A 57671-nucleotide genomic window follows, 5' to 3' on the forward strand; every position below is an offset into this window, starting at 1 on the left:
GCTCAGAAAAAAGTAATTGTGCATATTCAGCCAAATACAAACGATTTGGCAGTTTAGTTAGGTTATCTTTAACCGCCTGATTGGCTAGTTCACGATTTGCGATAGATAATTTACGGCTTTGCTCTTCTAAACGCTGTTCTAGCATCGCCACACCCAAGGCTGCTGCAAAAATTAGCCCTGTAATGGTCAAAACCAGCAAAAGTGCTTGATTTTGCTCCAATTGATCAGGTCTTAACTTGGGTAAGTTTTCTGTAGAGTGAAAATGCAATGCTTCCATGCCAATATAGTGCATGGCCACAATGCTCAGACTCATTAATACCGCAATTAAAATTTTATAATGTGCCTGACGTCTAATCCTGCATTTTGCTCTGAACATTAACCAGAAGGTGACAATAGCACCAATGATGGCGACCAAAATTGAAAGCAGCACAATCGTCGGGTCATAATGACTACGATAGCCTTCTACGACCACACCCATCATTCCCGTGTAATGCATACCCGCAATTCCTAAGCCCATCAACAGGCCACTCAGAATTAAGCGTGGTAAAGGTAAAGTCGATTTGGTGGTGAGCCAGACTGCAAAAGTAGAGGCAAGAAAAGCAATGAAAAAGGAAAGTGCGGTAAAACTCAGATTAAATTGATACGGCGCAGGAAAATGGCAGGCCAGCATACCCACAAAGTGCATACACCACACGGCTGCACCTAAAAGCACACCACTAATAAATAAAGCAATCGTTTTATTTTTTTGTTGCACATTCTGAAATAACAACTGCTCAATAGACACTGCAAAATAGCAGGCTAAAATTGAGATTGCTATTGAACCTATTACAAGGCTCAGATCATAGTGCACATGAACCATTATAGGCTTCCGTTTCGATCATCATTTATTGTTTTTACCTGACTCAATCCCATGCTCTCTGCTTAACAAAAAAAACATTAAAACTACTTTATTTACTTCTTGAATTACATAAAAACAAAACATTATCGCTAGAGTCTAATACAACTTGTTTCTGGTCAATAGACAAAGTTACAATAAATATAAAACTTAGCTTTGCCTCATTAAATTTAAGCGCTGATATCAGTTTAAAACGTACTTAAAACCAGACAGCCATTGCTTTTGCAACATGCATAAAAAAACCAGCACATCATCAATCATGGGCTGGTTTTCTTTAAAACACGCTTAGATTAATACAAGTTTAATCTGCTTTTTGGGCGCCTGTTTGCAACATGGCATAGTCTTGTAAAACATGTGCCGCCTCAACAACAAATGCTTCTTCTTCAGGCAACGCTGGACGCTGTGCTGCTTTCATTTTTGCACGTGCTTCTGCCAAGGCATCAATAGAAGCCTGATAGCTTTCCCAGTTTGCAAATGGTTTGAGTCCTGTTTCCTGACGACGCTTGTTTTCAGCAGTCAAAGTTTGCTGCTCTAGTGCCATTAACTCGGCTCTGCGCTGTTCAATATCTAAGACAATACTTTTACGTTCTTCAGCTTGCTTCGCAATTTGCTTACGCTGTTCCAAATATTTAAATTGTGGATCTAGCGTGACACGTTGCTGTGACAATTGACTTAATTTGCTGATATAAGGCTGTACTGAGCCTTCACGCTTAAATGGTGCAGTTGGAATGGTATCCCATTTCAATGCATTTTTAGCTTTACGCTCACCAAACTCTTCATTGTAAATATCCACCAGTTTAATGTCTGGAATCACCCCTTTATTTTGGGTACTGCCACCTGTAATTCGGTAGAATTTACGCTGTGTTAAAGTCGCTTGCCCATAAGCTAAAGTGTCTAGTTGCACTTGTGCCGTGCCTTTACCCGTGGTGGTGCTGCCAATCACAATCCCGCGCTGGTAATCCTGAATAGCGGCAGAATAAATTTCACTAGCAGAGGCTGAAGCTAAGTTAATCATCACCGCCAATGGGCCTGCATAAGTCTGTGCACCGCCATCGTCATCTTCAAACACGCTGACATTGCCATTGCCATCACGAATTTGCACCACAGGGCCTGACTTAATCACTTGCCCGAGCATACGTGCCACTTCTTCAAGTGAGCCGCCTGGGTTATTGCGCAAATCTACAATAATGCCTGCCACATTTTTTGCAGCCAGCGTTTTCAGTGCATTGTTGGTATCTTCAGAAACTGAGCGATATTCATTACCCGCACGGCGTGCACGATAGTTCAAATAGAAAGATGGAATTTCAATCACACCGTAAGTATAAGTTTGACCATCACGTTGGATGTCAATAGTACGCGAACGAACTCCTGCATCCTCTTCCTGAATTACATCACGCACAATGGTCACATTACGTGCCTGATTCATGGCAGCACCAGCCCCAAGTAAACGCACGGTCACTTTAGTGCCACGTTTACCACGAATCAAACCGACAATTTCATTACTTGGCCAACCGACCACATCCACCATTTTTTCGCCATCTTGCGCCACACCAATAATGCGGTCACCCGATTTCACCTGTCCTGTTTTACTGGCAGGGCCACCCTCAACAATGGTTTCAATTTTGGTGTAATCTTCATTGCCTCGTTCAGGACGAATCGACACCCCAATCCCTTCCAACTGTAAAGTCGTTTGACGGTTTAGCTCCATCGCATCGACTGGTGGGAAGTAGTTACTGTGCGGATCGTAAGTCAGCATCATCGCATTTAAAGTTTTGTCCAGTACATCATCACTCTTTAAACGATTCATGCGCTCTAACTGACGTGTATAACGTTTGGTTAGCGTTTGCACTGGGGTCAAATCTTCAGGGCTAGCCAAATCTTGCCCATTGGTCAATTCAGGATTGTCTTTAATGGCTTTTTGTTTGGCCAGTTCTTCTTCTTTGCTGATGGTGAGGTTAATCAGCTGAGATACCAGCATTTTTTGCCAGTGCGCACGCATTTCTGCTTCTGTTTTAAAGAACGGTGCTTTTTCACGATCTGTTTCAATACTGACATTCGGCTGTTTTAAATTTTGTGGTTTTTTCAGCTCTGCCAACATGAAATTATAAAACTGTTTTAAACGCTCACGGTACTGCGTATGAATTTGATACGGCCCAGCCAAATTACCCGCTTTTAAGGACGCACCAAAAGTTGCCGCATACTGTTTACGGTACTGTTCAACTTCCTTTGCCAAAAACAAGGTGTGGTCTGGGTCTAGACTGTCGATATAAAAATCAAAAATACGCTGAGATGTAGACGCATCCAAACGCTGATTTAAATAATGCTGACGATCGACCAAGGTCGCCAATTGACGCGAAACCAAAGCTTGTTCCTGCGTCGGCACAATACTGTTGGCCACTGCAGCGGTGTTATTGGCTGCAATCGCTTCATTAATGGCGTGAGAAAAGAAAAAACCGCCAGTTGCAATAGCAACCGCACAAGCGATGGTTTGAAGTTTCATAAAAATATTTACGTCCTTGGTTTTTGACCAATCTCTGCTTTTCAATGCGAATCGAGCAGATTCAAAATCTTATATAACTTAATTAGGTTCTGTCGTGTAGTTTTATCATAATCTGTACTGTCAAAATGTAGCAAATCATTGCAGAATTCGGGTATTGTTTTTTTATTGATAAAAATCGAATACGGACACCCACTATGATTGGCGCATTGATGCTCGACATTGCAGGTACAGAGCTTACCCAAGAAGATATTGAACTATTACGCGCTCCGCAAGTCGGTGGCGTAATTTTATTTGCCCGAAATATCCAGTCACCTGCTCAAGTTCGTGCCTTAACCGATCACATGCGCCAAGTCCGTCCAGATATTTTAATTGCAGTGGATCAGGAAGGTGGCAGAGTTCAACGCTTGAAACAAGGTTTTACCTTATTGCCTGCTATGGGTAGATTTGGTGAACTGTACCAGACTGAACCAGAACGTGCGCTGAAACTTGCCGAAGAGTGTGGCTGGTTAATGGCCACCGAGGTGCTGGCTGTAGGTATTGATTTTAGTTTTGCACCCGTCTTGGATTTAAATGACATCAGCGATGTGATTGGAGATCGTGCTTTTGCTCAACAACCTGCCGACATTATTGCTTTGGCAGATGCCTTTTTACGCGGAATGCACCGCGCAGGTATGGCTACCACAGGCAAGCACTTTCCTGGACATGGTTCGGTTAAAGCGGATTCTCACGTGGCAGCCGCCATCGATTCACGTACCTTTGCAGAAATTCAGCGGCATGACCTGCAAACCTTTATCCAGTTGCAAAATCAGCTAGATGCCTTAATGCCTGCACATGTGATTTATGATCAAGTCGACCCAAACCCTGCTGGTTTTTCTGAATTTTGGTTACAACAAGTCTTGCGTCAAGATATGGGTTACGATGGCGTACTCTTTTCAGATGATTTAAGCATGCAAGCAGCCTGTGTTGCAGGCGATGCCGATGCCCGTTTGCGTGCAGCCTTAGCTGCAGGCTGTGATATGGGCTTGGTCTGCAACAACCGTGCAGCGCAACAACTGGCTTTAAATGCGATTACGGATTTTCCTTTGCCTAATCAAGCTCGATTGGAACGTATGCGTGGCAAAATTCCTGCCCTAAACACAGTTGAGTTGCGTGAAACCCTCGACTTGGGTGATGAATGGCGTACAGTGCGTGATCGCATCTTAACCTTTAAAGAACAAAGCGCAGCCTTATTGGCAGCGCAAGCCAGTCGAGACCCAACCGCTTATACAATTTAGATAAGCAGTACAAATAGTGCAGTTAAACCAAACTCAACCTGCACTTCATTTGAGAATCTGAGTATTACTTTTACGATAAAGAGACACGACAGCGTGTCTCTTTTTGATTATGATAAAATTTCTCATATTTTCAGCATGGCTTACATTCAGGATTTTGACCTGAGTTTATTTCTAAATAGCTGTGAAACCACATGACCACCATATAAAAAACTAAGGTCCAAATTCGTATGACAAGAACCGTAATTTCCCAAGAAGATCACTCGCAGAGTTCAGATACTTCCCCTGTAGCACCACCGCTATCTAAGCATCGCCATATTTCTTTTACTGCACATTACACGGGTTATATCTGGTATCAAATGGGCATATCACACCCCGTATTTGCAACCCGAAAAGGCAAGTTTTTAGCCAAATTGGTGCATCCTCTAGAAAACTGGGCAGAACGTCATGTGGGCGGAAGTATGCGCAGCACACTCAAACAACGTCACCAAATGATTGATGCACATTTGAGCCAACTGATTCAGCAATATCCGCAACTACAAGTACTCGAAATTGCGTCTGGACTGTCGCCACGCAGTTGGAACTTCCGACAAAAATTTCCTGAATTGAATTACCGTGAATTAGATTTGCCAGATATGGCAAAAATTAAGACTCAAGCTTTGCAACAAATTAATCCCGATGTGCCTGAAGTGCTCACAGGTGACATTTTCAGTGAATCTTTCCAAGATATTTTTGAAAATTTTGACCACTCGCAGCCGTTGGTCATTATTAGTGAAGGCTTGATTAACTACTTTAACTTAGACATGCTGCAACAGCTATTACAAGGCATGTGTAACTACACCCAAGACTTCCCAGAACTGCATTATTTAACTGACATTTACCCTGAACCCGTTAAGAACAAATTGGCCAGTTTTATTTGGAGTTCGAGTCGCTTACTGAAATTTATGTCACGCAGTGCCTTCACTTTCCATTTTCAATCTCCACAGCAATTGTCACAGTTTTTTCAAAGTGCAGGTTTTGAGCAAGTCAAGGTACAACAGCCACAGTTATATTTTTCCAGCGCCCCGCTAGATAACTCAAATGAAGAACATTTGGGCGATCTAGTCTGGATGATTCATGCCTACAAAAAAAATAGCGTGGCTTAGCACGCTATTTTCATTCTTTCTTATTCAAGTAATTTCAGCTCTATGAACTCACAACATCCCTAGCAGGCATATTCTAAATTTTGGGCAAGTGCTTTTTGACGCGCTACATAACGCAACAAACGCTCTGCTACATCAAAACTACCATGCTTAAACAATGCACGCAGTTGCGACCCTTCACTTTCAAAAATCAAGCATTCTATACTAAAGCTGCCTTCTTCATCTTGTAGCTGCAAGGCCATATCCCGTTCAAATTGTGCTGCCTGTGCAGCCAACGTTGGATTTTCAAAATCAAGTAACACACCAAAGAAGTTTAAATCGACAATGTGCGTGGCAACATTCAAATCAGAATGACGATGCTGCAAATGACTATGCGGGTTCTGTATAGCAATGCGAGCCTCACCACGACGCTCCATAGTCAGAAGCTGCGCACGTGTCATGGGAATAATACCCTCTAATTCCTGTATAGGCTCATCCCTTAAAAAAGTCGCAAATAAATTCATGGTTTCTTTGCGACGTTGTAATTGCGGCACATGATCTGCATTGGCAATCATGGCAAATTCCATATTTGGGCACTGTAAGGCAAAGTTGGCATTTTCATGTGGCAAGGTAAAACTGTCATATTGCCCACATGCCACCAGCACTTTACATTGAGGGATAGGCACATCAGTCAAGCGCAATAAACGGTTGCAGTTCACATCGTAGCGATCTTGCTCAGTGGCAGTAAAATCTGCCATTTGTCGGTAAAACAGACGCTTTGCGGTAGGCGACATACGGGTTTGTTCCATTTTGGCATGATTCACCAAGTACAAAATCACCGCCTGACCAAACTCATCCATGCGCTGTTCTTTCATTAAATGCAGCGATTCTTCAAGCAACATACGCCAACTTTTACGGGTCTTTTGCATCACCCCCATTAAAATCATGCGGTCAATCAATTCAGGGCGCTGATCTGCCAAACAGGACGCCACCACTGAACCGAGTGACATGCCCATCACCGAGACTTTGTCTAAACCGACTATATCCAACCAGTCACCCAGCATGTGCCCCAAGTCATGCAGTTCCAACGTTCCTGCAGACTCACCTGTTTCAACATTGGTCATTTGCTGATTAGCCCCCATAGAAGGCATATCAATTAAAATAATCGGGCCAGCACGAAATAATTGCTCTACGCAGTATTTATAAGAATTAAAATTCTGGAATGCCCCGCCAACAATCACAATAGGGGTTAAATGGGCAGTTTCAGGCTGTGCAATCGCCATATATTCCACTTTCCAGCCATTGATCCAAGTGGTGCGAGCGGGTTGTTTAAAACTGTGTTTATCGTAAATATCAAAAAAACAGACATGAGACCCTGAGTCCTGTACGTCCGTGTCCATTTGGATCATGGAATTCATATTCCCTACCTCCATGCGCATTTTATTTTTATTGTGCAAGTGTTCGTAATAGAACGATTGCCAGCTTTACCGAAGTGGCATCCTGCTTATTGTTGTGAATGACATCATTGTCTTATCGCATCATTCTATACAGGTGCTGATTTTATACGCAACAATTTCCATGACCGCTCATCTACTTTTAAAGATGAATAGATTACAAAATATTTAAAGATTGAACAATTTAGTCAATTTTCCGCCTAGATGCTTCATTGTACAGGCACAGACTGTTAATATCAGATAGAAATTTCTAAGTGATCAAACCGCTATGCAAGAGTCTATTGAACAATATATGCAAACGGTAGGACAACAAGCACGCCAAGCCTCTCGTGTCTTAGCAAGCGCTTCTACCCAATCTAAAAACAATGCGTTATCGGCTATTTATACGGCATTGGAAAATAGCGAGTCTGCTATTTTAGCTGCCAACCAAATTGATATGACCAAAGGTCGTAACAATAACTTGGATAGCGCACTGCTAGATCGCTTAGAACTCAACCCCGCACGTTTTAAAGGTATGTTACAAGGCCTGAAAGATGTGATTGGCTTAATGGACCCTATTGGTGAAATTACCGATATGGCCTATCGCCCATCTGGTATTCAACTAGGCAAAATGCGTGTGCCACTGGGTGTGGTAGGCATGATTTACGAATCACGTCCGAACGTGACCCTTGAAGCTGCATCTTTGGCTTTAAAATCAGGCAATGCCATTATTTTACGTGGTGGTTCTGAAGCATTGGAATCCAATCAAGCCATTGCAACTGCGATTCAACACGGTTTAAAAGCTTCAGGTTTGCCAGAAACTTCGGTGCAAGTGATTAACACTTCAGACCGTGCTGCAGTCGGGCAACTGATTACCATGTCTGAATATGTGGATGTAATTGTGCCACGTGGCGGTAAAAGTCTGATTGAACGCATCAGCAATGAAGCACGTATACCAGTGATTAAACATTTAGATGGTAACTGTCACGTATTTGTAGAAGCACAGGCTGACTTGCAAAAAGCGCTACCAATTGCACTGAATGCCAAAACGCACCGTTATGGCGTGTGTAATGCTATGGAAACCTTGTTGGTCGATGAGCGAGTTGCTGAGCAATTTCTACCTCGCATTGCAGAACTGTATGCAGAGAAACAAGTCGAATTACGCGGCTGCCCTGCAACCCAAAAGATTTTAGGCACGACTGTCAAAACTGCCACAGAAGAAGACTGGTACACCGAATATCTAGGTCCAATTTTGGCGGTTAAAGTGGTTTCAGGCATAGATGAAGCGATTGAACATATTAATAAATATGGTTCACATCATACCGATGCGATTATTACTGAAAACTTTAGCTTGGCGCGCCAGTTCCTTGCTGCGGTCGATTCAAGCTCAGTCATGATCAATGCATCTACTCGTTTTGCCGATGGTTTTGAATATGGCCTTGGTGCTGAAATTGGTATTTCAACCGACAAAATCCATACTCGTGGCCCTGTGGGCTTAGAAGGCTTAACTTCTCAAAAATGGGTAGTCTTTGGTGATGGTCAAATTCGCCAATAAAATCCATTTGTAATTTTGCAACATCTAAATGTAATGTTCAGCTTCACATGAAGCTGAACATTACCCGACGACTCGCTTTAGACACAGTTCCACTACACACTTTCAAATTACACTCGCCTAAAATTTAAAAATTGATGATTAGAAAAAATCAGTAAAAAGAGTGACCTTGCTTATGTTTTATTACTTAATTATTAATACTTTTGCCTTGGCACTTTTAGTGTCATTTGTGGTGATGCGTCTATTCTCTGGCTCCATTAATGCTATTTTGGCACGTATCATTCACGACCCTATCCATGAAGCATGGGCAAAATACACCAAGTTTGCAGGCATGGTGGTGGGCACATCATCAGGCATTCGTATTTACGATATGGAAAAATACATCACGCCGCTGACCTATGCCGAAAATGATAAAAAAATTGTAATAGAACTGACTCAGGAGCGCTGGGTACTAGAAATTTACCGCACCATTATTGAAACATTGCAAGGTTTGGCTTGGATGATGCTGGTATTTTTTATGGTGGCATTAATTGCTTATGTGATTGTCCGCTGGTCGGAAATTAAGTACGCAGCTAAATCCAAATAAACCAAATTCAAATTAAGAAATAATTTAAAACAGTTTGCCACTCGTCTAGGCAATGAAGTGTGCTATGTTAAGAGAATACAACAGGAATTAAGCAGAAAAATTGACCGTTATTTCATAAATAAATGAAAGTTTCGGACTGATAAATTTTAATTATTTATGATTTCATGGTCGATAATGCTTAAGTCTAATCTCCTAAAGTCTATCTAGGAGCAACAAAAAACCCATGATAAAACATACATACTGATCAAGATTGCAGCGCAACACATTGCCATTTGCCATCCTTGCCGCGCAGCTTGATTCACTAGGGATAACTTCAATTAGAATTCGGGTACATAAACGTGACTACATCAGTATTAGTGATTAACTGCGGATCTTCTTCTATTAAATATGCACTCGTGTCTGAGCGCCGCGAAGATCGTATTTTTGGTTTGGCAGAAAATCTAGGTTCTGCTGATGCACGCATTAAAGGTGTTACCGTCGGTGGTGAACCTCTCGAACTTTCTATTCCACATGCTGACCACGAAAAAGCATTGGAAACAATTTTAGGCCGCTTGTCTCAATATAAGCCTCAAGCTATTGGTCACCGCGTTGTACACGGCGGTACTTTGACCAAAGCAGAATTATTAACAGAAGAAATTGTTCAACGTATTCGTGAAGCAACTCCGCTTGCTCCGTTACATAACCCAGCACACTTGGTGGGTATTGAAGCAACGATGCGTTTGTTCCCAGAGCTTCCGCAAGTCGCTGTATTTGATACTGCATTCCACCAAACTATGCCTGCACACGCTTACCGTTATGCAGTACCTAAATTCTTATATACTGACCACAACGTACGTCGTTATGGCTTCCACGGTACAAGCCATGCGTATGTTTCAGAGCGTGGTTCAGAATTGGCTGGCAGCTTTAAACAAGGCGGCTGGTTAACAGCTCACTTAGGTAACGGTAGCTCAACTTGTGCGATTTGGAATGGTCAAAGTGTAGATACATCTATGGGCTTAACCCCACTTGAAGGTTTGGTAATGGGTACCCGTAGTGGTGATGTAGATCCAAGCTTACACAGCTTCCTTGCAAGCAACTTGGGTTGGGACATCTACAAAATTGACAAGATGCTAAACAGCCAAAGTGGTTTACTCGGCTTGTCAGGTTTATCGAACGACATGCGTACTTTAATTGAAGCATCTGAACAAGGTAATGAAGATGCAACGCTTGCTATTGAAGTATTCTGCTACCGTTTAGCTAAATCTTTAGCTGCGCTTAGCTGTGGTCTACCACGCTTAGACGGCTTGTTCTTCACTGGTGGTATTGGTGAAAACTCTGCTTATATCCGTGAAAAAACAGTATCTTACTTACCGCACTTCGGTTTTAACTTCAGCAAAGAGCGTAACGACAACTTAAAACGTGGTACTGAAGGTCGTATCGATGCTGGTACTGGCCCACAAATTTGGGTTGTACCAACTGACGAAGAAGGTCGTATCGCTAAAGAAACTGCGCACGTTGCTGAGGAGCTAAAGTCAGCTGGAAAAAAGTCTGAATGTGATGCTGCGATTGCTTAAGCAATCGTAGTATCTGGTGTGCCTTCAATAAATTCCTAAATGATTTAGAAAAAACTATGAAAACAATACTTTTGGTTCCTACTGAAATTGGTGTTGGCTTAACATCAGCATGTCTAGGTTTAATTTACGCTTTGGAATGCCAAGGCGTAAAAGCAGGCTTTTTAAAGCCTTTCTCGCAAGAATTACAGCCAGAAGCAGACCGCACTACAGCGTTGTATCGTCATTTATTCAAGCATGAAACTGTTGAGCCGATTGCTTATAGCACGCTGACTGAACGCTTAAAAAATGATGAAAACGACGAATTGCTCGAAGATGCAGTACGTTTACATCGTGAAATTTCTAAGCACCATGATGTGATTATTGTTGAAGGCGTGTTGCCAAACGGACGCGATCCTTTTGCAACTGAACTGAATGCTACTTTGGCCAAAGCACTTGATGCAAAAGTCATTATTGTTAGCAATGCCGACATTAACAACGCTGCAAAAACAGCTGCCAAAGTAGACAACCAATTACGTTTCTTTGGTGGCGCAAGCTGCGAACGTACTGCGGGCGTATTATTCATGCGTACCAAAGGTTTGCCAGAAGATTCTGCACAAATTCCAGTTACACTTGATCCAAACTTACGTTTGATTAGCGACACCAACCAATTCGTTAGTGCGATTCAAACTACGCACCCAATGATTGGTAAAGACTGTATGCCTGTAATTGGTTTAGTACCATTCAGCAATACTTTAAGTGTGCCACGTATGTCTGACTTGGCTGCGCACATTTCTGCTGAATGGATTAGCCAAGGTGAAGCTGCGCAGCGCCGTGTTCTACACAGCAGCCTGATTGCATCAAACATCGAACATGAAATGCACAAGTTTGTTGCAGGCGAACTAATCATCAGTGGTTCTGACCGTGTAGATGTATTGCTTGCAAGTAGCTTAGCTAGCAGCAATGGTATTCCACTTGCAGGTTTAGTTTTAACTGAGCATCAAACACCAAGTGCGCAAGCTTTAGAATTCTGTCAAACGGCGATCAAAAATGGCTTGCCTATTTTACACACCAAATTGAGCACCTTTGACACTGCACAACAATTGTTAAATCTCAGCAATGAAATTCCTGTAGATGACACTGAGCGTGCTGAACAAGTTACTCGTTTTGTTGCGAGCCACATCAACGCTGACTGGTTAACGCAATTAATTAGCGATTCACACAAACCACGTTTATCGCCTTCTGCATTCCGTCACGAATTGGTGCAAAAATCAATTGCAGCGAAAAAACGTATTGTATTGCCTGAAGGTGATGAACCACGTACCGTTCAAGCTGCAGCAATTTGTCAATCACGTGGTATTGCCCACTGTATTCTATTGGCAAAACCTGAAGCTGTCGTAGATGTTGCCAAAGCACGTGGTATTGAACTTCCACACGATTTAGAAATCATTGATCCTGATTTGATCCGTGAAAACTATATCGAAAAAATGGTGGAAATGCGTAAAGGCAAACTCACTGAAGACCAAGCACGTGATCAGCTACAAGACACTGTAGTACTTGGTACCATGATGTTGGCACTTGATCAGGTCGATGGTTTAGTTTCAGGTGCAGTACACACCACTGCCAACACTGTTCGCCCTGCATTCCAGCTGATTAAAACTGCTCCAGACTACTCATTGGTCTCTTCAGTATTCTTCATGTTGTTACCAGATGAAGTCTACGTGTACGGTGACTGTGCAATTAACCCAGACCCAGATGCGGAACAATTGGCTGAAATTGCAATCCAGTCTGCAGACTCTGCAAAAGCGTTTGGTATTGACCCACGCATTGCGATGATTTCTTATTCAACCGGTACTTCAGGTACAGGTGCTGATGTAGAAAAAGTAGCGAAAGCGACTGAAATTGCGAAACAGCGTCGTCCTGATTTACTGATTGATGGCCCATTACAGTACGATGCAGCATCTGTTGAAAGTGTTGGTCGCTCTAAAGCACCTAACTCTGAAGTTGCAGGCCGTGCCAATGTGTTCATTTTCCCTGACCTGAACACTGGTAACACGACTTATAAAGCCGTACAACGTGCAGCGAATGTCGTAAGTGTTGGTCCGATGCTGCAAGGTTTGAATAAACCTGTGAATGACTTATCTCGTGGTGCATTGGTAGATGACATTGTGTTTACCATTGCATTGACTGCAATTCAAGCAGAACAACAGTCGAGCTAATCAAATATCTGCCTGATATTCAAATCAGACCATTCAATGATGTAAAAATTGAATGGTCTATTTGTATCTGAACTATGTTTACTGTATCTTTTAGATTCGTTATTTTATGTATACGACTCATTGATATATAAAGTAATTTTTAACTAAAACTTTAAAAATAAAATAATTTCTAACTTATTCTTTAGAGGGAATAAAACATGATTCGTCAACTCATGCTACTTGGCTGTTTCACCTTGACTAGCACCTTTACTCAAGCTGGCTGGCTCACCAAAGCCATAGACAAATGGAACTCGTCAAGCGACCTAAATGAAAATATTTTCGTTCAATATCCAACAGTTCAAGAGTATTTTCACGATAAATTTAAAAGTCCACGTCAAATTGCATTGAATAATGTTTCATACAAGGCTGGTGTGGTGATGTATGAACGCGCTCAACAATATTGTGAAAAAGACTTAGGACAACTGGTTCAAATTGAACAACATCCTAAATCTTTATATCCATATCGTGGGGCAGAAATTTTAGATACACCAAACTTACAAAAATATTATGGTTTATTTGAATGTCAAAATATTGCCAACCCTTGGAAAGTCTATTTTGATCATCAAAATCAACGCATTATTCAAAGCCTAACGCCAATCTTGTCTGTCGATGTCAGTTATGTATTTGAGTAATTATCATGAATAAGAAAATTTTAATCTTCACATCAAGTCTGTTGTTACTCACAGGCTGCCAAGTGACAGGCGAACAAAATAATCTTTATCAAAAAGTTTTAAGCTATTCAGGTCAATCTACCAAAAGCGAACCCTTAAATGGCGCACAAAATCGTTTTAGTATTATTGTGCCAAAAAGTAGTGTCAATGAAACCACACGTTTTAAGGGATTGGTGTCAAACCAAAACTACTTCTCTAGTTTAGCGCGTAGTCAATATTTTGATCATATTTGGAAACGTTATTATTCAACTTTAAGATCACTCTCTGATACCACGACAAAGCTTCGTATTTGTAACAGTACTTTTGCTGAAGATCGAAGACAGCCTTCTTCTGTCTCTAACTCATGCAGTGAAGTCACTTTAAAAACCCATGTCAAAGACATTGGTTCAGCCTATCAGATTAATTTTGAGGGTATTAACGTCGACCAGCATCAGCAAAGTTTTGCACTCTCAAAAATTGAGGTTCCCAATGTCTATAGCTCCGTTGGCGTGCTAGATCAAAACCTTTTGAAATCCACCTTCGGATATTATGATCGTATTGAATTTAAGTCGAAACTCAAAACTGAACAATTAGCACAAAAACTTGGGCATCAATTTGGTTCAGTCCAAATCTATAAAGATAATGGTGAAATATATCTTCAAGTCAATTTTGACCATGAATATAGAGTCGATCAAGCTGTCTCACCGATTAACTGCAAAACCAACCCTACAAAGCCAAATGTTGCACCGATAATCAGATGTGATTATGCAATTTTTTCTGCCAAAGGGATTTCAGACTACCGTCAAAATAAAATACAAACAGAAAATTTTATCAAAAAAGTCTTTTTAAATTAGGATGAAAATAAAAATGAAAAAACTACTTCTTATACTAATGAGTATCATCGCGATCCAAAGTGTATATGCTGAAAACTTTAAAACCATGCTGAGAAATAATGGAATTACTTTCCAGATTGATTTAGATAGCATTAAGAAACAAGGGCAATATCACCATGTCGTTGTGGCGCAAAAATTTAATAACACCAAAACAGAAGGCGCTCTCAAATATAATGAATTACGCTCAGATTTCATTTTGGACTGCGCTTCAAACCGTGAATACATTTCACGCTTAAGCCGTTACCAAAATGGCACCATGGTCTGGGAAATGGCCAATCCAGAAAGCTTTAAATTGGAGAAAAATGACTCAGGAATGATTGAATATATTTGTGAAAATGAAATTAAATCTTAAAAATTAATTTTTTGTGATTTTAAATATTCGATTATTTTTATGATCAATACTAAAGACATAAAAAAGAAGATGAAGCTTAGGCTTGATCTTCTTGTTGACCGTAGAACCAAGTAGCTGCGATAAACATAGAAAAACCAATAACTGATGCAACGACTGTAATCATAAAAACATACTCAAGTTTCGATGAGTGCATTATGCGAAAGTTTTATGACAGTTATATGACAATATAAAATTCATTGTAATATTTAATATAAATATAATTTTCAATAACTTAATGATAATTTAAATGAAAAATCAACCTGTAATAAATGAAATATGACAGCGAAGATGACGCTTTTCTTGTCATATATGACAGTTTTTAACATAAATATGACACATAGATGGCCTATTAAACTTTAGACCCAAAACGCTGTATAAACGCCCACAACTTTCTGTTTTTATCTTATAATTTAGTCCGCTAGCTATCCGCCCGCTCAAGAGATTTTTGATATGACAACTATTATCAAGCAAGATGACTTGATCACTTCGATCAAAGACGCGCTTCAGTTTATTTCCTACTATCATCCACAAGACTTCATCCAAGCGATGAGCCGTGCTTATGATCGCGAAGAAAACAAAGCTGCGAAAGATGCGATTGCACAGATCTTAATTAACTCACGTATGTGTGCAGAAGGCCATCGTCCAATCTGTCAAGATACTGGTATCGTAAACGTATTCCTTGAAGTGGGCTTAGACGTTAAATTTGATTTAACCATGAGCTTAGATGATGCGATTAACGAAGGTGTACGTCAGGGTTACCTAGAAAACTCAAACGTGCTTCGTGCATCTGTATTGGCTGATCCTGCATTTGGTCGTAAAAACACCAAAGACAACACCCCAGCAGTCATTCACTACAAACTCGTTCCGGGTAACAAAGTTGATATTACGGTTGCTGCTAAAGGTGGCGGTTCAGAAAACAAATCTAAATTGGCCATGCTAAATCCATCTGACTCAATTGTAGACTGGGTACTTAAAACTGTTCCGACCATGGGTGCAGGCTGGTGTCCACCAGGTATGTTGGGTATTGGTATTGGTGGTACTGCTGAAAAAGCCATGATGCTTGCAAAAGAAGCACTCATGGAAGAAATCAACATGGACGAATTATTGCGTCGTGGCCCACAAAACAAAATGGAAGAACTCCGTATCGAGATCTTCGAGAAAGTAAACGCATTGGGTATTGGCGCACAAGGTTTAGGCGGCTTAACTACCGTTCTTGATATTAAAATCAAAGACTATCCTTGCCACGCTGCGGGCAAACCAGTGGGTATGATTCCAAACTGTGCGGCAACACGTCACGCACACTTCCAGTTAGATGGTTCAGGTGTTGCACACATTCAAGCACCTAAACTGGATGACTACCCAGAAGTGACTTGGGACTCTTCTAAATCTAAACGTGTAGATTTGGACAACATCACTCAAGAAGAAATGAACACTTGGCAGCCGGGCGATACTTTATTATTAAACGGTACGATTTACACAGGTCGTGATGCTGCGCACAAACGCATGGTAGACATGATCAACAATGGTGAAGAATTGCCAGTCGACTTAAAAGGCAAGTTCATTTACTACGTTGGCCCAGTTGACCCTGTGGGTGACGAAGTGGTTGGCCCTGCAGGTCCAACAACAGCAACACGTATGGACAAGTTCACACGCCAAGTATTAGAACACACTGGTTTGTTCGGTATGATTGGTAAGGCGGATCGTGGTCCTGCAGCAATTGAAGCTATCAAAGACCATAAAGCAACTTACCTTATGGCTGTAGGTGGTGCGGCTTATCTTGTATCTAAAGCTGTACGTGAAGCAGAAGTGGTTGCTTTCGAAGACTTAGGTATGGAAGCAATCTACAAGTTCAAAGTTGAAGATATGCCTGTTTCAGTTGCGGTGGATGTAAACGGTACATCAATCCACGCCATTGCACCAAAAATCTGGCAAGCTAAAATTGGTAAAATTCCTGTTGTAGACGCTGCAGCAGAATAATTTTCCAATACAGTGATATAGAAAAAGCACCCAACTTTGGGTGCTTTTTTATGCATGCTAGAAATGAATAAAAGCAATGCGCGAGATAAAGATGAAAAACCTTACCAGGTTCTAGGATCCCACAACTTAAATGGCTGGGTTAAATGCACATCTTCTGCAGGGTCATATTTCTCATGCTTAATTTTTTGTGGCTTTTTGCGTAACTTGCCTGTGTGCTGATCTTCCGCAACAAAGTTATAGCTTTCTGTTTTGAGTTGGGTAAATGCGATTTCCTGTTGTGCGGTACTTGTAGGCATTAAAATTAAAGGCCCTGAAACTTCCTTACGGGTACTCAAATTTTCTTCGTCATACTTAATAAAATATGACTGCCCTGCCTGCACCTGAAAATCTAAATACTTCGGTTTTTGAAAATGTAATGCCCCCAAAGGCCGACTTACACTTAAACGATACTCACCTGGTGCAAGTTCAATCCAGTAATAATGATTGTGCAATAAACTTGGAATCCGATGCTTATTGATAAACATACTGGCTGCGACAATTTCCTGCCTATTCCACTTAGAGTCAGGGCGATACAAATACACAATGGCCGCATCTTGATGCTGTGCCTGAATGGGCTGAAAACGCTGCCCGAGCTTTTGATTAACCCAACCACCAATGGTCATCATGCCTAAGCGGTGCTGCTCTACAAAACCAGGCTTTTGTTCTAAATCTAAAACTTTTAAGGTACTCGGTGGTTGCGTTTGTTGCACCACGTTTTTTTTGCCATGACATCCCACTAACATTAAACTGGTCACGACCAAGATTGCGACACCACGCATGTCTATCCCTCACTGCGTTTCTTATTTTTGTAAATTAAGTTTTTGCAAATCAAGCTGCAAATTCATTTTGCAATTGTTGTTTTGAATAATAGGCGTCCGCGCCTTGAACTAAGATTAACACCGCCTTGTTTTTTTTGACAATAAAAAACGTGCCGAAACTTAGCGTTTCGGCACGTTTCAGACGAACAGCGAATTAAGCTGTTTTGCTGTCTAATACTTTTAAGTCGACTTTTTCTTCAACTGGCTCTTCAGCTTTGGCTTGACGCTCGACCTGAAATTCAGGCTTCGCACCTTCATCAATCACAGCCTCAGTCACCACCACCGTGCCTACATCGGTACGGCTTGGTAGGTCATACATGGTTTCAAGCAAAGCATTTTCTAAAATAGAACGTAAACCACGTGCGCCTGTATTACGTTCAAGGGCTTTTTTCGCCACTGCACGTAAAGCCGCCTCTTCAAAGACTAAATCGACATTTTCCATCTCGAATAAGTATTGATACTGACGGGTTAGGGCATTTTTTGGTTCAGTCAGAATTTGCAATAATGCATCTTCATCCAGTTCATCTAGTGTTGCGATCACTGGCAAACGACCAATAAATTCTGGAATTAAACCAAACTTCACCAAGTCGGTTGCTTCTACCTGACGGAATAAATCCGACAATTTCTTGCCTTCATCTTTTTTCTTCACGTCTGCAGTAAAACCAATCCCGCCTTTTTCCTGACGTTGCTGCACAATTTTCTCTAAACCAGAGAATGCACCACCACAAATAAACAGGATATTTGAGGTATCAATTTGAATGAATTCTTGCTGCGGATGCTTACGTCCACCTTGAGGTGGAATAGATGCAACCGTGCCTTCAATCATTTTAAGCAAGGCTTGCTGAACACCCTCACCTGATACATCACGGGTGATAGATGGATTTTCAGACTTACGCGTGATCTTGTCGATCTCATCGATATAGATAATGCCTTTTTGTGCTTTTTCTACATCGTAATCGGCTTTTTGCAACAGCTTTTGCACAATGTTTTCGACATCTTCACCCACATAACCCGCTTCGGTTAATGTGGTCGCGTCTGCCATTGCAAAAGGAACATCCAATAGGCGCGCCAAAGTCTGTGCAAGTAAGGTTTTACCCGAACCTGTTGGCCCAACCAGCATGATGTTACTTTTTGAAATTTCGACAGTATCGTCTGTCTTATGCCCTTGCTGGGTCACTTTCAGACGTTTGTAATGGTTATACACTGCAACCGATAAGGTTTTTTTCGCAGTGTCCTGACCAATCACATACTGGTCTAGCGCAGCACGAATTTCATGTGGTTTTGGCAATGGACGTGTTGCCCAATCACCCGACTCAACTTGTTGACTGGTCTGAACCAAGTCTAAGCATACGTCCACACATTCATTACAGATGTATGCGTCCTCGCCTGCAATCAGCTTCCCGACTTCAGACTGCGTTTTACCGCAAAATGAACAATGTTTTTGTCCCTGAGGATGTTCGGACATAGTCACTCCAATATCTCAATCTTTAAAACTTATGGACGTTTTGTTAAAACTTCATCCACAAGACCGTATTCCTTCGCTGCCTGTGCAGTCATGAAGTTATCACGGTCGGTATCTCTTGCGACAGTTTCATAGTCCTGACCACTATGTTCTGCCATTAAACGGTTTAAACGCTCTTTAATGAATAGAATTTCACGTGCATGAATTTCAATATCAGATGCCTGACCACGGAAACCACCAAGTGGTTGGTGAATCATGACACGCGCATTTTCAAGACAGTAACGCTTACCTTTTGCACCTGCGTTGAGCAGGAAAGCACCCATAGATGCTGCTTGTCCCATACAGTAAGTCACAACATCAGGCTTAATAAATTGCATGGTATCGTAAATTGCCATACCTGCAGTCACTGAACCGCCTGGTGAGTTAATGTATAGGTGAATATCTTTATCTGGGTTTTCTGCTTCTAAAAATAACATCTGCGCCACAATTAAGTTGGCCATATTATCTTCGACTTCACCCGTCAAAAAAATGACACGTTCACGTAAAAGACGTGAATAAATATCAAAAGAACGCTCACCACGAGAGGATTGTTCAACCACCATGGGTACTAAAGCATTTTCAATTATTGGAACATACATATGGTTATTTATTCCTAAATTCTTGTGACACGACTCATGTTCACAATATGAGGGATAATTGTCTAAATTGCAAAATATTCACAGCTTAAATCGTAGATATTTTGAGTTAAATGTTGTCGATCTGTGAAAAACCCAAAAACTGCGATGCAATAAAAAAGGCGCACAAAGCGCCTTTTTTACCTAAAGCCAATTAGCCTTGTTGACGAGCTTGTTGCTCTTTCAATAAGTCTTCATAGCTTACAGATGTATCAGTCACTTTTGCAGAAGCCAAGATGTGATCTACAACCTGATCTTCTAAAACAACTGCTTCGATTTGTGAACGCTGTTGTTTGTCATTTTTGAAGTATTCAATTACTTCGTTTGGATCTTCATAAGAAGAAGCCATATCTTCGATGTAAGCATCTACACGTGCTTGGTCAACTTCAAGTTTAGCATCTGCCAATACTTTGCTAACCAATACGCCTAGTTTTACAGATTTTTCAGCTTGTTCTTTGAACAATTCATCTGGAAGCATGCTTGAGTCAAATGCTTTTGCACCTTGCGCACCAAACTGCTGAGTGAATTGTTGAATCATTTGCTGACGTTGACGGTCAACTTCTTGAGCAACCATCGCTGCTGGAAGTTCAACTTCGTTTGCAGCAACCAAAGCATCAAAAGTTGCGCCTTTCACTTGGTTACGTAAACCATTTTTCACTTCACGTTCCATGTTTTTACGAACGTCAGCTTTTAATTTGTCTACGCCATCTTCTTCAGAAATACCGAAGATTTGTAGGAATTCAGCATCAATTTCTGGAAGCTTTTGCTTTTCAACAAGTTTCACAGTGATTTTGAATTGAGCTGCTTTACCTGCAAGGTTTGCTGCTTGGTAGTCTTCAGGGAAAGTTACATCAATAACTTTCTCTTCGCCTTTTTTCATGCCCACGATGCCATCTTCAAAACCAGGAATCATGCGACCAGAACCAAGTACTAGTTTAAAGTCTTCAGCAGCACCGCCTTCAAACTTCTCGCCATCTACAGTGCCTTCAAAGTCAAAAGTCACTTGCATGTCTTTTTTCGCCATGCCTTTGGTTTCTGCCCAAGAAGCACGTTGCTTTTGAAGATTTTCAAGCATTTGCTCAACGTCTTTGTCGTTCACTTCTGAAGACTTACGTTCAACTTCTAAACCTTCAAATTTCACTTCAACTTCTGGATAAACTTCAACAGTCGCTTCGTAAACTAAAGCGTCGTCTTTCATTTCAGTTTTTTCGATGTTTGGCATACCAACAGCGTTGATTTTTTCTTGTTGGATTGCTTCAAAAACGGTGTCACGAATAATGTCGTTCACCACTTCTTGATAAATACCCGCACCGTATTCACGACGAACAACGTTTACAGGCACTTTACCTGGACGGAAGCCGTTGATCTTCACAGTTTTGGCAGTGCGTTTCAAGCGAGCTTCAAACTGCTCGTTAATACGGCTCGTCGGTACAGATACATTTAAACGACGGGCAACGCCCGAAACCGCTTCAGAAGTTACTTGCATGGCTTCCTCGATATAGTTAGTAATAACAGTTTATAAAAAAGTGCCACATTATATGACAACATTAAAGGATATACAAAATACGTTCTGATCTCGACTGAATTTTTTTAATCGGCACGCTATTTTCTGTAAATTTTCAACTTTGTGTATATTTCTTGTTGTAAATAAGAATCCTTATCATTATTATTAGCCAACTCCTTCATGAATGATTCTAATTACCATATAGGTCTGAATTAGGATCATTGATTCATATTAGAGATATAATTTTATGACTAAGTTCAACCTACACCCGCTGTGTCTTGCATTACTTGGGGCAACCTCTACTGCTGTTTTCGCAAATACCTCTACCGATGCGACTTCAACCCACCAACTTTCCACAATTGTGGTTTCAGCGGCAGGTTTTGAACAAGAGCTAAAAAATGCACCTGCTTCTATTAGTGTGGTGACTGCAGACAACCTAAAGAAAAAGGGTATTACTAACATTGCTGATGCGTTAAGCGAAGTTCCAGGCGTTGACATTCGTAATGGTCAAGGTAAAACCGGTGGCTTAAATATTCAAATGCGAGGGTTAAATCAAGCCTATACTCTTATTTTAATTGACGGACAACGTCAAAATACATCAGGTTCAATTGGCCCAAATGGTTTTGGTGAATTTTCTACAAGCTTTATGCCACCACTAGCATCTATTGAGCGTATTGAGGTGATTCGTGGCCCAATGTCAACGCTTTACGGCTCGGATGCAATGGGCGGGATCATCAATATTATTACTAAAAAAGTTGCCTCAGAATGGAATGGTAACGTTTCTGTTGAACACAATATTCAAGAAAATTCTGATATTGGTAATCACTGGAAAACTAGTGCTGTCGTAAATGGTCCATTAATTCAAGATAAGCTTGGTATTCAAGTACGTGGTGAGTTTTTCCACCGTGATGAATCTGATCGTCTTGTGACACCTGCAAATACATTAGATGAAGGTAGCCAAGGTCGTGATCCGCGTACTGTAGAAGCCAACAACTATGCAGTCGGTACAAAGCTTACTTTAAATGTTACAGACAATGTCTCAACTTGGGTTGACTTTGATCACGCTGAACAGCGTTTTAATAATAGTGATGCTCGCTTAGGTGAACTTTACGAATTTAACCGCACAACGGGTCTACCATCTGGTCCGGGTTCATATATGGATGAGATTAAATTCTTAAGAGATCGTATTTCTGCGGGTGTTGATACTGAATTAAATTTCGGTCAGTGGAAAACTTTTGCGAGCTATGTCACTTCTGAACAAGAAGGTCGTCGTCTTCCGAAAGGAAATGTACCTGAATACAACTACTACTCTGATGGTACTCAGAGTCGTGTCTTAGAAAATAAAGATTTAACAGTTGATTCTCGTATTATTTCAACACTTGGCAATCATAAATTGACTGCGGGCGTAGAATATAAAAATGGCGAAACCATCGACAACACAGCCGGTAGCGGCGTTGCTTTTGAACAAGATTCTTGGTCAGTATTCGCTGAAGACGAGTGGAACCTAACTGATTCTCTTGCATTCACTTTGGGTGGTCGTTACGAAGATCATAGTGCTTTTGGTGGCCACTTCACACCACGTGCTTACTTGGTTTGGAATACCAATGATCAGTGGACATTAAAAGGTGGTGTAAGTACTGGCTATAAAGTTCCTACAGCCAATGATTTGCATGATGGTATTAATGGTTTTAGCTCGCAAGGTCGAAACGTAACTTTGGGTAACCCGGGTCTCAAGCCTGAAGAAACCACAAACTATGAGCTTGGCTTTGTTTACGACAACTTATCTAATTTCTCTTTAACCACAACTGCTTTCTTTACTCAATTTAAAGACATCATCATTAGCAATGCACGCGTAGTTGAAAACTGTTTATGGGCCAATCGCCCAGCAGGACAAGCACCTGCAGCTGACTGTATGACTGTCGGTAGTTTCGATAACCAACAAAACTTCGGCTTTAAAGGTAATGCAGACAAAGCTGAAAGCTATGGTGTTGAGCTCAGTGCAAAATATGACATCTCTCCAAGCTTTGATGTAAAAGCAAACTATACCTGGTTAGAGTCTGAAATTACTGAAGGTAAAAACAAAGGTAATCCTATTGAAAATACACCTCGTCATGCGTTGAACCTTACAGGAACTTGGTATGTCAATGATAAGTTTACAACATGGTTAGAAGCTGAATATAAATCTGATCGTGTACGTTTCACGAATCCTGATCTAGATGACCTAGATGTTAGCCGTGAAATTGATGCGGTTGGCAATAAGTTAAAAGCATATGAGCTATTTAATTTAGGCGCTTCTTATAAAGTAAATAACCAAGTGACTATTTCGGGTCGTGTAAACAACTTATTAGATAAAGATTTTGGTGATTACAAATCATTTATTAATAGTGATAACGAAGTTGAAAATGCTTTCTTGTACACGAAAACAACCAGTGGTATAGCAGGTACTTATATTCCTGACCGTAACTACTGGCTCTCTGTTTCTTATGACTTCTAAGTCTTAAACTTCATCTCAAACCCTGCTTCGGCAGGGTTTTCTGTATTTACTCCCAAGTCATTCACGTTCACATCGTTTTCTTAAATAAAAATATTGATAATGATTATTATTTTCAAATAAGAATTAAAGGAAAGCACCATTCTACACATTGTTGTTGATAATGATTCTCAATACAATTAGCAACAATTGTTATAGACGTCATAACAACAACTTCACACTTTATTCATTTTGAACTAAAAACGCTGAATAAAGCGTGGCCTCCTGTTGGTTTACATTTAGGGAAATACCATAAATGGCACAGATCAAAAGCCGCAAACACAATCGCTCTGCGCAACTGATGGCTTTAGCCGCCTCTCTTCCACTACTTGCACATGCCGCAAGCCCTGAAGATGACGTCACCCACTTACCCACCATTACGGTTAAATCGGAAGCCGAAAGTAAATACAAGGCAGACAGTTTAAGCTCTGCAAAATACACACAGCCGTTGTTGGATACTCCACAAACCATATCTGTAATTAAAAAAGAAATCTTGCAGGAGCAAGGTGCAACCTCGTTGGTTGAAGCCTTGCGTAACACTCCAGGCATTACCTTGCAACTTGGTGAAAATGGTAATACCAGCGCAGGCGATGCCTTTCAAATGCGAGGTTTTTCTACCCAAACCTCAACTTATGTCGATGGTATTCGCGATTTAGGTGCTATCAGCCGTGATGTCTTTAACCTTGATCAAATTGAAGTGGTCAAAGGCCCATCAGGTTCAGAAGCAGGTCGTGGTGCGGCTTCGGGTTATATCAATTTGGTGAGTAAATTACCGCAAAGTGAAAACAGTCAGGAAATTTCTGCCAGCTATAACACCGCAGAACATGCCCGACTCTCTGCAGACATTAACCAAGTCATCAACCCCAATACGGCGTTTCGCCTGAACGTGATGGGGCAAGAAGGTGGTGTGGAAGGACGTGACTATATCGAAAATAACAGTTATGCCATCGCTCCTTCTCTTGCTTTCGGATTAAACACGGCCACTCGTTTATATTTGTATTCTCAACACATCAGACAGAGGAATATTCCAGATGGTGGTATTCCAACAATCGGCATGAAGGGCTTTTATAACTCAGACTCGCTGTTAGCGACTGCACCTAAAGTCAATCGGGAAAACTTTTATGGTCATGTCAATGACTATGAAGATGTCGATGCAGATATGTTTACGGCAATAATTGAAAGTGATTTAACGGATCGGCTCAAACTGACCAACACCACCCGTGTAGGCAAAACGCAGATGAATCGGGTGCTGACAGGGATCAATACTGGTGCTAGTGGTTTAAGAACCAATGGTTCATCTGACCCAGCACAATGGGAAGTGAATCGCTCCCGCCAAGGCGTAGATCAGGAAAATAAGATTCTGGCTAACCAAACCACTTTAAATTTCGATCTACAAACTGGCGCTGTTGAACATGATGTTGTTGCAGGTATGGAGTTTTTAAAAGAACAGCAATCCAGCAAACTGTTGGCCACACAATTGCCAGGTGAAGCGACCGTCAATACACCTTGGGCTAATCTTTATCGACCTGACCGCAATCAAGCCATGCCAGCGCTTATTTATAATGGCGGTTATACCAATGGTGAAACCCAAACTGCCGCAGCTTATTTATTCGATACTTTAAAATTTGGAGAGCGTTTCCAGCTGAACGGCGGTGTTCGGGTCGATTATTATGAAACCGATTATCAAGGGCTTACTCTGCCACGCGGAGGGAATGCCTTGGTCGCCAAAGACCTCAGTACGCACGACACATTGTTAAGCTGGAAACTTGGCGGTGTGTATAAACCTACTTTAAATAGCAGTGTTTATGCATCTTACGCAAAATCACTGACTCCGCCAGGCAGTGCCAACTTCACGCTGTCTGAATCAGGCAATGATGCGATTAATGCGCAGCCTCAAGAAACCCATCATTATGAAGTAGGCAGCAAATGGGAGTTATTGCAAGGCAAACTTGCTATGGCTGCTGCTGCGTATCGTACAGAAAATGAAAATCAATCGACCATTGATCCGATTTCCCAGCTAGCCGTGCAGGAAGGTAAAAAACGTGTCGATGGTGTTGAGCTAAGTGCTGTGGGGCAAATTACCGATGCCTGGAATATTTCTGCAGGCATTGCCCACATGAAAGTTAAACAACTGAATCAACGCTCATCAAGTAGCACAACATTATCTGAACGCTGGTCACCTGAATGGACTGCAAGCTTATGGTCAACCTACGACTGGGCAGGCTTTAAATTTGGTTTAGGCGCTCGTTATGTTGATAAACAAAAACGTGTAGTCACTGACAGCACCGCACCTGCCAACATGCCGAATATCCCAGGCTATGTCGTCTTTGATGCTTTGGTAGGCTACAACTTTAACAAATACGCTTCACTAAATCTGAACCTCTACAACCTTGCCGATAAAGAATATATCAGCACCCTTAACAATGGTGGTGGTCGTGTGGTTCTTGGACAGCCACGCTCGGCAACGCTTAGCTTGAATTACAAGTTCTAAGTAATTGCAATAAATCTATAGCGTAGCTCAAAAGAGACTATATAGATTGGTTCGGGCGATGAGTCGCTTTCATAGCACAGATCGCTCGAACTTTTACTACTGAACCATAATGTCGAGTATTCAATTTTTTGAATTATAACTTTCACAGGAAGAATCAATATGATGCTTCACATTCCTAACGTACTCAGTAAAGTGCAAGTCCAGCAAATTCGGGCTGAGTTAGACAGTGCATCGGCTTGGCAAAATGGCCAATTCAGCGCAGGCGCGCAAGCACAAAAAATTAAACAAAATTTGCAGTTTGATCCCAAACATCCGAGTTATGCAGTACTGGCGCAAGAAATACTTAGTGCTCTCAAACAACAGGCTTTATTGCAGTCATTTGCCTTGCCGCTGCATATTCTTCAGCCAATGTTCAATTGTTATCAAAACACAGGAACTTATGGCAATCATGTCGATAGTGCGGTGCAATATTGTGCGCAGGCACAACGTCCGATTCGTACTGATGTTTCTATGACTTTATTTTTAAGTGAACCCGAAGAATATCAGGGAGGTGAACTGATTATTGAAGACAACTATGGAAGTCATGAAGTTAAACTCAGTGCGGGCGATGCGATTGTGTATCCTGCGACCAGTTTACATCGGGTTGAACCAGTAACAGTAGGCCAAAGAATTGCGGCATTTACTTGGTGTCAAAGTATGGTGAAAGATGACTGGCAGCGCAGTATGTTGTTCAATTTAGACATGACCATTCTGCAATTACGTCAACAACTTGGTGATACCGCAGAAGTATTGTCCCTGACTGCGCACTATCACAATCTGATTCGTCAATGGAGTCAATTATGAATACCGCACCATTGGCAGCCTTAAACCATATTCCCCCACATTTACAAACGATTGCCGACTATCAAAAACAGGCACAACTACATTTGGATACAGCCACATGGGCCAATTTAGAAGGCGCTGCGGGCGATGAATACAGTCTAAATAATAACCGGGCTGCTTTTGCCAATATTCAATTATTACCACGTCACTTAAATTCTTTTAAAGGTGCCAATACGCAGATTCAACTTTTAGGCAAACACTATCCACACCCGATTTTTTTAGCCCCCGTGGCTTATCAACAGCTATTTCATCCGCAGGGGGAAATTGCCACAGCGCAAGCCGCTGCCGCCCTGAAAGCGCCCATGATTCTCAGTCATTTAAGCACCACCTCAATGGCAACGCTTGATCAGGTTTCTTCTGCTCCAAAATGGTTTCAGCTATATTGGCAAGGCAGCCATGAAGCCGCTTTGGATTTGATTTTTCAAGCCCAGCACTATGCTTATCAAGCCATTGTTCTGACTGTAGATGCTCCCCACATGGGTATTCGAGATCGTGAACGTCGTGCTTACTTTCAGTTACCCGCACATATTCAGGCAGTGCATCATCATCCTATGAGTACAGCAACGCTCAAGGACAATCAGCATGCTCTATTTGATGGCTTAATGCAGCAAGCTGCCACATGGGAAGATATTGCTTGGCTAGTCCAACACAGTCCACTCCCTATTTTACTCAAAGGTATTTTACATCCTGCCGATGCACAACAGGCGTATCAATACGGCGTACAAGGGATTATTGTGTCTAATCATGGTGGTCGAGTTTTAGATACCACGGTCAGTCCAATTCAAGTTTTAAGCACGATGCGAAAAATTTTACCGCACGATTTTCCCATTCTATTGGACAGCGGTATCCGTCGTGGCACAGATATTTTTAAGGCATTGGCCTTAGGGGCAAATGCAGTATTAATTGGACGGCCATATATTTATGGATTGGCAGTTGCAGGTGCACTAGGGGCAGCACATAGCATCAAGCTCTTAAAAGAAGAATTTGAAGTGAGCATGGCACTCATGGGAACAAGCTGCATCGAACAGATTAACGACAGTTATATTTATCAGAAATAAAACAAATAACAGAAAAAATTTTCAAAGCTATGGCTATATTTGCAAAAAACAGGGAATTATTACCCTTGCAGATCGATTAACATACAGATATTGGTTTACAAGTGCCATGATTCGACTTTTAGCGATAGTCTCCTGAAAACAACTTGTAAATTGATAGAATAGACACAATCTATATTTATAGTAAGTTGCCGTTATCCACGACCGATGCAACCGCTACTATTCAAGGAGTTTTCACATGATGTTGGCAGATCCAAGTAAAAAATACCGTCGTATGTACCAGCGTGTCGACTTACCAGACCGCCAATGGCCAAATAACGAAATTACCAAAGCGCCAATCTGGATGAGTACCGACCTACGTGACGGCAACCAAGCGATCTTTGAGCCAATGAACATTGAACAAAAATTCAAAATGTTCCAAATGCTTGTGAAAATTGGTTTTAAACATATCGAAATTGGTTTCCCATCGGCATCTCAAGTTGACTTCGATTTCACGCGTAAATTAATTGAAGAAGGTCATATTCCAGATGACGTGTATATTGAAGTATTGGTACAAGCACGTGACCATTTAATTGCACGTACTTTTGAATCTTTACAAGGTGCGAAACGTGCAATTGTGCATATTTATAATGCCAACTCGCCTACCTTCCGCCAAAAAGTCTTAAATGTAGATGTTGCGGGTGCCAAACAATTGGCCATTAACGCTGCAACCAAAGTAAAAGAATATGCAGCGAAGCAACCTGAAACTGAGTGGGTATTCCAGTACAGCCCAGAATGTTTTACTGCAACTGAGTTAGAAGTGGCTAAAGATGTTTGTGATGCGGTAACTGAAATTTGGGAAGCATCGCCAACCAATAAAGTGATTTTAAACTTGCCTGCAACAGTGGAAGTGTCTACACCAAACGTGTATGCAGACCAAGTTGAATGGATGCACCGTAATATTGAGCGTCGTGATGGCGTGATCATTTCAGTACACTGTCACAATGACCGTGGTTGTGGTATTGCCGCTTCTGAATTGGCCATCATGGCGGGTGCAGACCGTGTAGAAGGTTGTGTATTTGGTAACGGTGAGCGCACAGGTAACGTAGACGTTGCGGCAATTGCCTTGAACATGTACACCCAAGGTGTTGCACCAGAGTTGGATTTCTCAAACATCAACGAAATTATTGCAACAGTTGAAGAATGCACAGGCTTGCCAGTACACCCTCGTCATCCGTACGCAGGTGACTTAGTCTTTACTGCATTCTCTGGTTCACACCAAGACGCAATTAAGAAAGGTTTTGAGTTCCAGAAAAACGAAGAAATTTGGGATATGCCTTACTTACCAATTGACCCGAAAGATTTAGGTCGTGACTATGACGCAGTGATTCGTGTCAACTCACAATCGGGTAAAGGCGGTATTGCTTACTTGTTAGAATCGAACTACAACGTGACTTTGCCGCGTCGTTTACAAATCGAATTCTCGCAAATTGTGCAACAACGTACCGATGAACAAGGTACAGAAATTAGCGCAAGCGAAATCTGGAACTTGTTTAAAGAAACTTACGTTGCGGTAAAAGATGCGCAATATGCAACGCAAAACTACAAATTGTCTGATGAAAATGGCAATCAAGTCATTGAACTAGATGTTGTGGTAAACGGCGAAATGCAACGCTTACGCGGCGAAGGCAATGGTCCAATTTCAGCAATTTTGAATGCATTGCAATTGCCAATTGATGTCTTGAACTATGAAGAGCGCAGCATTAGCTCGGGCGCACATGCAAAAGCGTTGGCTTTAATTGAATTGCAAGTGAAAGGTACAGGTAAATCTGCCTTTGGTGCAGGGGTACATGACAACATTGTGACCTCATCAATTGATGCGATCATTGCTTGCACGAATCGCTTGATTGAACAAGGCGTATTAAGCACGGATCAAGTGGTTGCTGCCGCAGTTTAAAGCGCTGCAAACGCATAAAAGCATTTTGAAAAGGATACCCCAAGTGGTATCCTTTTGTTTATTCATCCTCAGGATTTAAGGCGAATTATTCCCGTGTCTTTTCCAGCTGACTCAGTAGGCATTGTTGTTCCAGAAAAGTTCCAATTTGAAGAACCCCTAGAGCTCGAATGTGGTCGTGTTCTGCCCCGCTTCGAACTGATGGTCGAAACCTACGGCACGCTTAATGCCGAAAAATCCAATGCAATTCTGATCTGTCATGCGTTGTCAGGACATCATCATGCTGCAGGTTATCATCATGCCGACGATAAAAAAGCAGGCTGGTGGGATGCCTGTATTGGCCCGGGAAAAGCCATTGATACCAACCACTTTTTTGTGGTGGCCTTAAATAATATTGGCGGATGTAACGGCTCGACTGGCCCAACATCGCCAAACCCTGAAAATGACAACCGCCCTTATGGCCCAGATTTTCCATTGGTCACTGTGCGCGATTGGGTCAAAACCCAAGCCATGCTATCTGACCGTTTAGGGATTGAAGTCTGGTATTCAATTATTGGCGGCTCTTTGGGTGGCATGCAGGCTTTGCAATGGTCGGTTGATTATCCTGATCGTCTTAAAAAATGTGTGATCATTGCCAGTGCACCTAAATTGTCTGCACAAAATATTGCCTTTAACGAAGTCGCGCGTCAGTCAATTTTATCTGACCCAGATTTTCATCACGGCCGTTATTTAGAACACGACAGCTACCCAAAACGTGGTTTGATTTTGGCACGCATGGTTGGACATATCACCTATTTGTCTGAAGAGGCCATGAAACAGAAATTTGGTCGTGACTTAAAATCAGGCAAATTTATGTATGGTTTTGATGTCGAATTTCAGGTCGAAAGCTATTTGCGCTATCAAGGCGAGCAATTCAGCCGTAACTTTGATGCCAATACTTATTTAATTATGACCAAGGCACTCGATTATTTTGATCCTGCGCGTGAATATGAACAGTCCTTGCAACAAGCTATGGCCAATACCAAGTGCAAGTTTTTAGTGGTGTCATTTACCACCGACTGGCGTTTTAGCCCTGCCCGTTCACAGGAAATTGTAGATGCTTTAATCAGCAATCATAAGCCAGTCAGCTATTTAGATATTGATGCCGAGCAAGGACACGACTCCTTCTTGTTCCCAATTCCACTGTATGTAAAAGCCATGCGTGCATTTTTGGGTCGTACAGAACATCTTCAAGCAACCCCACAGGAGGCCGTGTAATGCGTCTTGATCAGCAACTTGCCGAAAAGTGGATTAAACCGAATTCTAAAGTACTCGATTTAGGTTGTGGCGATGGAGAACTGTTGGCTCACATGAGCAAACAGCACAATATTCGTGCCTACGGATTAGAAATTGATCAAGAAAAGATTGCAATTGCGATCAGTCGCGGGTTAAATATCATCCAACAAGACTTGAATTTGGGGCTAAGCCGTTTTGCTGACCAGTCTTTTGACTATGTGGTCATGGCACAAGCCTTGCAAGCAGTAGATGCACCTGACGTATTATTAAGAGATATGGTACGTGTAGGTAAACAGGCAATTATTACCTTTCCAAACTTTGCGCATTGGAAGACTCGTTCTTTTCTTGCTCTAAAAGGGAAAATGCCTGTTTCAGAAGCATTGCCATATATGTGGTATAACACCCCGAATATTCATTTATGTACGTTTCGTGATTTTGAAGCACTTTGTGCCGAAAATAATATTCGAATTATTAACCGACTTGCCGTGAATGGGAATCAACAAGATAGTTTACTCAGTAAACATCTGCCTAATCTGTTTGGTGAAGTCGCAATTTATCGAGTGAGCGCTCTATGAAAAAACTATTATTAAGCACCACGCTATTGGTTGGACTGTTGAGCATTCAAGCCCATGCAGATTATGTTCCGCCATCTTCTGTAGCAAGCCAAGCAGCACAATATTCTGTGATGGATATTAACGGCTTGATGAAAGCAGCCAAAGCAGGTCAAGCAGGCGCACAATTTTACTTAGCGACTAAATATCAACAAGGTAAAGACGTACAGCAAGACAGCCGTCAAGCGTTTGCTTGGTACAAAGCTGCTGCAGATCAAGGTTTATCTGCAGCACAATTGAATGTTGGCCGTATGTTGGCAGATGGCATTGGCACGAAAAAAGATGAAATCTTGGCGCGTCAATATTTTGAAAAAGCAGCCAGTCGTGGCGACAACCGCGCAAGCTTTAACCTTGCCATGATGGAAGAGCAAAAGAAAAACTATATGGGTGCATATCAGTGGTATGAATTATCTACCCGTGATGGCATGCTCGATAACAAAGTGATTTCTCTGTCTGAAGGTAAGAAAACTGCATTGGCAGCGAACTTGACTCAAGAACAAATTCGTCAAGCACGTGACCGTGCTGACAAGTGGATTCAAGCGCAATAAATCTAACCGCGTTTAATTTCATTAAAAGCACCTTCGGGTGCTTTTATATTTTATTCAAAATAAGCCTGATGCATGGCCTTTAGCAGTTCAGGGGTTAATGCTTCTACCGATGCAGAACCCAATACGGCGTCTATACCACAATGCGGGCAAATAGCCGTTTGCTCGTCATCACACCAATCTTCAATTTCACTATAGTCAAAAATTTTAAGACAATAAAAGCAACCACAACGCTCACTTTGCTGGAGTAATGTACGATGCTGACTTGAATCACGATATAGTTCTGAAATTTTGCTCACACTTGCCCCCTTCTACTTTTTAAAAATAAATCTATGCAAGATTAACCTTTTAAATCTGAAAAATCCGTTAAAATATGCCCTATTGTTTTCAATTTAGATCTAAATTATGACTGCAACTGATTGGCGCGCTCAAGGAACTTTGGTTTTAGCAAGCAATAACAAAGGCAAAATTGCAGAATTTGAAACCTTGTTTGCACAGCTCGATTTACCTGTACAGGTGATTCCGCAAGGTCAGCTCAATATTGAAGATGCGGTGGAAGATGGTTTGAGCTTTGTCGAAAATGCCATTTTAAAAGCTCGCCATGCCGCAAAAATTTCAGGCAAGCCAGCCATTGCCGATGATTCAGGTTTATGTGTGCCAATTTTAGGTGGTGCACCAGGCATTTATTCTGCACGTTTTGCAGGCGAACACGGCAATGATGCTGCCAACAATGAAAAACTGCTCAATAAACTCAAACCACTACGTCAAGATGGTGAAGCCATTGAAGGCATGTTTGTCTGTGTTTTAGCCTTGGTTGAACATGCCGATGACCCACTCCCTAAAATATTTCAGGGGATTTGGAAAGGGGAAATTTTAGCAGAAACCCGTGGTGAAAATGGTTTTGGCTATGACCCACTGTTTTGGTTACCTGAATTGGGTGTGTCGAGTGCTGAGATGTCGAAAGCAGAAAAAAATAAAATCAGCCATCGTGGTCAGGCCATGCAACAGTTTAAAGATAGCCTACAAGCTTAATTGCATGAACATCTATTAAGTCGAATCTTAATTGCTCAAATACAACAGCCTGCGGTCATGTACAGGCTGTTTCTTTTTCCAAATTTATATTCTTTAATCCCCTGTCTTTAAATCGCAACACATTCGTCACCGCATTGTCATACAGACCTGTTGAGATAGGCTCAACTAATGAGAGGTCTAAATCATGGCAGGATTATCTATTTGGCACGTGCTGATTTTTGCAATTGTGGTCATTTTATTATTTGGTACATCTAAACTGAAAAACTTAGGTAAAGATGTCGGTGGTGCAGTCAAAGATTTTAAAAAATCAATTAAAGACGATGAAGCTGAAACAGCTCAACTCAAAGAACCTCGTACCATCGAACATCAGGCCAACAGCAGTGATGTCAATTCGACAGTAAAACACTAAGGCTGAGGGTTTGAGATTATGCTCAATATTGGAATGACGGAACTGCTGATTTTCGGCATCATTGCATTATTGGTGCTGGGTCCTGAGAAACTTCCAGAAGCTGCGCGTTTTGTCGGAAAATGGTATGGCAAAATAAAACGTATGGTCAGCAATGTTCAAAACGACATCGACCGTGAATTGCGTTTATCTGAATTACGTGAACAAATGCAGCAAGAAATGGCACGTATTCAAGAGCTTGAGGCAAAAATGCAGGCTCAGATGTCTGAAATGAAAAATGAAAAAATCTTTGATGATGCAAAATCATCGACAGACTCAAAACAGGCATCTTTAAACAACTTACAACAGCAGTTTTATCAACCTGTTGAAAATACAGAAAAACAGTGCATGGTACGCATCCCTAAAGCGCCAGTACGGACTGCATCAGCATCTATCTCCCCCATTCAAAATACAATATATACTGAAATGAAGGTCGCGGTATGAGTCAGCCCAATTCTACTCAGCTTCCTCATTTGGTGGTGAAGTCTGAGCAACCTGCATTAGAAGAAATGCCAATTACCAAGCACCTGATGGTGCTGCGTAAGCATCTTTTTAAAATTGTCGGGTTAATTATTGCCTTATTCTTTTGTTTATTGCCATTTGCCAATAAAACCTATCAGGTCTTATCAGAGCCCTTACGTGCGCAATTGCCACATACATCGACCATGATTGCAACCGATGTCACGGCAACCTTTATGGCGCCATTTAAACTGAACTTTTTTGTGGCGCTGCTGATAGCGATGCCATTTATTTTGTATCAGCTTTGGGCATTCGTAAAACCTGCACTATATGAGAAAGAAAAAAGTTTGGCCTTACCTTTGTTGATTGGCAGTATTTGTCTGTTTTATATCGGCATCAGTTTTGCCTATTTTGTTGCACTGCCTTCAATCTTGCACTTTTTTATTAGTGTGTCGCCTGAAACAGTTGCACCCATGACGGATATTAATAGCTACCTCACATTTTGTTTAAAGTTATTTTTGGTTTTTGGTTTCACCTTTGAAATTCCAATTGTCACTCTTTTACTCATTATGATTGGTGTGGTGTCTACCCAAACGCTGATTGAAAAACGCCGTTTTATTATTGTCGGCTGTTTTTTTGTCGCTATGTTTGTAACTCCACCCGATGCTCTTTCAATGATCATGCTTGCCATTCCGATGTGGATGTTATTTGAAATTGGTTTATTCTTTGGCAAATTAATTGAGAAGCGTCGAATCAGTCATAACTAAATAAGATATTGAATTTTAAAAAGAAGCAATCATTGCTTCTTTTTTATGGCTGCTGTTTTGCGCCCTAGCGGATTTAACCAGTTTGACACATAAGCTTAACCCGCATGTCATGTTTAGCCACTAATTTACATATAACTTTCAAACCACCAAGCGAATTTGCTAGGAAAAAAAATGACTGATCAAATGCCTTTTAACGATGATTACGATAGTAATAATTCGGGGAATCCAGAGTTTATTGAACTACTCAATAAACAAATTACACGCCGTAGTTTAATTAAAAAAACAGCTGGCGGCGCAGTTGCACTTACTTTGGCAACCTCACTGACTGCATGTAGTGATGATGATAATGACCAAGCAGCAACTCCAGAACAAGAAATCAAACCAACGTCTACTTTAAAATTTACGCCTGTCAATAAAAATACATCAAATGAGTTTACTGTTCCTGAAGGCTATGAAGCACGTGTTTTGTATGCTTTAGGCGATCCGATCATTGATGGTTTAAATGACTGGGATGACAGCCAAATTCCATCAGGTGCATCATTTACCATGCGTTCAGGCGAATGCCATGACGGTATGACTTACTTTGGTATGGGCAGCAATGGCCGTTATGAAGAACAGCAAGCCAATAAAGGTCTGTTGGTCTTAAACCATGAATATGTAGATAGTGCTGACATTATTCACCCAGCAAACCACACCCACGGTTTTGGTGAAAAAGATATTCAGCTCACCACTGGATTAATTTCACGCGTAGAAGATGAAGCATTACGTGAAATTAACTGTCATGGTGTATCTATCATTGAAGTCAGCAAAGATCTTACACAATCTGTTTCTATTAATAAAAGCTCAGTATTTAACCGCCGTGTTACTGCAGCAACACCAATAGAACTTCGTGGTCCAGTAAGAGGCGACGTATTAGTACAAAACAAAATCAGCACAGATGGTACTTTCAGCCTAGGTACAATCAATAACTGTGGTAATGGTTACACCCCATGGGGAACTTACTTAACTACAGAAGAAAACTTTAACCAATATTTCTCTCGTGATGATGAAAATCAAACTATTAGTAAAAAATTTGCTTTAGACCGCTATAAAATTCCAAAACTCAGTGAATATAAATGGCATACCGTAGTTGCAACTAAAGCATCTTTAGCAAGCGATATTACCAAACACGGTAAAATCACAGCCCAAAACGTGCAGTCTTTATATGATCGTTGGATGGTGAAAGCAACTGAAGGTGTTGATGCAACTCAAGACTTCCGTCACGCAGACAATACTTTTGGCTGGATTGTAGAAATCGACCCATTTGATAACCGTGAGCTTCCTGTTAAACGTACCGCATTAGGTCGTTTTGCGCACGAAGACTGCCGTGTGAGCCGTGCAATCCCAAATCAACCATTAGCTTTCTATATGGGTGATGACTCACGTGGTGAGTACATTTATAAGTTCGTTTCAGATGCAAAATGGAATCCTGAAGATATCAACGGTGGCTATGCTATTGGTGATAAATACATGAACAGCGGTAAGCTGTATGTTGCAAAATTCAATTTTGATGAAAGCACTCAGAAAGCGACTGGTGAATGGATTGAACTAAATATCAATAATCCAAAAATATCTGGTTACTTAAAATACAAATTTGCAAACCAAGCTGACGTGTTAGTCAATGCGCGTATTGCAGGTGATGCTGTTGGTGCAACTAAAATGGACCGTCCTGAGTGGGTTGCTGTTAACCCTCACAACGGTGAAGTCTATGTGACGTTGACCAACAACTCAGAACGTGGCACAACACATGACGTTGATGCAGCCAACCCACGTCAATATATTGATACTATTATTAAAAAAGATAAAAAATCTGCACAATACGGCAACGTCAATGGACATATTATCCGCTTCCGTGAAAAAGGTGACACAGTTTCTGCTCTTGAATTTGAATGGGATATTTTCTTATTTGGCGCAGAAGCAAACGCACATAAATCAGTGAACCTTTCAGGTTTAAATGATAACAACGACTTCTCAAGTCCAGATGGTATGTGGTTTGACCCACGTGGCGTACTTTGGATTCAAACCGATGATGGTGCTTACACAGACAAAACCAACTGTATGATGTTAGCCGCTTTGCCAGGTACGATCGGTGATGGTGAAATCAAAACCGCTGCAGCAGGTGACCGTCTCCAATCAACACCAGTGGGTGCCAAACTAGATGACACTAAATTCCGTCGTTTCTTAACAGGTCCAAGTGGTTGTGAAATTACAGGTGTAACCATGACGCCTGACTACAAAGCAATCTTTGTCAACGTTCAACACCCAGGTGGTGTATGGCCATCAAATCACGGCGACAACCTGAGTAAAGGTAAAGGCACACGTCCTCGTTCTGCGACCGTAGTCATCACCCGTAAAGACGGCGGTGAAATTGCTGGTGAAGGCTTAATCCAAACTGAAGAAACAGCAAAACTATAATCTAGCGACAATCAAAAAATGCCGACACCATGTCGGCATTTTTTATGCTTCAATCTTCACTTGCTGTCGTACAATCGTTCCTTTTTGCTCACCATATTGGGTCTTTTCCAACCATATAAACTGCTGTGCTTGCATACATAAAAAGTTAGAACTGCGTGTGCCATACACTGGACTTTGAATAAAAGTCGATGACAATAACGCTTCCATCTCCAAGGCAATACCCGTTTGTGGTAACAACTCATTTGCAACTTTTCGCTCATCTTGCAAAATATCCCACACCGCTGCATGAAGGCTTGTTTGAGCCATATCTGGCAATTGCATCATGGGTAAAAATTCCTGAGTAAAACGCTTACGCAAACGTGCGGTTTTTTCCCAAGGGTCACTCATCAGTCCATTCGACACCACATACACACCTTTGGCCAACACTTGCGGTGCTTCGCCACGGTTACTCATATACACCGCTTGGGTGGTATCGCCTACAAATAAATTAAAACCTGCATATTCACATTGCTGTTTTTCTAAGTTTTGAGCAAAACGGATAGGGGTTTGTTCAGATTCCAAAAAAGCCTGAATAATATGCCCACGTGAGGTTGGATATTCTGTTGTCTCTCGACCATCACGATAATTGGTAATCACTGCCCAACGACCAGACTGAGTAATGCCCATCCACGTACCACCCGACTCTAAATCCTGTCCTGCAATAATCGGACTATGAGGCCACGCTGCCAGTGCCTCTGTTGGCCGCCGATAAAACTCATCCCGATTAGAAATCAGACATAGTGGAGTGTCTGCCAAGACCTGCCAAGCCAATGCCACAATACACATAATTTAAACTCTTGATCTTTACACATTGAATGTACAACATTTTTCATTACATTCAGCTAAAATCTGTGCAAAACAGAATCACAAGGAACAGGAATGCTCACCTATCCAAATATTGATCCCGTTGCGATTTCGCTCGGGCCTTTGCAAGTCCATTGGTATGGCTTGATGTATTTACTGGCATTTTTATTTGCATGGGGTTTGGCAACTTATCGTGCCAAACAACGTGGCTGGACTTCAGACATGGTGTCCGACCTAATTTTTTACGGCGCTTTAGGCGTGGTGATCGGCGGGCGTGTCGGTTATGTCTTCTTTTATGGCTTTGAACAATTTTTGGCAAATCCACTATGGTTATTCCAAGTCTGGACAGGTGGTATGAGTTTCCATGGTGGCTTCCTTGGGGTCATGCTGGCTATGCTGTTCTGGTGTAAAAAATACCAGATGACCTGGTTCCAAACCCTGGACTTTATTGCACCCTGTGTCCCGACCGGGCTCATGTTTGGACGTATCGGCAACTTTATTGGTGGCGAGTTATATGGCCGTCCGGTCAGTGATCCGAACTTTGCACTGGGCATGATTTTCCCGACCGATCCATTGCAGCTGGTACGGCATCCATCGCAGGTGTATCAGGCGCTATTTGAAGGGCTGCTGCTGTTTATTCTGCTGTGGTGGTTCAGCGCCAAACCGCGTCCACGTATGGCAGTCTCTGCCCTATTCCTAATAGGTTATGGCTTAGCACGCTTTGTAGTCGAGTTTTTCCGAGAGCCAGATCACGGTCAGCTCTTTATTGCATGGATGAGTAAAGGTCAATTCCTGAGCTTACCAATGATTTTGGTGGGCATGTGGATGATGTGGTATGCCTATCAAAAGAAAATTTATGATTGGGGACCGCAGAAGAACAGCTAAGCAGCCCTGCACTGCGTATTTGATCTATTCAGGCGAAGTCAATCTTCGCCTTTTTTTATGCTACAGTGCAAATTCTGAATGCTCATTGAACACAATTGAAGAACTCAAATGCTGGAATTTTGGTTTAACCCTCAGGTTACAGTGCTAAAGAAAATTGCCCTGCTGATTATCATTGCCCTAGTCACCGCAGGCCTATACATCTTACAACCACTCCAATTCGATGCAATTTTAATGTTTCTGGCAGCAGGTCTTGTTTTCCTGATTTGCCGTTACTGTAAAATTCATTTTACTCAGCAACATCCAACAGGCTGGATCGCACGTGTTTTGACTTGGATTCCACTGGCTTTGTTACTCGCATTGATTTTTATGCAAATTCAACACGGTGAAATCTTAATTTCAGGTGCACAAGGCATTGGCTTTACCGCTTTGGCCATTTGTCTGTTTTCACCGTTGTCTTTGCTGCATCAACTTCAAGCTTCCGACACACAATAAAGTCACAACTTTAAAAACTCTGCTATTATTCTTTCTGATTTATTGAGCCTAGAATGGCCCAGCCCACAAAATATTCACTTTTGCTTGACCAGAGAATGCTATGCGCCAGTATTTAGACCTACTCCAACATATTCTTGACCATGGTGGCGATAAAGGCGACCGTACTGGAACTGGCACGCGTTCAGTGTTTGGGCATCAAATGCGATTTGACCTAGCGCAAGGCTTTCCCCTGCTCACCACCAAAAAAGTGCATTTCCGTTCAATCGTGATTGAGTTGTTATGGTTTTTAAAAGGTGATACCAACGTCAAATACCTACAAGAACATAAAGTCAGCATTTGGGATGAATGGTCTACTGCAGAACAAACCGCGCGCTTTGGCCGTCCTGAAGGTGAACTTGGCCCTGTGTACGGACATCAATGGCGTAACTTTGGTGCTACTCAAAAAGCCGATGGTTTGTATGAGCAAGATGGCTTTGACCAAATTGCATGGTTAATCAATGAAATTAAAACCAATCCAAATTCACGTCGTTTGATCGTGTCGGGCTGGAACCCGAAAGAAGCAGGACAAGTGGCGTTACCTCCTTGTCATACCCTGTTCCAGTTTTTTGTACACAACGGCAAACTTTCATGTCAGTTGTATCAACGCAGTGCCGATGTGTTTTTAGGTGTACCCTTTAATATTGCCAGCTATGCTTTGCTGACCCACATGATTGCACAAGTCTGTGATTTAGAAGTGGGAGATTTTGTCTGGACAGGTGGCGATACCCATTTATATACCAACCACTTTGAACAGGCACAGTTACAGCTCAGTCGTGAGCCAATGGCTTTATGTCAGTTAAAATTGAATCCTGAAGTTAAAGATATTTTCGATTTTAAATTTGAAGATATTGAAATTGTAGGCTATGAATCACACGCTGCAATTAAAGCACCCGTAGCCGTCTAATCAACTGTTCATTCAACATTAAAAAAGCCCTGCTTTCACGTCCGAAAAGACGCATTGCAGACCCAGAAAATACGAGCCAAATTTATGTCATTTCAAAATTTAGAAGTTGTACACGTGGTGGCGATGGATCAACAGCGCTGCATTGGTCAGGGCAACCAATTGCCGTGGCATATTTCGGCAGACCTCAAACACTTCAAAGAAATCACCCAAGGTGGTGTGGTAGTTATGGGGCGTAAAACCTTGGAGTCGATGGGACGCACTCTACCTAAACGTGTTAATTGGGTGATCACCCGTGACCCAAACTGGGCTTTTGAAGGCACAAAAGTGGCAAACAGTATTGAAGATGCGTTGCAGCAAGCCGTTGCCGATGTGCAAGTCTCAGAAAAGCCAAATACGCTATTTATTATTGGCGGTGGTGAAATTTTTAGCCAAACCATGCCAATCGCTGACCGCCTAGAACTGACTCATATTGAACTAGATGTCCAGGGTGATGCGTATTATCCGGCCATTCCAGCCGAGTTTAAAAAAGTAGCCTCTGAACAGCATGTCGATGAAAAATCAGGCATTGCCTTTGAGTTTGCCCGCTACCAAAAATAATGCTGACAGCCTTGGCAATCTTTGATTATGATGACTTAAACGGAATTTAACTTGTCTCAGGAATGGCGGATGCTGCATTTCATCTTCAGTTTAGGTGTCATTCTTTCTTCTATTTGGCTGAGTATGGCCTTATGGATTCATCAGCCTTTGGGTTGGCTGATGAGCCGTGTGCTGATTGGAACTTGGCTGGCCTTTACGCTCAGCATTTTGGGCATTTATATCACTCAACATTTGCTGAGCCGCAATCAAGATATTCTGGTTTATCTATTGGGTTTTGCTTTGGGGCTGTTCTGGTATTTTGGGATGGATGCTAAACAAGATCGTGACTGGAACCCTGAAGTCGCACGTATGCTGCGTTATGAACAAGTACAAGATCAGGTCACGCTGCACAATGTCCGTAATTTTGACTGGCATGCCGATGGCAGCTATACCGAACACTGGGAAACCCGCCAATTTAATCTCAAACAGATTACTGGGGTGAATATCATCACTTCATATTGGATGGGGCCTAAAATTGCACACACCCTCGTCAGCTTCGACTTTTCAGATCAAGCGCCACTAACGTTTTCCATTGAAATTCGTAAAGAAAAACACGAAGAGTTTTCTGCAATTGGTGGCTTTTTCCGACAGTATGAACTCAGTCTGGTCGCTGCCGATGAAAAAGATATTATCTATACCCGCAGTAATATTCGGGGTGAGCAAGTTTACTTTTTCCCTATTCAGATGAACCCTCAAGAAGCGCAGGCTTTGTTTCAGGAATATCTGCGTAAAGCCGATGCTTTAGCAGCTAAGCCACATTGGTACAATACTTTGACCAGTAATTGCACCACACTGTTGTTTGATATGATTCAGGCAGTATCCCAAAAGCGTTTCCCTGCCGATTACCGTCTGTTTGCTTCAGGCTATTTACCTAATTATCTGTACGACTTACAGGCATTGGATCATCGCTGGGATATGCCTACTTGGTATCAACAGGCGCATATTAATCCACGTGTGGAAAACTTAAAAGATATCCACAGTCAGGACTTTTCCAGTCTGATTCGCCAAGGTGTACAGCTTGATGCTGTGCCAAAACAAACAACCACCTTTCACTACCCGACCTATCAAACCAAAGTAATGCCTTGACCTATTTTGCTCATTTGGTTCTGCTAACATCAGCACAACCATAAAAATGCAAAGTATCCTCAACAAAATTGCAGCAAAGCTACAAATTCAACTAGAGCAATCATGCATAATTTGTTTAGATAGCAACAATTTCCTAAAAATAAGTGAGCATCCCATGTTCAAAAAATCTTTTGGTATCGCAATATTTGCTTCAGTCATGCTCTTCTCTGGATGTGAAAATATGCCAACCCAAACCAGCGCCAGCCAAATCACGGCAATCAATCAGGCCAACTTAGCTCAGCGCACTTGGACTGCAACACAATTGGGCAATACCATGCTCAGCAGCACAGCAACTCAGAATTTACCACAGTTACAATTTGATGCAGCAACACAAAGCGTTACGGGTTCAGATAGCTGTAATCGTTTAAGTGGTAGCTATGTCGCAGGACGTGACACCTTACAACTCGGTCAGTTGGCAACTACACGAATGGCTTGTTTAAACAACAATAATCTGGATCAAAAATTCCATGAAGCGCTAAATAAAGTGACACATTATCAGGTTTATGGCAAAACCCTGAAATTGCTAGACCGTCATGGAAATTTACTGATTCAGTTTGCCACAGCAACTGCTGCCCGTTAAGGCTTAAGCCCGTTGATAAATCAACGGGTTTCACACGATTCATTCATAAAATATAAGGACAAAATCATGCAAAAAGCATTGTTTGGTGGCGGATGTTTCTGGTGTGTCGAAGCCGTATTTTTACAACTGCAAGGCGTAGAAAAAGTCACCAGTGGCTATGCGGGTGGACACACCTTAAACCCAAGCTATGAAGATATTTGCCGTGGCGACAGCGGACATGCCGAAGTCATTTTGATTGATTTTGATGAACAGCAGATCAGCTATTCACAATTACTGGACGTATTTTTTGCGACACACGACCCAACCACATTAAACCGTCAAGGGAATGATGTCGGCACGCAATACCGCTCTGTAATTTACTATTTAGATGCAGCGCAGCAACAGGCGGCAGCCGACATGATTGCAGCTTTGCAAGCAGAAGGTTTAAATGTTGTGACAGAACTCAGTGCAGCACCTATGTTCTACCCTGCAGAAGATTATCATCAGAATTTTTTTGCTAAAAACCCGAATCAGGGCTACTGTAATTTTTCAATTCCACCCAAACTGAATAAATTACACAGTAAATTTCAGCATTTACTCAGAAAATAAAAGTCAGATTTAATCAGATTTAAATAGTTCTACACGGTGATGGTCATTGCTCAAGCCATCACCGCTATAGCGTACACTTTATTTCACAAAAGTCGTCCAGACAAATGCCTGCGTTTGCCCCTCTAAGCTCATCTTTAACTGATCACCCGACTGTAATGCCGCCACTCCCGCAGGTGTGCCTGTCATCACCACATCTCCAGGCTCCAAACTAAACACTTGGCTAATATCGGCCAACAACGTAGCAATATCAAAAATCAATAAACTTGTGTTGCCTTGCTGACGTAACTCATCATTAATGTCTAAACGATAATGCACGTTTTTCCAGTCCTGAATTTCTGATACATCCACCCAATCTGCCAACACACAAGAACCATCAAAGGCTTTAGCACGTTCCCATGGCTGCCCTTTTTTCTTAAGTTCATCCTGCAATTCACGCAAGGTTAAATCCAAGCCCAAAGTCACTGCACTTACAGCATCCAATACTTTGGCAGGATCTGTGTCTGCATTTAATGGCTGATCAATACGTAAACTCAGTTCACACTCATAATGGCAATTGCCCCAGACTTTATTCCAAGAAATACCATCATTTAAACTGCGTAAGCTGCTTGGTGGCTTAATAAATAACACAGGACGATCAGGTACAGCATTACCTAATTCTTTGGCATGGTCTGCATAACTGCGACCGACACAGACAATTTTAGATGGACGTGTACTCATGGTCATCCTCTGATATTTACAAATAGGAAAAATTAAAATTACTTTTTAAAGGTGTTTTCAAACAAAGTTTGCTCTGCGGCCTGATTAAATGCACGTTTCGGTACAATCACCACAGTACGATTTTTTAATTCCAACATATAGGTCAATTTGCCTACAGCAAAATTTTGCACTTCGTTATAATGAAATACTTGTTTACGGCCATTGGCATACAGCTCGGCATAGTCCTGAAATAAATCAATACCTTGCTCGCTTTTTCCAAATTGGTATTTCACAAACTGACGCTTAAACATCATCGGTAAAAACCAGTAGCGCATTAAAACTTGCAACAGCAAAAAGAAAGCACCGAGTGCAATGTAGTAACGACCTACACCATCTAAACCTAAATAAAAGCCCCACGCGATAATTGCCACACTAATGAATGGGGTAATAAATCGGGTAAATTGTTTTTTACCAAAAGTGGCAAGTGCAAACCCATCTTGAGATTCTTCTAAAGTCAGAAAATAACGGGTCGATAAAGTTGGTGCTGACTCAGTCATAGCATCACATTAAAAATAAAATCTTGCCCAATACTATACCAAAATATCGCCCACCTTATGACCTGTCACATCAATTACATAACTTTGCTTTGGAAATGGGTGTATTTGGTTTTAAATAAACAGCAATTAAAACAAAAATACGCAACAGGATGTTGAATGAAAAAATTAAAGCAATGTATGCTCATTGGCGTACTTTTAGGAACATCTGCTACAGCACTGGCCAAGATTATTCCCTGGAATGCCGAAGTTCCAAGTAGTCTCAGTGCATATTCAGGCAATGCTCAGCAACTGGCGGAGCTGACTGGTGAGCGGATTCTGATTTATGCCCATCCCACACGTCACACCCAACTCCCTACTTTAAACAATAATGCGGCCAGCAAGGCCAAATATTACAGTGCTGCTGTCGTGCTACCTGTAGCTGAAGCGCAAGTCGAAAAATTATTGCAACATTATCCCAGTTATCTGGGGTTATTTCCGACATTAAAATCAGCCAAGGTACTGGAGCAACAAGGTTCGATCCAGCAGGTTAAATATCAAATTCATATCCCAACCCCAATTCCAGTCCTGAATTTTAAAGAAACCTTGGTAATGCAGCATCACCAAGCTAACAACAGTATCAGCAGCTTGATTATTGATGCGCCGATTCCTTATGGTGCTGGAAAGTTGGAATGGTTTGCGCTAGGCCCAGATAAAACGCTGGTGACAGTCACGCAATGGGGTGACCTGAATCAACCTAAAGGCTTTTTATTCAGCAAAATTCTGAATGCATTACCTGAAGCAAAACTTGGCATTCCTCCGAGCACCAATGCCTTTCTGCTAGAAGCACTGCAACAACGTTTTAAAAATAAACATGCTACAGCACTGGCAACCCAAGTTCCGCAGCTAAAATTCAATGCTCAACAGCTACAGAAAATTGCTCAACTCAGTCAAAAATCGGGGCAGCCTGTCAGCTTTCTATTGCCGAATCATCAAGTAAAAGATGGAGCAGCGTCAGAGAATTTAAGATTCAGCAGTACCTATCAATATTTTCCAAATCCAGTTGAAAAGTTGCAACCGTGGTTAATGGCTGAAGCGACCCAGCAACTTTTTCCTCGGCAAATCAAAAAAGTCGAACTTCATCCTGTTAATCCCCAAAACATAGATGCCAACTATAAAGTCTCGGTAGGTTTAGGGGTCATTCAAATTCCGTTTAATTTCAAAATGCGTTTTTACCAACCTGATGCGCTGCAAAACCACTTCAGTGCCAATGGCGGTGACTTAAAGTTAGTAAAAGGTAGCATGCGCTTACTCCCCCAGTCAGATGGCACCTTATTTCATATTACCAGCAGTATGAAGATTCATGATCAGGCACCGTTTTTATTACGCGCCATGCGCAGTATGCCCTATCATGACGTTTTACCCGCATTAGGTGGCAATACCGTATATGCTTTGAAAGTACAGCAAAAATTAAGATAATAAGTAAACAGAAAGATTCATTTTTATAGAAAAGTTTAAAAATTTCAGACACAAAAAAACCGCATCAAAAGTGCGGTTTTTTATTTCAAGTTGGTGCGCTCAGAGAGATTCGAACTCCCGACCCCTTAGTTCGTAGCCAAGTGCTCTATCCAGCTGAGCTATGAGCGCGACGACTTGATGGGGTGCATTATACGTATTTTTTTCTGGCTGTTAAGTATTAATTCATCATTTTGCAATCAAATGCACAGATATTGGACGAATCAAAAGAATTATACCGTAAAACAACTATTGTACTGGCTTGGCTTCGGGTAAATGCATATACCAATATTCACCAAATTTCAGGCACAAAAAAACCGCAATAAAGCGGTTGATTGTTCAAGTTGGTGCGCTCAGAGAGATTCGAACTCCCGACCCCTTAGTTCGTAGCCAAGTGCTCTATCCAGCTGAGCTATGAGCGCATTACTTGTGTGCCATAAGGCGATGCGTTACTTTTCGGTTTACTTATTGGTGCGCTCAGAGAGATTCGAACTCCCGACCCCTTAGTTCGTAGCCAAGTGCTCTATCCAGCTGAGCTATGAGCGCGACATAAGTAAAGCGTGGCGGTGAGAGAGGGATTCGAACCCTCGATACAGTTGCCCGTATGCGTCCTTAGCAGGGACGTGGTTTCAGCCACTCACCCATCTCACCGTAACGTGCCGCCATAATACAAATTAAGTGCTAGTACTGCAAGCTTAGACACCACAATTTTTGCATATTTTTGCTCAATTAAATATTTTTTAAACAATTTTCATGCTTCAATGCAAGAATTCAGCGTGATCTTTTGACATTGCATACATAAAAATCTGAAACATCGTAAAATAACGACAGAAAACACATTATTGCAATCATTTACGTGCAGTCTTCACGTACATGACTTATGCTAAACCTATCTTCTGACATGAAGTTTATTACATGATGAAAAATTGGGTCGATCCTGAAGCGAAAGCTGAAGCCGAACGTTACGAAAATCCTATTCCAAGCCGTACCTTAATCTTAGAAACCATTGAAACACTGCAAGCGGCACAGTCACATGCAGACTTGGTCGAGCATTTTGCCATTGCAGATCAAAAAAGTATTGATGCGTTAAGCCATCGTTTAATTGCCATGGTGCGTGATGGTCAGCTCATGAAAGATGGATTTAAGTTCCAGCTGGCTGCAGAACAACCGACCCATGACGCCACGGTTTACATCAACAGTAAAGGTTTAGGCTCTGCCAATATTTCAGGCCATGATGATATTTTGCTGCCTGAACGTGAACTGCGTTTAGTGTTTAATGGCGATCAGGTTAAAGTCCGCCAGACTTCAGTGGATCGTAAAGGCAAAGCATGGGGCTTTATTACTGAAGTCACCCAGCGTCGCGTCAAACAAATCATTGGTAAATTGTCAGAATACGATGGTGAATATTTTATTCAGCCTGCCCAGCCGAATAGCCATCAACCCATTACCTTAGAAAAAGAACTGATTGAACATGCCCAAGTCAAACTGGGCGACTCTGTACGCATTGCAATTGACGACTATCCAACTCGTGAAGAGTTTGCGACTGGTCATATTGTTCAGTCCATGGCAGATAAAGCAGATACCGAAATTATTATTCCACAAACCATTTTGGAATTTGGTCTACCGTATGAATTTCCTGAAGCCGTGATTCAGGAAGCTGAAAGTTTTCAGGAGCCTACGGCGCAAGACCGTGAAGGGCGTATCGACTTACGTGATTTAGCCTTAGTTACCATTGATGGTGAAGATGCGCGTGACTTTGACGATGCTGTCTATGCCGAAAAACGCCCAGGCGGGGGTTACCGTGTCGTGGTTGCCATTGCCGATGTCAGCCATTATGTACGTCCTGGCAAACCGCTAGATGATGAAGCGCAGGAACGTGGTACTTCGGTGTATTTCCCACACTTTGTATTGCCAATGCTGCCTGAAGCACTTTCTAATGGTTTATGCTCTCTGAACCCGCATGTAGACCGTTTATGTATGGTCTGTGACTTAAAACTGTCACGTGCAGGTCGTGTTACAGGGTTTGAGTTTTATCCATCGGTCATGCATTCCAAAGCACGTTTAACCTATACCCAAGTGGCTCAATATTTTGAGGGTGACAGTGCTGCCATTCCAGAAGATCGTGAAGTACGTAAATCACTGAATACCCTGTTCCAGTTGTATCAGGTGCTGAAAGGTTTACGTGCTGAACGTCATGCCATGGAATTTGAAACCGTTGAAACCTACATGACCTTTGATGAGTTGGGTGGAATTAACGAAATTTTGCCACGCACCCGTAACGATGCGCATAAACTGATTGAAGAATGTATGTTGCTGGCCAACGTCGCAGCAGCAGAATACGCACTAAAACACGATGTGCCAATGCTGTACCGTGTGCATGAACCACCAGAGTTTTCACGTATTCAAAAAGTCCGTGATTTTGTCAAACTGCTTGGCTTGCATTTCCCAGAACAGCCAACGCAGGCCGACTATCAAGCTGTGATTGAAGCCACCAAAGACCGTATTGATGCCCCTAGTATTCATGCAGTGTTATTACGCTCCATGATGCAGGCCTATTATGGTGCCAATAATGCAGGACACTATGGCTTGGCTTATGATGCCTACACGCATTTCACCTCGCCAATTCGCCGCTACCCTGACCTGTTATTACACCGTGCCATTAAAGCGCATTTAAAACAAAAGCCATCTCCACTGTCTGGTGCAGCTTTAGATGATGCAGGCGAACACTATTCTGCAACCGAACGTCGTGCCGACGAAGCCTCACGCTCAGTCACCACATGGCTAAAATGTCACTATATGCAGCAGCATTTAGGTGAAGAGTTTGTAGGAGTCATTTCTGCAGTAGCTGAGTTTGGTCTGTTTGTAACGCTTAAAGACCTTTATGTAGATGGCATGATTCACGTTAGCCAATTGGGCGATGACTTCTTTGTCTTTGACCAAGCCAGCCAAAGTCTGATTGGACAAGCACGAGGTCAAAGCTTTAGCTTGGGCGATGAAGTCAAAATTAAAGTCGCAGCAGTCAATTTAGAAGACCGTAAAATTGATTTTGAATTGATGCAGCAGCTTACCCATGCAGGCCGTGCAGTTCGTATGCGTGCACCACGTGTAGCAAAGCCAATCAGCCGTGAAGCCACTGAACAAGTCTTTTCTGAACGTCCAAGCAAAGCGACTTTAAGTGAAAACGGTGAACAACCTGTACCAAAGAAAAAAGCCAAGAGCAAACCTAGCTCATACAGTAAAAAATCTTCGGCCAAGTCTGAAAGCAAGCCTAAAGACAAAGTGAAGAAAAAGACCAAAGTCAAAAAGAAAAAAGCCAATGCCAAGTCTAAATTAGATTAGCGTGTACTGTTTTCTTGAAACTTCAAAAAGAGCTACGGCTCTTTTTGTTTTTTCAGCGGCTCAGAACAGCTTAACTACATTATTGTGCCTGATTCATCAGTCTAAGCGGCTAAATCTGTGTGCACACCTTGATTTCAGCCCTCAAAAGCCCTACATCTATAAATAATGAACGAAATGAATATGGCATTTAAAATATGAAATTACAGCAAGCAACCTTACCTGTTCCACAATTTGATCAAATTACACTGGCAGATTTAAAACAAAAAATTGAACACGCCATTCAGCAAGGGCAGCAGTTTTTAAATACGCTTACGGCTGTACCTGACAATACCACGGCGCAACTGCAGATTTTGGAACAGATTGACCAGCTCGAAAATAATATGAGTGAGGCATGGGGTGTACTGTCACATTTAAATGCCGTCATGAATAACCCTGAAACCCGTGAAGTGTATCAGGCGCTATTACCGAGTTTAAGTGACTACTACACACAGCTTGGTCAACACACGGTGTTGTACCAAACTTATCAACATATCCACGATGCCAACACATTTAAAGATTTACCTGCCGCACAACAAAGTGCAATTCAACTGGCTTTACGTGACTTTAAGCTTTCAGGTGTCGCCTTAGAAGGTGAAGCCAAAAAACGCTATGCCGAAATTTCTGCACGTTTATCGCAACTGTCCTCTGACTTTTCCAATCACGTGCTTGATGCCACACAAGCCTATTACAAAGTTTTATCGGAAGATGAACTCAAAGGTTTGCCACAAAGTAGCATTGAGTTACTGAAACAATATGGTCAGCAACGTGAGTTGGAACAAGCTGTAGCCACACTGGATATTCCTGCATATTTAGCCATTATGACCTATGCAGATGACCGTGCTTTACGTGAAACTCTATATCAAGCTTACACCACACGAGCATCCGATCAATCAGACCAGTCTGAATTTGACAATACACCAATCATGCAAGAAATCCTGAGTTTGCGCCAAGAAATGGCTCAGCTGCTCGGTTTTAACAATTACGCAGAATTATCCCTTGCCAGCAAAATGGCACCAAGTGTCGAAGCAGTCGATCAGTTCTTGCGTGAACTAGCAGAACATGCACGAGCACCTGCAGAAAAGGAAATTGCAGAACTTAAAGCCATTGCTGCCAAAGACGGCATTGATACCCTGCAACCATGGGATACAGGCTACTATTCAGAAAAATTAAAACTGCAACAATTTAACCTTTCGCAGGAGATGCTAAAACCGTATTTCCCTGCCCCTAGAGTGGTAGATGGCTTGTTTAACATCGTAAAGCGTTTATACGATGTTGATATTATTGAGCGTGCTGCCCCTGTTTGGCACCCGGATGCACGCTATTTTGAGCTTGAAGATCAAGGGCAAGTGATTGGTGGTTTTTACTTTGACCTGTATGCGCGTACAGGCAAACGTGGCGGTGCATGGATGAGTGGTTTCCGCTCACGCATGCAACTCTCTCAAAATTTACAAAAACCGATTTGCTATATGGTGTGTAACTTTACCCCACCTGTGGCAGACCAACCTGCCCTACTCACCCATGATGAAGTAATTACTCTGTTCCATGAGTTTGGTCATGGTTTACACCACATGCTGACTGAAGTGGATAATATTTCTGTAGCAGGCACACATGGCGTGGCATGGGATGCAGTGGAATTACCAAGTCAGTTCATGGAATTCTGGACTTGGGATCAGGACAGTTTAGATATGCTGAGTGCGCACATTGATACGCAAGCGACACTACCTGAACACTTGCTCAAAGCGCTGTTAGATGCACGTTTCTTCCAATCAGGTATGCAAAGCCTACGTCAAATTGAATTTGCCCTATTTGACTTAAGTATTCACCGCAGCAACCCTGCATTAACCGCTGAACAGATTCAAGCCACCCTAAATGACATTCGCCAGAATTATGCCGTTGTGCCGACCACAAGCTATAACCGTTTCCAGCACAGCTTTAGCCATATTTTCGCAGGCGGCTATGCAGCAGGTTATTATTCGTACAAATGGGCAGAGGTTTTGGCCAGCGATGCCTTTGATCGTTTTGAAAATGAAGGACTGTTTAATACCGAAACGGGTAAGCAGTTTAGACAGTTTATTCTAGCAGTTGGCGGAAAAGATTCAGCACTTGATGCATTTATCAATTTCCGCGGACGCGAGCCAAAAATAGACGCACTATTACGTCATCAAGGTTGGACGAACACGGTGAAAAACGCTTAAACTAAGAACTTTAGATGAAGTTAGGGGAGTCATGATGACCATTAAACGTCGTTTCATTGCAGGCGCAAAATGTCCAAAATGTCAGGCGATGGATCGGGTTGTCATGCTCACCGCTGGCGAAGCTGAATGGATCGAATGCATCGAATGTGATTATACGGAAAACCGTCCAACACATATTGATGAACCTGAAATCCCTGAGATTTCAGATGAAGTTGGGGTGATCCAGTTTAAGCCTCGTCAGTCAAAATAAAACAATAAGGTTCAACGCATGACTGAAGATCAACGACATAACCCTAAATTCCTGTGGGCGATTACGGGGAGCTTAATTGTTGTCATTATTGCCGTGTTTATCTTTCAATGGATGGGCAGCGCAGACAATGACACAGACATGCAAGCCACACCACCAGTAACGGCTCCTGCGGCTAAATCTGCACCACCCGAAGCAACTTCGTTGCAAGATGCAGAAGCAGCACCAAAACAGTTGGTCACTGAAGATTTACTTAAAGCGCCTGTTCCTGAAAATGCTGCTCTTGCAAAAGAAGAAGTGGCTAAATTGGATGACATTCGAAACCAATTGAATGATCAGAGCAGCTTGTTAAAACAGCAGCATGCCGATGCCGATGAGTTGATTAAACTCAAAGAAGAACAAATTAAAATTTTGGAGGCACAGCTAGCGCAATAACAGCCTTGCTGTGCAATATCTCGTCTGTACGTCGTCAATTTAAGCTAGAATAGCCCTAGGTTATTCTGGCTTTATTTGTATGACATCTCCCAGTTCTGCCCAACAGAATTTGCTCAAAGCAATCATGCTGTTGACCTGCTCGGCTTTTCTTTTTTCATTGATGGGTGTCTGCGTGCGTTATGCCTCAGAAACGGTAGATAACGCCACTGTGGTCTTTTTCCGCAATTTTATCGGCATCTTTATTTTTATCCCGCTACTTTTTAACAAAGGCTTGAGCTTTTTTAAAACACAAAAATTGTGGATGCATACTTGGCGTTCTGTGGTCGGTCTTACCGCCATGTATGGCTTTTTCTATGCCATTGCCAATTTAAAACTGTCCAATGCAATGGTTTTTACTTACTCCTCACCAATCTTTATTCCGCTGATTGCATGGCTGTTCCTTAAAGAAAAAATCACCAAGTCGATGCTTTTGGCTGCATGTATCGGTCTATTTGGCGTGTTGTTTGTGGCCAAACCCGATGCAGGTATGTTTAACAGTATGTCTGCCATTGGTCTCAGTGCCAGTTTTTTAGCAGCAATGGCATTTGTCACAGTACGTGCTCTGACACAAACCGAACCACCTGAACGGATTGTGTTTTACTTTTGCCTGATTGGTACGCTCATTTCGGTCATTCCTATGTTTTGGTCATGGCGTCCCTATACTTGGACTGAACTGAGTTTTTTAATTGGTGCAGGACTCTTGGCCAATATCAGTCAGATTTTTATGTCAAATGCCTATCGTCTTGCCCCTGCTGGCCAAATTGGCCCCGTAAATTATATTGCGATTATTTTTGCAGGAATTTGGGGCTTCAGTTTTTGGCAAGAAACGCCTGATGTGTTTAGCTTAATTGGTTTTGCTCTAATTCTGACTGCCATCGTGTTATGCAGTCCATTGCTACAAAAACGCTGGCATCACCACCCTTCAGACCATTAAGTTTATCAATCAGATCATTCGGATACAAAATACCCTGTCACAAGGACAGGGTATTTAAGATTTTATTAATTATATAAGGCTTATCAAAAGCTTACTCATACCAACCGAATAACTTAAACATATAAGGCACATAGGCAATGATAAGCATAGCTGGCAGCATCACAATCACAGGTAAAATCCAGCGTTCAAAGCGATAGTAGAAGGATTTATGTCTGACTTCTGCATCTGCTGCTGCAACTTCTTCATCGCCAATGGACTGACGTGCCAATAAATGGTTCAGTGCCACAGGTGGTGTGACATAGCCTAGCTCGAAGCCAATCAGAGTAATCATCCAGAAATGCACAGGATGAATACCATATTGATAAGCTACAGGGGCAACCGTTGCAGAAATCAGAATCACCGCACCAAACGGATCCATGATCATTCCCACAAAAATCATCAGGGCAACAATCAAACTAATCACAATGAAGATGCTGCTAATATCAGTTGGGAAAGCATCCATAATTTCAATGCGTTCTAAATAGCCCCCTACGCTCACCGACAGCGCCATCAGAATCACCAAAGCACCAATGTGTCCCACCGTTTCACTGGTAGATAGATGTAATGCTTTAAAGAATCCATATTGACGCAATGGTGAGTCTGGAGCAGTCAGTAATGAGCGCTCCGCAGAATTTTCAGTCTGTGATGCTGCGGGCTGCGTATCTAAGGTCTGATCCCACTGCCCCATTGGTGGAATCGGTGCAGGTTCGTGGCGTAATTTATCAAACAACACCATCATCAAAAGAATCACAGGCATCATCACAGGTGCTGTAAATTCATTCATATTGGTGTCGAGAGCATATTTATAGAAAGCCCAAATCAACACAAAAATGATGATATACGGCAAGACTGGGCCTAAAGCACGGAATGACAGAGGTGCAGCAACACTTGGCGCAGCAATACGGAATTTACTCTCGGCAAAGAACAGCGAAATGATCAAGAATAAAGTTGAGGTCAATAAGAAGACATACAAGCCATAGTGATACAGCAAGTCCGTTGTAACTTCTTTATTGAGCGATGCCACGACCACAATCAAGAGACATGGACGTAAAACCACACCCATTGAACCAGACATCGCTGTGGCAGCCAATGCAAACTGACGACGTCCACCTGCATTCCAAACCTCTTTATAAATAATCGCACCTGCAGCAATTACAAAAATACCCGATGCACCTGTATAGGCTGTTGGTAAGGCTGCTGCAATCAAAATCAACCATGTAAGGGTTTCTGGGGCAAGATGCCATGGACGCAAAATACTCAAGAACAAGTCGACAATTCGAGTTTGTTTCAGCAACATCCCCGCCCAAATAAACAGCGCCAAATTGAGGAAAATACTGGAGAATTCAACCAACTGCCCCAAGTAAATCCCTTGCCCCATCGGATAATCCATCAGGAAGGTGAAGGAAAAGCCTGTACTAATCGCCATATACGCGTACAAAGGTACACTCAGGAAAGCCAACCCTAAACTGCCGCCCTCACGTGTCGGTGCAGGTGGTTTGAACAACTGAAATAGGCTGATCAAGGTGAGCGTTGTAAACAAGATCATCCACAGCCAGTAAATAATCTGCATCTCGCTGCTCATCGGTACGCCCGAATTCAGCACAGAACGATATTGGCTAATACTTGATGCGGTCAAGAAACCATTTGCCACCAGCATTAAGGTCGAATACACCTTAAAATCAATTTTCGTGGCAGGCCCACGTAAACCAATATGGTGGGTTTTTAAAGTGGCACTAATTGCCGCAAACACCACCATCAACACCAACAAAATAGCGCGATTTTCAGTACCAAATTTAAAGATGCCAAAAAATGAGGTTTCTACCGTACGGTAGAGCGCTAAGCTTGGATGCGCTTGAATGTGCTGAATCGCTTGATCGTGAAATTGATATTTTTCTTCACAAATTTGTTTAGCCGCCAAAATAGAAGAACGCACATCGGACTCTGAAGCTGTCCCAAAAATATCGGCAAACTCATCGGCAGCATTGGCCTGCATTTGTGCCTTCACCTGTGCATCTACATCGGGGTTGCGCTCACAATCGGGCGCTGTCGGTTCAGCGCGTAAAAATGAATATTGCATGCCTGTTGCAGGGTCGCCATATAAGCGCTCGCCCATACGCAACAACTGACCATGTACCATTTCACCGGTGCCAATAATCAAGGTAAGTAACAGTAAGATCAAAATAACGAATGTAGAAATCCATTCTGTCCATATATGTCTGAGCAAAGCCAAGCCAGACCTGCGTTGTCCGTTATTGTGCATATATTGTCCTGTTTTTATTTTGCGCAGAAACCAAATCGCTCGAATCTCTGTCGGTTTTTCATCAATAGAAAAATCCATCTTCTATTGGGTTTTTTATATTCTGTTTAAATGTGCATCAAAGTAATGATCATTAAAATGACAATATAGATTTTCTTTTTCGTTAAAATGGTCAACTGTCATACGGTTCGGTTGCTATCGTTGTATTGGAATATGCTTTATTTAGGGTCGATGCAATAGGCCCAAATAATATAGCCCAATGCAAAAAATACCCCCCAAATCACCCCCAGTAAATGCGCTTCAACTAAAACAGGGCTACCAATGAGTTCAGCTGTACCCAAACTGCCCATGGTATTTTCCCAGAATAGTTTTAGTAAAATCAGCGTCAATACCAAAGTGGCAAAACTACGTTCTTTTTTATAGAGTAAATAAACACAAGCTACGGCCACATAAGCACCATGCAGCACACCAGACAGGCCTGCATAGGCATCAATATCGGCAAGAAAATAATAAAAACTCAAACTGATTGCAGGGGGTAACACCAAGAGCAGTGCGGCAAAGTGCCAGACTTTGGCATGTGGAAAAATAAAAGGTAAACAGGCAAAAGCAATCATGTTGAGTAAGTAATGTATCCAACCGACATGTACCCAATGCCCTGTCCATAAACGCCAGAACTCATCCAACAAATGGCTAGACCAGTAAATAAAATGCTCTGCAAAGACCTGTAAGCATGCAGAAATTGACATACATGCCGCAATAAACACAATTTTTCGATTGAGAAATTGAGATGAATATTGCATAGGTAACTTTGCCCTCCAGTTATTCTTATTATGTCCTGATATTCAACAATGCTTGCCCAATGTGAATACAACAACAATTCAGATTGGGCAAAGTTGCTTACAGTTTACAGTTGTGCTGCGGTATCCTCATTAAACAAATCATCTAATTCTGATGAGTTGTCCTGTTCATCCCAGAAGCGCTTCATTGCATCATCATTACCACGGATTCCTGTATTTTCTGTCCAATAACGGTCAGAAATTCCTTGTACCATGCTTCCGGCCATGGCATCAATCAGTTTAAATTGTGGATTGACAGGTTTTTCGTCACTGCGAGCATTAGCAAAAGATTTTAAAGCATCCCGAATTTTGGCATCTTCACCACTGGCTTGCGCAGCAACTGCATACAAAGCATGAGATAAACGTACACCTTTGGCTTCGCCAATTTGCATGGATTGTTTTAAGGTTTGATACGGATCAGGTTTACCATCTCCTGCACCTGG

Annotated in this window: 49 protein-coding genes, 4 tRNA genes and 1 pseudogene (2 of these 54 cut by a window edge); 36 read left to right on the forward strand and 18 right to left on the reverse strand. The window is 42.0% G+C overall.

The window, feature by feature from the left end; translation table 11 throughout:
• Nucleotides 1-859, reverse strand: the start of a protein-coding gene (locus tag HHA43_RS01270) for a putative bifunctional diguanylate cyclase/phosphodiesterase (protein WP_168460005.1). It extends 1208 nt beyond the left edge of the window; 859 of the gene's 2067 nt are visible here — the first part of the coding sequence; it begins with the start codon at nt 857-859; the stop codon falls past the left edge of the window.
• A gap of 337 nt (nt 860-1196) precedes the next feature.
• On the reverse strand, nt 1197-3395 hold the full coding sequence (locus HHA43_RS01275) for a carboxy terminal-processing peptidase (protein WP_168541498.1): 2199 nt from the start codon (nt 3393-3395) through the stop codon (nt 1197-1199).
• A gap of 194 nt (nt 3396-3589) precedes the next feature.
• Here HHA43_RS01275 and nagZ point away from each other — a divergent pair, with 194 nt between their 5' ends.
• Together nagZ and HHA43_RS01285 are read left to right on the forward strand one after the other, a co-directional pair.
• Nucleotides 3590-4669, forward strand: coding sequence for a beta-N-acetylhexosaminidase (gene nagZ / locus HHA43_RS01280; RefSeq protein WP_168541500.1), 1080 nt, complete (start codon nt 3590-3592; stop codon nt 4667-4669).
• A gap of 227 nt (nt 4670-4896) precedes the next feature.
• Nucleotides 4897-5811, forward strand: a complete 915-nt coding sequence (locus HHA43_RS01285) for a class I SAM-dependent methyltransferase (RefSeq protein ID WP_168525630.1) — start codon at nt 4897-4899, stop codon at nt 5809-5811.
• 59 nt (nt 5812-5870) lie between these two features.
• On the opposite strand, the gene HHA43_RS01290 is transcribed toward HHA43_RS01285, so the two are convergent.
• A complete protein-coding gene (locus tag HHA43_RS01290) occupies nt 5871-7205 on the reverse strand; it encodes an alpha/beta fold hydrolase (RefSeq protein WP_168460000.1) in 1335 nt (444 codons plus the stop codon).
• A 304-nt stretch (nt 7206-7509) separates the two neighbouring features.
• Here HHA43_RS01290 and HHA43_RS01295 point away from each other — a divergent pair, with 304 nt between their 5' ends.
• The 8 genes from HHA43_RS01295 (at nt 7510) to HHA43_RS01330 (ending at nt 17056) form a co-directional block, all read left to right on the forward strand.
• Nucleotides 7510-8775: a glutamate-5-semialdehyde dehydrogenase gene (locus HHA43_RS01295; RefSeq protein WP_168459999.1), complete on the forward strand. Its 1266-nt coding sequence runs from the start codon at nt 7510-7512 to the stop codon at nt 8773-8775.
• A 172-nt stretch (nt 8776-8947) separates the two neighbouring features.
• Entirely contained in the window at nt 8948-9358 is a 411-nt protein-coding gene (locus tag HHA43_RS01300; protein ID WP_168541502.1) for a hypothetical protein, read from the forward strand.
• Between the two features lie 338 nt (nt 9359-9696).
• A complete protein-coding gene (locus tag HHA43_RS01305) occupies nt 9697-10911 on the forward strand; it encodes an acetate/propionate family kinase (protein ID WP_168417900.1) in 1215 nt (404 codons plus the stop codon).
• 56 nt (nt 10912-10967) lie between these two features.
• The gene (gene pta, locus HHA43_RS01310; RefSeq protein WP_168541504.1) at nt 10968-13106 is read left to right on the forward strand and encodes a phosphate acetyltransferase; all 2139 of its coding nucleotides are present in this window, start codon (nt 10968-10970) and stop codon (nt 13104-13106) included.
• 197 nt (nt 13107-13303) lie between these two features.
• Nucleotides 13304-13777, forward strand: coding sequence for a hypothetical protein (locus HHA43_RS01315; RefSeq protein WP_067763644.1), 474 nt, complete (start codon nt 13304-13306; stop codon nt 13775-13777).
• 5 nt (nt 13778-13782) lie between these two features.
• Nucleotides 13783-14649 (forward strand): hypothetical protein, encoded by an 867-nt coding sequence (locus tag HHA43_RS01320; RefSeq protein WP_067763647.1) that lies wholly within the window; start codon nt 13783-13785, stop codon nt 14647-14649.
• Between the two features lie 13 nt (nt 14650-14662).
• Nucleotides 14663-15040 (forward strand): surface-adhesin E family protein, encoded by a 378-nt coding sequence (locus HHA43_RS01325; RefSeq protein WP_067763650.1) that lies wholly within the window; start codon nt 14663-14665, stop codon nt 15038-15040.
• A 489-nt stretch (nt 15041-15529) separates the two neighbouring features.
• Nucleotides 15530-17056: a fumarate hydratase gene (locus HHA43_RS01330; RefSeq protein WP_168417897.1), complete on the forward strand. Its 1527-nt coding sequence runs from the start codon at nt 15530-15532 to the stop codon at nt 17054-17056.
• Between the two features lie 101 nt (nt 17057-17157).
• On the opposite strand, the gene HHA43_RS01335 is transcribed toward HHA43_RS01330, so the two are convergent.
• From HHA43_RS01335 to tig, 4 genes are all read right to left on the reverse strand, one after another.
• On the reverse strand, nt 17158-17874 hold the full coding sequence (locus HHA43_RS01335) for a DUF2846 domain-containing protein (protein ID WP_136144672.1): 717 nt from the start codon (nt 17872-17874) through the stop codon (nt 17158-17160).
• A gap of 193 nt (nt 17875-18067) precedes the next feature.
• Nucleotides 18068-19378, reverse strand: coding sequence for an ATP-dependent protease ATP-binding subunit ClpX (gene clpX, locus HHA43_RS01340; protein WP_168417895.1), 1311 nt, complete (start codon nt 19376-19378; stop codon nt 18068-18070).
• Between the two features lie 29 nt (nt 19379-19407).
• Nucleotides 19408-20013 (reverse strand): ATP-dependent Clp endopeptidase proteolytic subunit ClpP, encoded by a 606-nt coding sequence (gene clpP / locus HHA43_RS01345; protein ID WP_168541506.1) that lies wholly within the window; start codon nt 20011-20013, stop codon nt 19408-19410.
• 190 nt (nt 20014-20203) lie between these two features.
• Nucleotides 20204-21535 carry a trigger factor gene (gene tig / locus HHA43_RS01350; protein ID WP_168417894.1) on the reverse strand — a complete coding sequence of 444 codons (1332 nt, stop codon included), beginning with the start codon at nt 21533-21535 and terminating at the stop codon, nt 20204-20206.
• A gap of 265 nt (nt 21536-21800) precedes the next feature.
• On the opposite strand from tig, the gene HHA43_RS01355 reads away from it, so the two are divergent.
• The 8 genes from HHA43_RS01355 to HHA43_RS01390 all read left to right on the forward strand — a co-directional run bounded on the left by HHA43_RS01355 (nt 21801) and on the right by HHA43_RS01390 (nt 32878).
• A complete protein-coding gene (locus HHA43_RS01355; protein WP_168541508.1) occupies nt 21801-24047 on the forward strand; it encodes a TonB-dependent receptor domain-containing protein in 2247 nt (748 codons plus the stop codon).
• 292 nt (nt 24048-24339) lie between these two features.
• Nucleotides 24340-26574 carry a catecholate siderophore receptor Fiu gene (locus tag HHA43_RS01360; RefSeq protein WP_168541513.1) on the forward strand — a complete coding sequence of 745 codons (2235 nt, stop codon included), beginning with the start codon at nt 24340-24342 and terminating at the stop codon, nt 26572-26574.
• Between the two features lie 159 nt (nt 26575-26733).
• Entirely contained in the window at nt 26734-27417 is a 684-nt protein-coding gene (locus HHA43_RS01365; protein ID WP_168525619.1) for a Fe2+-dependent dioxygenase, read from the forward strand.
• Nucleotides 27414-28514: an alpha-hydroxy acid oxidase gene (locus HHA43_RS01370; RefSeq protein ID WP_168541515.1), complete on the forward strand. Its 1101-nt coding sequence runs from the start codon at nt 27414-27416 to the stop codon at nt 28512-28514. Before HHA43_RS01365 ends, HHA43_RS01370 begins: the two co-directional genes overlap by 4 nt.
• A gap of 235 nt (nt 28515-28749) precedes the next feature.
• Entirely contained in the window at nt 28750-30447 is a 1698-nt protein-coding gene (gene leuA / locus HHA43_RS01375; protein ID WP_168541517.1) for a 2-isopropylmalate synthase, read from the forward strand.
• 93 nt (nt 30448-30540) lie between these two features.
• On the forward strand, nt 30541-31701 hold the full coding sequence (gene metX, locus HHA43_RS01380; RefSeq protein WP_168541519.1) for a homoserine O-succinyltransferase MetX: 1161 nt from the start codon (nt 30541-30543) through the stop codon (nt 31699-31701).
• Nucleotides 31701-32294, forward strand: coding sequence for a methionine biosynthesis protein MetW (gene metW, locus HHA43_RS01385; RefSeq protein WP_168541521.1), 594 nt, complete (start codon nt 31701-31703; stop codon nt 32292-32294). Before metX ends, metW begins: the two co-directional genes overlap by 1 nt.
• Entirely contained in the window at nt 32291-32878 is a 588-nt protein-coding gene (locus HHA43_RS01390; protein WP_168541523.1) for a tetratricopeptide repeat protein, read from the forward strand. The genes metW and HHA43_RS01390 overlap by 4 nt, the downstream gene beginning before the upstream one ends.
• A 50-nt stretch (nt 32879-32928) precedes the next feature.
• Here the strand turns inward: HHA43_RS01390 and HHA43_RS01395 are convergent, their stop codons facing one another.
• Nucleotides 32929-33174 (reverse strand): cytoplasmic protein, encoded by a 246-nt coding sequence (locus tag HHA43_RS01395; RefSeq protein ID WP_168541525.1) that lies wholly within the window; start codon nt 33172-33174, stop codon nt 32929-32931.
• Nucleotides 33175-33280: 106 nt separating this feature from the next.
• Between HHA43_RS01395 and rdgB the strand changes: the two genes are divergently transcribed.
• The 5 genes and pseudogenes from rdgB (at nt 33281) to HHA43_RS01420 (ending at nt 38032) form a co-directional block, all read left to right on the forward strand.
• Nucleotides 33281-33907 carry an RdgB/HAM1 family non-canonical purine NTP pyrophosphatase gene (rdgB, locus tag HHA43_RS01400; protein WP_168541527.1) on the forward strand — a complete coding sequence of 209 codons (627 nt, stop codon included), beginning with the start codon at nt 33281-33283 and terminating at the stop codon, nt 33905-33907.
• Nucleotides 33908-34091: 184 nt separating this feature from the next.
• The gene (gene tatA / locus HHA43_RS01405; protein ID WP_104852566.1) at nt 34092-34316 is read left to right on the forward strand and encodes a Sec-independent protein translocase subunit TatA; all 225 of its coding nucleotides are present in this window, start codon (nt 34092-34094) and stop codon (nt 34314-34316) included.
• A gap of 18 nt (nt 34317-34334) precedes the next feature.
• Nucleotides 34335-34584, forward strand: a pseudogene (tatB, locus tag HHA43_RS13305) (Sec-independent protein translocase protein TatB); the annotation flags it as partial.
• 208 nt (nt 34585-34792) lie between these two features.
• Nucleotides 34793-35578 (forward strand): twin-arginine translocase subunit TatC, encoded by a 786-nt coding sequence (gene tatC, locus HHA43_RS01415; RefSeq protein ID WP_168541531.1) that lies wholly within the window; start codon nt 34793-34795, stop codon nt 35576-35578.
• Between the two features lie 171 nt (nt 35579-35749).
• Nucleotides 35750-38032 carry a PhoX family protein gene (locus HHA43_RS01420; protein WP_168541533.1) on the forward strand — a complete coding sequence of 761 codons (2283 nt, stop codon included), beginning with the start codon at nt 35750-35752 and terminating at the stop codon, nt 38030-38032.
• 42 nt (nt 38033-38074) lie between these two features.
• Here the strand turns inward: HHA43_RS01420 and HHA43_RS01425 are convergent, their stop codons facing one another.
• Nucleotides 38075-38857, reverse strand: coding sequence for an NRDE family protein (locus HHA43_RS01425; protein ID WP_168541535.1), 783 nt, complete (start codon nt 38855-38857; stop codon nt 38075-38077).
• A 93-nt stretch (nt 38858-38950) separates the two neighbouring features.
• Between HHA43_RS01425 and lgt the strand changes: the two genes are divergently transcribed.
• From lgt to msrA, 7 genes are all read left to right on the forward strand, one after another.
• Nucleotides 38951-39760 (forward strand): prolipoprotein diacylglyceryl transferase, encoded by an 810-nt coding sequence (gene lgt, locus HHA43_RS01430; RefSeq protein ID WP_168541537.1) that lies wholly within the window; start codon nt 38951-38953, stop codon nt 39758-39760.
• A 108-nt stretch (nt 39761-39868) separates the two neighbouring features.
• The gene (locus tag HHA43_RS01435) at nt 39869-40252 is read left to right on the forward strand and encodes an AzlD domain-containing protein (RefSeq protein ID WP_168541539.1); all 384 of its coding nucleotides are present in this window, start codon (nt 39869-39871) and stop codon (nt 40250-40252) included.
• Between the two features lie 100 nt (nt 40253-40352).
• Nucleotides 40353-41195, forward strand: a complete 843-nt coding sequence (gene thyA, locus HHA43_RS01440; RefSeq protein ID WP_168541541.1) for a thymidylate synthase — start codon at nt 40353-40355, stop codon at nt 41193-41195.
• A gap of 84 nt (nt 41196-41279) precedes the next feature.
• Nucleotides 41280-41792: a dihydrofolate reductase gene (locus tag HHA43_RS01445; protein ID WP_168418754.1), complete on the forward strand. Its 513-nt coding sequence runs from the start codon at nt 41280-41282 to the stop codon at nt 41790-41792.
• Between the two features lie 69 nt (nt 41793-41861).
• Nucleotides 41862-42917, forward strand: coding sequence for a DUF4105 domain-containing protein (locus tag HHA43_RS01450; RefSeq protein WP_168418755.1), 1056 nt, complete (start codon nt 41862-41864; stop codon nt 42915-42917).
• A 154-nt stretch (nt 42918-43071) separates the two neighbouring features.
• Nucleotides 43072-43536, forward strand: coding sequence for an META domain-containing protein (locus tag HHA43_RS01455; RefSeq protein ID WP_168541543.1), 465 nt, complete (start codon nt 43072-43074; stop codon nt 43534-43536).
• Between the two features lie 66 nt (nt 43537-43602).
• A complete protein-coding gene (gene msrA, locus HHA43_RS01460; RefSeq protein ID WP_168541545.1) occupies nt 43603-44124 on the forward strand; it encodes a peptide-methionine (S)-S-oxide reductase MsrA in 522 nt (173 codons plus the stop codon).
• A 78-nt stretch (nt 44125-44202) separates the two neighbouring features.
• Here the strand turns inward: msrA and HHA43_RS01465 are convergent, their stop codons facing one another.
• Together HHA43_RS01465 and HHA43_RS01470 are read right to left on the reverse strand one after the other, a co-directional pair.
• Nucleotides 44203-44841 (reverse strand): fumarylacetoacetate hydrolase family protein, encoded by a 639-nt coding sequence (locus HHA43_RS01465; protein ID WP_168541547.1) that lies wholly within the window; start codon nt 44839-44841, stop codon nt 44203-44205.
• 38 nt (nt 44842-44879) lie between these two features.
• Nucleotides 44880-45377 (reverse strand): YcxB family protein, encoded by a 498-nt coding sequence (locus HHA43_RS01470; RefSeq protein WP_168541549.1) that lies wholly within the window; start codon nt 45375-45377, stop codon nt 44880-44882.
• A gap of 156 nt (nt 45378-45533) precedes the next feature.
• Between HHA43_RS01470 and HHA43_RS01475 the strand changes: the two genes are divergently transcribed.
• Nucleotides 45534-46832 (forward strand): SRPBCC family protein, encoded by a 1299-nt coding sequence (locus tag HHA43_RS01475; RefSeq protein ID WP_168541551.1) that lies wholly within the window; start codon nt 45534-45536, stop codon nt 46830-46832.
• A gap of 91 nt (nt 46833-46923) precedes the next feature.
• Here the strand turns inward: HHA43_RS01475 and HHA43_RS01480 are convergent.
• From HHA43_RS01480 to HHA43_RS01495, 4 genes are all read right to left on the reverse strand, one after another.
• Nucleotides 46924-47000, reverse strand: a tRNA-Arg gene (locus tag HHA43_RS01480).
• 213 nt (nt 47001-47213) lie between these two features.
• Nucleotides 47214-47290: transfer RNA gene (locus HHA43_RS01485), tRNA-Arg, on the reverse strand.
• A gap of 47 nt (nt 47291-47337) precedes the next feature.
• Nucleotides 47338-47414: transfer RNA gene (locus tag HHA43_RS01490), tRNA-Arg, on the reverse strand.
• 15 nt (nt 47415-47429) lie between these two features.
• Nucleotides 47430-47519 (reverse strand) — tRNA-Ser (locus HHA43_RS01495).
• Between the two features lie 264 nt (nt 47520-47783).
• Here HHA43_RS01495 and rnr point away from each other — a divergent pair.
• The 5 genes from rnr to HHA43_RS01520 all read left to right on the forward strand — a co-directional run bounded on the left by rnr (nt 47784) and on the right by HHA43_RS01520 (nt 54096).
• Nucleotides 47784-50207 carry a ribonuclease R gene (rnr, locus tag HHA43_RS01500; RefSeq protein WP_168525599.1) on the forward strand — a complete coding sequence of 808 codons (2424 nt, stop codon included), beginning with the start codon at nt 47784-47786 and terminating at the stop codon, nt 50205-50207.
• Between the two features lie 194 nt (nt 50208-50401).
• Nucleotides 50402-52441 (forward strand): M3 family metallopeptidase, encoded by a 2040-nt coding sequence (locus HHA43_RS01505; protein ID WP_168459980.1) that lies wholly within the window; start codon nt 50402-50404, stop codon nt 52439-52441.
• Between the two features lie 40 nt (nt 52442-52481).
• Complete coding sequence (locus tag HHA43_RS01510; RefSeq protein ID WP_413784390.1) at nt 52482-52691, forward strand: YheV family putative zinc ribbon protein; 210 nt, start codon at nt 52482-52484, stop codon at nt 52689-52691.
• A gap of 18 nt (nt 52692-52709) precedes the next feature.
• Entirely contained in the window at nt 52710-53123 is a 414-nt protein-coding gene (locus HHA43_RS01515; protein ID WP_168418764.1) for a hypothetical protein, read from the forward strand.
• Between the two features lie 79 nt (nt 53124-53202).
• Complete coding sequence (locus HHA43_RS01520) at nt 53203-54096, forward strand: DMT family transporter (RefSeq protein WP_168418765.1); 894 nt, start codon at nt 53203-53205, stop codon at nt 54094-54096.
• A gap of 91 nt (nt 54097-54187) precedes the next feature.
• Here HHA43_RS01520 and HHA43_RS01525 read toward each other — a convergent pair whose 3' ends face one another.
• The 3 genes from HHA43_RS01525 to HHA43_RS01535 form a co-directional block, all read right to left on the reverse strand.
• On the reverse strand, nt 54188-56473 hold the full coding sequence (locus HHA43_RS01525; protein WP_416240596.1) for a TRAP transporter large permease subunit: 2286 nt from the start codon (nt 56471-56473) through the stop codon (nt 54188-54190).
• 137 nt (nt 56474-56610) lie between these two features.
• Complete coding sequence (gene rrtA, locus HHA43_RS01530) at nt 56611-57192, reverse strand: rhombosortase (RefSeq protein ID WP_168541555.1); 582 nt, start codon at nt 57190-57192, stop codon at nt 56611-56613.
• 104 nt (nt 57193-57296) lie between these two features.
• On the reverse strand, nt 57297-57671 hold the end of the coding sequence (locus tag HHA43_RS01535) for a hypothetical protein (RefSeq protein ID WP_168418768.1). 678 nt of this gene lie beyond the right edge of the window; only the last 375 of its 1053 coding nucleotides appear in the window; the start codon falls outside the window, past its right edge; its stop codon occupies nt 57297-57299.

The organism is Acinetobacter sp. A2 (assembly GCF_012371325.1).
Taxonomy (GTDB): Bacteria; Pseudomonadota; Gammaproteobacteria; order Pseudomonadales; family Moraxellaceae; genus Acinetobacter.

Bases quoted from the DNA above. Each gene is read 5' to 3' on its own strand.
- HHA43_RS01335 (WP_136144672.1), bottom strand. From the start codon at position 17,874: ATGCGTGGTGTCGCAATCTTGGTCGTGACCAGTTTAATGTTAGTGGGA.
- HHA43_RS01390 (WP_168541523.1), top strand. From the start codon at position 32,291: ATGAAAAAACTATTATTAAGCACCACGCTATTGGTTGGACTGTTGAGC.
- HHA43_RS01355 (WP_168541508.1), top strand. From the start codon at position 21,801: ATGACTAAGTTCAACCTACACCCGCTGTGTCTTGCATTACTTGGGGCA.
- metW (WP_168541521.1), top strand. From the start codon at position 31,701: ATGCGTCTTGATCAGCAACTTGCCGAAAAGTGGATTAAACCGAATTCT.
- leuA (WP_168541517.1), top strand. From the start codon at position 28,750: ATGATGTTGGCAGATCCAAGTAAAAAATACCGTCGTATGTACCAGCGT.
- rnr (WP_168525599.1), top strand. From the start codon at position 47,784: ATGATGAAAAATTGGGTCGATCCTGAAGCGAAAGCTGAAGCCGAACGT.
- HHA43_RS01325 (WP_067763650.1), top strand. From the start codon at position 14,663: ATGAAAAAACTACTTCTTATACTAATGAGTATCATCGCGATCCAAAGT.
- HHA43_RS01315 (WP_067763644.1), top strand. From the start codon at position 13,304: ATGATTCGTCAACTCATGCTACTTGGCTGTTTCACCTTGACTAGCACC.
- HHA43_RS01295 (WP_168459999.1), top strand. From the start codon at position 7,510: ATGCAAGAGTCTATTGAACAATATATGCAAACGGTAGGACAACAAGCA.
- HHA43_RS01360 (WP_168541513.1), top strand. From the start codon at position 24,340: ATGGCACAGATCAAAAGCCGCAAACACAATCGCTCTGCGCAACTGATG.
- HHA43_RS01445 (WP_168418754.1), top strand. From the start codon at position 41,280: ATGTCATTTCAAAATTTAGAAGTTGTACACGTGGTGGCGATGGATCAA.
- lgt (WP_168541537.1), top strand. From the start codon at position 38,951: ATGCTCACCTATCCAAATATTGATCCCGTTGCGATTTCGCTCGGGCCT.
- HHA43_RS01330 (WP_168417897.1), top strand. From the start codon at position 15,530: ATGACAACTATTATCAAGCAAGATGACTTGATCACTTCGATCAAAGAC.
- HHA43_RS01465 (WP_168541547.1), bottom strand. From the start codon at position 44,841: ATGAGTACACGTCCATCTAAAATTGTCTGTGTCGGTCGCAGTTATGCA.
- HHA43_RS01470 (WP_168541549.1), bottom strand. From the start codon at position 45,377: ATGACTGAGTCAGCACCAACTTTATCGACCCGTTATTTTCTGACTTTA.
- HHA43_RS01285 (WP_168525630.1), top strand. From the start codon at position 4,897: ATGACAAGAACCGTAATTTCCCAAGAAGATCACTCGCAGAGTTCAGAT.
- pta (WP_168541504.1), top strand. From the start codon at position 10,968: ATGAAAACAATACTTTTGGTTCCTACTGAAATTGGTGTTGGCTTAACA.
- HHA43_RS01525 (WP_416240596.1), bottom strand. From the start codon at position 56,473: ATGGATTTTTCTATTGATGAAAAACCGACAGAGATTCGAGCGATTTGG.
- HHA43_RS01365 (WP_168525619.1), top strand. From the start codon at position 26,734: ATGATGCTTCACATTCCTAACGTACTCAGTAAAGTGCAAGTCCAGCAA.
- HHA43_RS01300 (WP_168541502.1), top strand. From the start codon at position 8,948: ATGTTTTATTACTTAATTATTAATACTTTTGCCTTGGCACTTTTAGTG.
- HHA43_RS01275 (WP_168541498.1), bottom strand. From the start codon at position 3,395: ATGAAACTTCAAACCATCGCTTGTGCGGTTGCTATTGCAACTGGCGGT.
- HHA43_RS01450 (WP_168418755.1), top strand. From the start codon at position 41,862: ATGCTGCATTTCATCTTCAGTTTAGGTGTCATTCTTTCTTCTATTTGG.
- HHA43_RS01370 (WP_168541515.1), top strand. From the start codon at position 27,414: ATGAATACCGCACCATTGGCAGCCTTAAACCATATTCCCCCACATTTA.
- HHA43_RS01320 (WP_067763647.1), top strand. From the start codon at position 13,783: ATGAATAAGAAAATTTTAATCTTCACATCAAGTCTGTTGTTACTCACA.
- HHA43_RS01505 (WP_168459980.1), top strand. From the start codon at position 50,402: ATGAAATTACAGCAAGCAACCTTACCTGTTCCACAATTTGATCAAATT.
- tig (WP_168417894.1), bottom strand. From the start codon at position 21,535: ATGCAAGTAACTTCTGAAGCGGTTTCGGGCGTTGCCCGTCGTTTAAAT.
- HHA43_RS01435 (WP_168541539.1), top strand. From the start codon at position 39,869: ATGCTGGAATTTTGGTTTAACCCTCAGGTTACAGTGCTAAAGAAAATT.
- rrtA (WP_168541555.1), bottom strand. From the start codon at position 57,192: ATGCAATATTCATCTCAATTTCTCAATCGAAAAATTGTGTTTATTGCG.
- nagZ (WP_168541500.1), top strand. From the start codon at position 3,590: ATGATTGGCGCATTGATGCTCGACATTGCAGGTACAGAGCTTACCCAA.
- HHA43_RS01475 (WP_168541551.1), top strand. From the start codon at position 45,534: ATGAAAAAATTAAAGCAATGTATGCTCATTGGCGTACTTTTAGGAACA.
- HHA43_RS01290 (WP_168460000.1), bottom strand. From the start codon at position 7,205: ATGAATTCCATGATCCAAATGGACACGGACGTACAGGACTCAGGGTCT.
- tatC (WP_168541531.1), top strand. From the start codon at position 34,793: ATGAGTCAGCCCAATTCTACTCAGCTTCCTCATTTGGTGGTGAAGTCT.
- HHA43_RS01520 (WP_168418765.1), top strand. From the start codon at position 53,203: ATGACATCTCCCAGTTCTGCCCAACAGAATTTGCTCAAAGCAATCATG.
- thyA (WP_168541541.1), top strand. From the start codon at position 40,353: ATGCGCCAGTATTTAGACCTACTCCAACATATTCTTGACCATGGTGGC.
- HHA43_RS01455 (WP_168541543.1), top strand. From the start codon at position 43,072: ATGTTCAAAAAATCTTTTGGTATCGCAATATTTGCTTCAGTCATGCTC.
- HHA43_RS01425 (WP_168541535.1), bottom strand. From the start codon at position 38,857: ATGTGTATTGTGGCATTGGCTTGGCAGGTCTTGGCAGACACTCCACTA.
- clpP (WP_168541506.1), bottom strand. From the start codon at position 20,013: ATGTATGTTCCAATAATTGAAAATGCTTTAGTACCCATGGTGGTTGAA.
- msrA (WP_168541545.1), top strand. From the start codon at position 43,603: ATGCAAAAAGCATTGTTTGGTGGCGGATGTTTCTGGTGTGTCGAAGCC.
- rdgB (WP_168541527.1), top strand. From the start codon at position 33,281: ATGACTGCAACTGATTGGCGCGCTCAAGGAACTTTGGTTTTAGCAAGC.
- HHA43_RS01420 (WP_168541533.1), top strand. From the start codon at position 35,750: ATGACTGATCAAATGCCTTTTAACGATGATTACGATAGTAATAATTCG.
- tatA (WP_104852566.1), top strand. From the start codon at position 34,092: ATGGCAGGATTATCTATTTGGCACGTGCTGATTTTTGCAATTGTGGTC.
- clpX (WP_168417895.1), bottom strand. From the start codon at position 19,378: ATGTCCGAACATCCTCAGGGACAAAAACATTGTTCATTTTGCGGTAAA.
- HHA43_RS01515 (WP_168418764.1), top strand. From the start codon at position 52,710: ATGACTGAAGATCAACGACATAACCCTAAATTCCTGTGGGCGATTACG.